General features: G+C 45.5%; 53 protein-coding genes and 1 riboswitch (1 of these 54 running past the window's edge). Of the genes, 26 read left to right on the top strand and 27 right to left on the bottom strand.

The window, feature by feature from the left end; translation table 11 throughout:
- A protein-coding gene (locus D2V93_RS01220) for an alpha/beta fold hydrolase (protein ID WP_119618055.1) crosses the window boundary here: on the top strand, positions 1–204 show its 3' end. 459 nt of this gene lie to the left of the window's left edge; 204 of the gene's 663 nt are visible here — the last part of the coding sequence; its start codon lies beyond the left edge, outside the window; its stop codon occupies positions 202–204.
- A 46-nt stretch (positions 205–250) separates the two neighbouring features.
- Positions 251–1,216 (top strand): lytic transglycosylase domain-containing protein, encoded by a 966-nt coding sequence (locus D2V93_RS01215; RefSeq protein WP_119618054.1) that lies wholly within the window; start codon positions 251–253, stop codon positions 1,214–1,216.
- Between the two features lie 264 nt (positions 1,217–1,480).
- Here D2V93_RS01215 and D2V93_RS01210 read toward each other — a convergent pair whose 3' ends face one another.
- Positions 1,481–1,996, bottom strand: coding sequence for a hypothetical protein (locus D2V93_RS01210; protein WP_072882722.1), 516 nt, complete (start codon positions 1,994–1,996; stop codon positions 1,481–1,483).
- Positions 1,997–2,160: 164 nt separating this feature from the next.
- On the opposite strand from D2V93_RS01210, the gene rpmH reads away from it, so the two are divergent.
- Positions 2,161–2,319, top strand: coding sequence for a 50S ribosomal protein L34 (gene rpmH / locus D2V93_RS01205; RefSeq protein WP_072882462.1), 159 nt, complete (start codon positions 2,161–2,163; stop codon positions 2,317–2,319).
- Positions 2,320–2,414: 95 nt separating this feature from the next.
- A complete protein-coding gene (gene carB, locus D2V93_RS01200) occupies positions 2,415–5,267 on the top strand; it encodes a carbamoyl-phosphate synthase large subunit (protein ID WP_119618053.1) in 2,853 nt (950 codons plus the stop codon).
- A 47-nt stretch (positions 5,268–5,314) separates the two neighbouring features.
- On the opposite strand, the gene D2V93_RS01195 is transcribed toward carB, so the two are convergent.
- From D2V93_RS01195 to D2V93_RS01175, 5 genes are all read right to left on the bottom strand, one after another.
- Entirely contained in the window at positions 5,315–6,238 is a 924-nt protein-coding gene (locus tag D2V93_RS01195) for a hypothetical protein (RefSeq protein WP_119618052.1), read from the bottom strand.
- Positions 6,239–6,290: 52 nt separating this feature from the next.
- Entirely contained in the window at positions 6,291–7,058 is a 768-nt protein-coding gene (locus tag D2V93_RS01190; RefSeq protein WP_147377332.1) for a DUF7151 family protein, read from the bottom strand.
- Between the two features lie 148 nt (positions 7,059–7,206).
- A complete protein-coding gene (locus D2V93_RS01185) occupies positions 7,207–7,794 on the bottom strand; it encodes a hypothetical protein (protein ID WP_119618050.1) in 588 nt (195 codons plus the stop codon).
- 108 nt (positions 7,795–7,902) lie between these two features.
- Positions 7,903–8,343: a carboxymuconolactone decarboxylase family protein gene (locus tag D2V93_RS01180; protein WP_119618049.1), complete on the bottom strand. Its 441-nt coding sequence runs from the start codon at positions 8,341–8,343 to the stop codon at positions 7,903–7,905.
- A 69-nt stretch (positions 8,344–8,412) separates the two neighbouring features.
- Positions 8,413–9,000: a Crp/Fnr family transcriptional regulator gene (locus D2V93_RS01175; RefSeq protein WP_119618048.1), complete on the bottom strand. Its 588-nt coding sequence runs from the start codon at positions 8,998–9,000 to the stop codon at positions 8,413–8,415.
- 231 nt (positions 9,001–9,231) lie between these two features.
- On the opposite strand from D2V93_RS01175, the gene D2V93_RS01170 reads away from it, so the two are divergent.
- From D2V93_RS01170 to D2V93_RS01155, 4 genes are all read left to right on the top strand, one after another.
- Positions 9,232–9,636: a hypothetical protein gene (locus tag D2V93_RS01170; RefSeq protein WP_119618047.1), complete on the top strand. Its 405-nt coding sequence runs from the start codon at positions 9,232–9,234 to the stop codon at positions 9,634–9,636.
- A gap of 145 nt (positions 9,637–9,781) precedes the next feature.
- The gene (locus tag D2V93_RS01165; protein WP_119618046.1) at positions 9,782–10,864 is read left to right on the top strand and encodes an efflux RND transporter periplasmic adaptor subunit; all 1,083 of its coding nucleotides are present in this window, start codon (positions 9,782–9,784) and stop codon (positions 10,862–10,864) included.
- 22 nt (positions 10,865–10,886) lie between these two features.
- Positions 10,887–14,156 (top strand): efflux RND transporter permease subunit, encoded by a 3,270-nt coding sequence (locus tag D2V93_RS01160; RefSeq protein WP_119618045.1) that lies wholly within the window; start codon positions 10,887–10,889, stop codon positions 14,154–14,156.
- Positions 14,134–15,570 (top strand): TolC family protein, encoded by a 1,437-nt coding sequence (locus D2V93_RS01155; RefSeq protein ID WP_119618044.1) that lies wholly within the window; start codon positions 14,134–14,136, stop codon positions 15,568–15,570. Before D2V93_RS01160 ends, D2V93_RS01155 begins: the two co-directional genes overlap by 23 nt.
- 187 nt (positions 15,571–15,757) lie before the next feature.
- Here D2V93_RS01155 and D2V93_RS01150 read toward each other — a convergent pair whose 3' ends face one another.
- The 4 genes from D2V93_RS01150 to gndA all read right to left on the bottom strand — a co-directional run bounded on the left by D2V93_RS01150 (position 15,758) and on the right by gndA (position 20,740).
- Positions 15,758–17,788: a S9 family peptidase gene (locus D2V93_RS01150; RefSeq protein WP_119618043.1), complete on the bottom strand. Its 2,031-nt coding sequence runs from the start codon at positions 17,786–17,788 to the stop codon at positions 15,758–15,760.
- Between the two features lie 153 nt (positions 17,789–17,941).
- Positions 17,942–18,793 (bottom strand): ChaN family lipoprotein, encoded by an 852-nt coding sequence (locus tag D2V93_RS01145; protein WP_119618042.1) that lies wholly within the window; start codon positions 18,791–18,793, stop codon positions 17,942–17,944.
- Between the two features lie 15 nt (positions 18,794–18,808).
- Entirely contained in the window at positions 18,809–19,303 is a 495-nt protein-coding gene (locus D2V93_RS01140) for a hypothetical protein (RefSeq protein WP_119618041.1), read from the bottom strand.
- Positions 19,304–19,330: 27 nt separating this feature from the next.
- The gene (gene gndA, locus D2V93_RS01135) at positions 19,331–20,740 is read right to left on the bottom strand and encodes an NADP-dependent phosphogluconate dehydrogenase (RefSeq protein WP_119618040.1); all 1,410 of its coding nucleotides are present in this window, start codon (positions 20,738–20,740) and stop codon (positions 19,331–19,333) included.
- Positions 20,741–20,909: 169 nt separating this feature from the next.
- Between gndA and zwf the strand changes: the two genes are divergently transcribed.
- The 4 genes from zwf to D2V93_RS01115 all read left to right on the top strand — a co-directional run bounded on the left by zwf (position 20,910) and on the right by D2V93_RS01115 (position 26,367).
- Positions 20,910–22,439 carry a glucose-6-phosphate dehydrogenase gene (gene zwf / locus D2V93_RS01130; RefSeq protein ID WP_119618210.1) on the top strand — a complete coding sequence of 510 codons (1,530 nt, stop codon included), beginning with the start codon at positions 20,910–20,912 and terminating at the stop codon, positions 22,437–22,439.
- Between the two features lie 237 nt (positions 22,440–22,676).
- A complete protein-coding gene (pgl, locus tag D2V93_RS01125; protein ID WP_119618039.1) occupies positions 22,677–23,387 on the top strand; it encodes a 6-phosphogluconolactonase in 711 nt (236 codons plus the stop codon).
- Positions 23,388–23,488: 101 nt separating this feature from the next.
- On the top strand, positions 23,489–25,054 hold the full coding sequence (locus D2V93_RS01120) for a hypothetical protein (RefSeq protein WP_147377331.1): 1,566 nt from the start codon (positions 23,489–23,491) through the stop codon (positions 25,052–25,054).
- 209 nt (positions 25,055–25,263) lie between these two features.
- Complete coding sequence (locus D2V93_RS01115) at positions 25,264–26,367, top strand: M48 family metallopeptidase (protein WP_245978061.1); 1,104 nt, start codon at positions 25,264–25,266, stop codon at positions 26,365–26,367.
- Here the strand turns inward: D2V93_RS01115 and D2V93_RS01110 are convergent.
- Positions 26,364–26,909, bottom strand: a complete 546-nt coding sequence (locus D2V93_RS01110; protein ID WP_072882729.1) for an acyl-CoA thioesterase — start codon at positions 26,907–26,909, stop codon at positions 26,364–26,366. The genes D2V93_RS01115 and D2V93_RS01110 overlap by 4 nt on opposite strands.
- 49 nt (positions 26,910–26,958) lie before the next feature.
- On the opposite strand from D2V93_RS01110, the gene D2V93_RS01105 reads away from it, so the two are divergent.
- The gene (locus tag D2V93_RS01105) at positions 26,959–27,348 is read left to right on the top strand and encodes an endonuclease domain-containing protein (protein WP_119618209.1); all 390 of its coding nucleotides are present in this window, start codon (positions 26,959–26,961) and stop codon (positions 27,346–27,348) included.
- 45 nt (positions 27,349–27,393) lie between these two features.
- Here D2V93_RS01105 and D2V93_RS01100 read toward each other — a convergent pair whose 3' ends face one another.
- From D2V93_RS01100 to D2V93_RS01080, 5 genes are read right to left on the bottom strand one after another with little or no spacing between them, the layout of a single operon-like run.
- Positions 27,394–27,759: a 6-phosphogluconate dehydrogenase gene (locus tag D2V93_RS01100; RefSeq protein ID WP_072882483.1), complete on the bottom strand. Its 366-nt coding sequence runs from the start codon at positions 27,757–27,759 to the stop codon at positions 27,394–27,396.
- A gap of 11 nt (positions 27,760–27,770) precedes the next feature.
- Positions 27,771–29,096: a DNA recombination protein RmuC gene (locus D2V93_RS01095; RefSeq protein WP_119618036.1), complete on the bottom strand. Its 1,326-nt coding sequence runs from the start codon at positions 29,094–29,096 to the stop codon at positions 27,771–27,773.
- Between the two features lie 40 nt (positions 29,097–29,136).
- Positions 29,137–29,916: an ABC transporter ATP-binding protein gene (locus tag D2V93_RS01090; RefSeq protein WP_119618035.1), complete on the bottom strand. Its 780-nt coding sequence runs from the start codon at positions 29,914–29,916 to the stop codon at positions 29,137–29,139.
- On the bottom strand, positions 29,916–30,947 hold the full coding sequence (locus D2V93_RS01085) for an iron ABC transporter permease (protein WP_119618034.1): 1,032 nt from the start codon (positions 30,945–30,947) through the stop codon (positions 29,916–29,918). Before D2V93_RS01085 ends, D2V93_RS01090 begins: the two co-directional genes overlap by 1 nt.
- The gene (locus D2V93_RS01080) at positions 30,948–32,099 is read right to left on the bottom strand and encodes an ABC transporter substrate-binding protein (RefSeq protein WP_119618033.1); all 1,152 of its coding nucleotides are present in this window, start codon (positions 32,097–32,099) and stop codon (positions 30,948–30,950) included.
- A gap of 55 nt (positions 32,100–32,154) precedes the next feature.
- Positions 32,155–32,374: riboswitch (cobalamin riboswitch) on the top strand.
- Positions 32,375–32,443: 69 nt separating this feature from the next.
- On the opposite strand from D2V93_RS01080, the gene D2V93_RS01075 reads away from it, so the two are divergent.
- The gene (locus D2V93_RS01075; RefSeq protein WP_119618032.1) at positions 32,444–34,306 is read left to right on the top strand and encodes a TonB-dependent receptor plug domain-containing protein; all 1,863 of its coding nucleotides are present in this window, start codon (positions 32,444–32,446) and stop codon (positions 34,304–34,306) included.
- A 29-nt stretch (positions 34,307–34,335) separates the two neighbouring features.
- On the opposite strand, the gene D2V93_RS01070 is transcribed toward D2V93_RS01075, so the two are convergent.
- Positions 34,336–35,832 carry a S41 family peptidase gene (locus D2V93_RS01070; protein WP_119618031.1) on the bottom strand — a complete coding sequence of 499 codons (1,497 nt, stop codon included), beginning with the start codon at positions 35,830–35,832 and terminating at the stop codon, positions 34,336–34,338.
- A gap of 207 nt (positions 35,833–36,039) precedes the next feature.
- Between D2V93_RS01070 and D2V93_RS01065 the strand changes: the two genes are divergently transcribed.
- The 6 genes from D2V93_RS01065 (at position 36,040) to D2V93_RS01040 (ending at position 40,891) form a co-directional block, all read left to right on the top strand.
- On the top strand, positions 36,040–36,549 hold the full coding sequence (locus D2V93_RS01065; RefSeq protein ID WP_119618030.1) for an RNA polymerase sigma factor: 510 nt from the start codon (positions 36,040–36,042) through the stop codon (positions 36,547–36,549).
- A complete protein-coding gene (locus D2V93_RS01060; protein WP_072882495.1) occupies positions 36,536–36,970 on the top strand; it encodes a hypothetical protein in 435 nt (144 codons plus the stop codon). Before D2V93_RS01065 ends, D2V93_RS01060 begins: the two co-directional genes overlap by 14 nt.
- A gap of 12 nt (positions 36,971–36,982) precedes the next feature.
- Positions 36,983–37,522 carry a DUF4252 domain-containing protein gene (locus tag D2V93_RS01055; protein WP_119618029.1) on the top strand — a complete coding sequence of 180 codons (540 nt, stop codon included), beginning with the start codon at positions 36,983–36,985 and terminating at the stop codon, positions 37,520–37,522.
- Between the two features lie 115 nt (positions 37,523–37,637).
- Positions 37,638–38,177, top strand: coding sequence for a DUF4252 domain-containing protein (locus D2V93_RS01050; RefSeq protein WP_119618028.1), 540 nt, complete (start codon positions 37,638–37,640; stop codon positions 38,175–38,177).
- Positions 38,178–38,312: 135 nt separating this feature from the next.
- Positions 38,313–39,128, top strand: a complete 816-nt coding sequence (locus D2V93_RS01045; RefSeq protein ID WP_072882500.1) for a mechanosensitive ion channel family protein — start codon at positions 38,313–38,315, stop codon at positions 39,126–39,128.
- Between the two features lie 260 nt (positions 39,129–39,388).
- Positions 39,389–40,891 (top strand): poly(ethylene terephthalate) hydrolase family protein, encoded by a 1,503-nt coding sequence (locus tag D2V93_RS01040; RefSeq protein ID WP_220473608.1) that lies wholly within the window; start codon positions 39,389–39,391, stop codon positions 40,889–40,891.
- A 230-nt stretch (positions 40,892–41,121) separates the two neighbouring features.
- On the opposite strand, the gene purB is transcribed toward D2V93_RS01040, so the two are convergent.
- Both purB and D2V93_RS01025 read right to left on the bottom strand, forming a co-directional pair.
- On the bottom strand, positions 41,122–42,465 hold the full coding sequence (gene purB / locus D2V93_RS01030) for an adenylosuccinate lyase (protein WP_119618025.1): 1,344 nt from the start codon (positions 42,463–42,465) through the stop codon (positions 41,122–41,124).
- Positions 42,466–42,512: 47 nt separating this feature from the next.
- Entirely contained in the window at positions 42,513–43,016 is a 504-nt protein-coding gene (locus D2V93_RS01025) for an adenylosuccinate lyase (protein ID WP_147377329.1), read from the bottom strand.
- A 102-nt stretch (positions 43,017–43,118) separates the two neighbouring features.
- On the opposite strand from D2V93_RS01025, the gene D2V93_RS01020 reads away from it, so the two are divergent.
- On the top strand, positions 43,119–43,571 hold the full coding sequence (locus tag D2V93_RS01020) for a heme-binding domain-containing protein (RefSeq protein ID WP_119618023.1): 453 nt from the start codon (positions 43,119–43,121) through the stop codon (positions 43,569–43,571).
- Here D2V93_RS01020 and D2V93_RS01015 read toward each other — a convergent pair.
- Positions 43,555–44,253 carry an SIR2 family NAD-dependent protein deacylase gene (locus D2V93_RS01015; RefSeq protein WP_119618022.1) on the bottom strand — a complete coding sequence of 233 codons (699 nt, stop codon included), beginning with the start codon at positions 44,251–44,253 and terminating at the stop codon, positions 43,555–43,557. The two genes, D2V93_RS01020 and D2V93_RS01015, sit on opposite strands and share 17 nt — an antisense overlap.
- Before the next feature lie 9 nt (positions 44,254–44,262).
- A complete protein-coding gene (nhaA, locus tag D2V93_RS01010; RefSeq protein WP_119618021.1) occupies positions 44,263–45,579 on the bottom strand; it encodes a Na+/H+ antiporter NhaA in 1,317 nt (438 codons plus the stop codon).
- Between the two features lie 258 nt (positions 45,580–45,837).
- Between nhaA and D2V93_RS01005 the strand changes: the two genes are divergently transcribed.
- The 3 genes from D2V93_RS01005 to D2V93_RS00995 are packed head-to-tail and all read left to right on the top strand — an operon-like array spanning position 45,838 to position 47,446.
- Positions 45,838–46,491, top strand: coding sequence for a TrmH family RNA methyltransferase (locus D2V93_RS01005; protein WP_119618020.1), 654 nt, complete (start codon positions 45,838–45,840; stop codon positions 46,489–46,491).
- A 45-nt stretch (positions 46,492–46,536) separates the two neighbouring features.
- Positions 46,537–47,061 carry an SRPBCC family protein gene (locus tag D2V93_RS01000; RefSeq protein ID WP_119618208.1) on the top strand — a complete coding sequence of 175 codons (525 nt, stop codon included), beginning with the start codon at positions 46,537–46,539 and terminating at the stop codon, positions 47,059–47,061.
- Between the two features lie 4 nt (positions 47,062–47,065).
- Positions 47,066–47,446, top strand: coding sequence for a VOC family protein (locus D2V93_RS00995; RefSeq protein WP_119618019.1), 381 nt, complete (start codon positions 47,066–47,068; stop codon positions 47,444–47,446).
- Positions 47,447–47,448: 2 nt separating this feature from the next.
- On the opposite strand, the gene D2V93_RS00990 is transcribed toward D2V93_RS00995, so the two are convergent.
- The 4 genes from D2V93_RS00990 to D2V93_RS00975 all read right to left on the bottom strand — a co-directional run bounded on the left by D2V93_RS00990 (position 47,449) and on the right by D2V93_RS00975 (position 52,558).
- Positions 47,449–49,131: an alpha-amylase family glycosyl hydrolase gene (locus D2V93_RS00990; RefSeq protein ID WP_119618018.1), complete on the bottom strand. Its 1,683-nt coding sequence runs from the start codon at positions 49,129–49,131 to the stop codon at positions 47,449–47,451.
- An 87-nt stretch (positions 49,132–49,218) separates the two neighbouring features.
- On the bottom strand, positions 49,219–49,998 hold the full coding sequence (locus tag D2V93_RS00985) for a carboxypeptidase-like regulatory domain-containing protein (protein WP_072882521.1): 780 nt from the start codon (positions 49,996–49,998) through the stop codon (positions 49,219–49,221).
- 75 nt (positions 49,999–50,073) lie between these two features.
- Positions 50,074–51,834 carry a DEAD/DEAH box helicase gene (locus tag D2V93_RS00980; protein ID WP_072882522.1) on the bottom strand — a complete coding sequence of 587 codons (1,761 nt, stop codon included), beginning with the start codon at positions 51,832–51,834 and terminating at the stop codon, positions 50,074–50,076.
- A 142-nt stretch (positions 51,835–51,976) separates the two neighbouring features.
- Positions 51,977–52,558, bottom strand: coding sequence for a non-canonical purine NTP diphosphatase (locus tag D2V93_RS00975; protein ID WP_119618017.1), 582 nt, complete (start codon positions 52,556–52,558; stop codon positions 51,977–51,979).
- Between the two features lie 59 nt (positions 52,559–52,617).
- On the opposite strand from D2V93_RS00975, the gene D2V93_RS00970 reads away from it, so the two are divergent.
- Positions 52,618–53,070, top strand: a complete 453-nt coding sequence (locus D2V93_RS00970; RefSeq protein WP_119618016.1) for a methyltransferase family protein — start codon at positions 52,618–52,620, stop codon at positions 53,068–53,070.
- 434 nt (positions 53,071–53,504) lie between these two features.
- Positions 53,505–55,397: a phosphoglycerate dehydrogenase gene (serA, locus tag D2V93_RS00965; protein ID WP_119618207.1), complete on the top strand. Its 1,893-nt coding sequence runs from the start codon at positions 53,505–53,507 to the stop codon at positions 55,395–55,397.
- Between the two features lie 89 nt (positions 55,398–55,486).
- Here serA and rlmH read toward each other — a convergent pair whose 3' ends face one another.
- Positions 55,487–55,960, bottom strand: a complete 474-nt coding sequence (gene rlmH, locus D2V93_RS00960; protein WP_119618015.1) for a 23S rRNA (pseudouridine(1915)-N(3))-methyltransferase RlmH — start codon at positions 55,958–55,960, stop codon at positions 55,487–55,489.
- A gap of 342 nt (positions 55,961–56,302) precedes the next feature.
- The coding region (locus D2V93_RS00955; protein ID WP_119618014.1) for a BspA family leucine-rich repeat surface protein at positions 56,303–57,671 on the bottom strand (1,369 nt) is incomplete at its 5' end.

Below are 57,671 nucleotides of genomic sequence, written 5' to 3'. Positions count from 1 at the left end.
ATCGATTGGTCCATTGACCAGATCGTGAACTGGAACCAGACCGTACCGCCTCCGAACGTGGTGCACATCCAAGGGGAAAAGGACACGGTTTTTCCCGTGGCCAACATCAAACAATGCATTGTGGTGAAGAACGGCACCCACACCATGATCATACACCGGGCAAGGTGGTTCAATGAAAATCTCCCCACAATAATTTTAGGATAAGGGCGTCTATATAGTATCTTTACAGTACCCTATAAAAAATTTGGCTATGAAACACTTGAAGAACATATTGGCATTTATTGGATTGATCGCGGTGACCGGCACCTTCATTTTTGCGGTGCAGTCGACCCCGGAACCTGTTGAGGAAAAAGCTCCTGAAACAGTGGTGGAAAACGACAAGAATGTGGCCCAGGGCTATAAGATCAGTGCCATCGAGATTCCCGAAGACCTTAATTTCGCAGGGGAAGCCGTTCCGCTGGACGACCCGGAGATCATGGAGCGCGTAGATCGGGAGTTTTTGGTGAACACCTACTGGCAGTCCAACGCTCTGTTGCTGATGAAACGCGCCAACAAGTATTTCCCCATCATAGAGCCCATTTTGAAAAAGAACGGTATCCCGGACGATTTCAAATACTTGGCCGTGGCCGAGAGTGGTCTTCAAAACGTGGTGTCACCTGCGGGGGCGACCGGTTTTTGGCAGATCATGAAGGATACCGGAAGGGAATATGGCCTCGAGGTGAACGATAATGTGGACGAGCGCTACCATGTCGAGAAATCTACCCAGGTGGCCTGTGACTATCTGAAGAAGTGGAAGGAGCGATTTGGCAGTTGGACACTGACCGCAGCAGCCTATAATGCAGGTCCTGCAGGCATCCAACGGTTTATGGGCATCCAGAAGGCCGGGGATTACTACGACCTGTTGTTGGGCGAGGAGACCGGCCGCTACGTGTTCCGTATCATGGCTATCAAGGAAATCATTGCCAACCCCGGAAAGTATGGCTTTTTGGTGGAGGAAGAAGATCTATATACCAAAGTGCCCACTTTTACCGTGGAAGTGGACACGGCCGTGTCCAGTTGGGCCGACTTTGCCCAGCTCTACGAGATCAACTATAAGGTGCTGAAGAGGCACAACCCTTGGTTGCGCGAGCCCCATTTGAACAACAGCTCCCGAAAAAAGTATGTGATCGAGATCCCGAACAAGGGATATTATCGCACATCGAGTGCGGGGAGGTAGATTAAAGCACTGGATTTCGGAGGTTGGCTTAATCTATAAGGATATGATTCGTTTTAATGAATTATATCCAAGGATAGGTGAAGTTAGCGAGAAAAAAAATAAAATTCCACTCCCAGTAAACGTAGTATCTGAATTGATGGATAGGCTATGGAAGAACAATTGTCCTTTTGATAACGCCCAAAAGAAGCTCAATGGTAAATTCCAAAGAAACTGACCCTGTATTTGGATTTTGTAATTTGGGTAATGTAAAAAGAAATTTTATTTCTAGATTTTCTTCATCTGCTGCTGCATCATCTTGATCTGCTCGGTCAGCATGTTGTTCTTGTCCAGTTTTTTGGCCTCTTGCAACAATTGGGTGGCTTCACGCTTTCTGCGTTTCTGCATGGCAATCCCTGCAAGGCTCAATTTGGCCATGGCCACATCATAATCCATGGTAAGTCCCAGTTTTAAGGCCTTTTTGAAGTATTTTTCGGCCTGGGTCAGGTTCTTTTGGGAATAGATGATTCCGTGCAGGTAATTGAAGTAGCCCTGTTGTTTTTTAATGAGAGCTCCCTCAGGGTTCTTGATCTTGTCCAGCCATTTTTGGGTGCCCTCCAAGTCCTGTTTGCGCATCCGCAGAAAGGCCAAGAGGATAAACTCGTTCCTAAAGTACAGGAAAATGAACACTAGGGAGAACAGGATAAGGGCTATGCCATTGCCGATGTTGCCCTCCACGAACTGGTACACGGCATAAGCAATGATAAGACCTGCGATAACGAGTTTGATATTTTTGTTGAACATAGAGTAGGAGATTTTTCCGAATGTTTTAGAGGTCGCAAAAGTAACAAAAACAAATTTAAATATTTTCTTTTGGGACTTGTCAAAGTAAAAAGTCTTCGTATATTTGCGCCCAGAATTTTTCGGGAAAACATTTCCCACGAACAAAATCCATAAAAAGTTCCGAAATGAAAAGAACGTATCAGCCGTCAAAAAGGAAGAGAAGAAACAAGCATGGTTTTAGGGAGCGCATGGCGACTGCCAATGGTAGAAAAGTTCTTGCGAGAAGAAGAGCCAAAGGAAGAAAGAGATTAACTGTTTCCTCTGAGCCAAGACATAAAAAATAATGATAGCATTTCAGATTTAAATTAAAGGTGTTACTTTTCTAGGTAACACCTTTTTTTTGACCTGAAAGCAAAAAACAAGCAATAACCCTACAAAAATGCCCAAAAGAAAAGATTTAAAATCCATTTTGATTATTGGTTCTGGCCCTATCATCATTGGTCAGGCATGTGAGTTTGATTATTCTGGTTCCCAAGCACTTAGGTCGCTTCGTGAAGATGGTATCGAGACCATTCTGATCAATAGCAACCCCGCTACGATCATGACCGACCCCACCATGGCGGACCATGTGTACCTAAAACCCCTGACCACCAAATCAATCGTTGAGATTTTAAAAAAACACCCCAATGTGGACGCCGTTCTGCCCACCATGGGCGGACAGACCGCATTGAACCTATGCATCGAGGCCGACCAAAAAGGCATCTGGAAGGATTTTGACGTAGAGATCATCGGGGTGGATATCGATGCCATCAACATCACCGAAGACCGTGAAAAATTTAGGGAACTGATGCTCAAGATCGGGGTGGGCATGCCTCCCCAGGCCTCTGCGACCTCTTTTCTGAAAGGAAAGGAAATTGCCCAAGAGTTCGGTTTTCCCTTGGTGATCAGGGCTTCGTTTACCTTAGGAGGTGCTGGGGCAGGTATTGTCTATGATCCAGAGGATTTTGATGATATGTTGAGCCATGGTCTCGAAGTATCGCCCATCCACGAGGTGATGATCGATAAGGCCCTTATGGGGTGGAAGGAATACGAATTGGAGTTGTTGCGCGACAAGAATGACAATGTGGTCATCATCTGTACCATTGAAAATATGGACCCGATGGGCATCCACACAGGGGACTCCATCACCGTGGCCCCGGCAATGACCCTTTCGGACAGGACGTTCCAACGGATGCGGGACATGGCCATCCACATGATGCGCAGTATCGGGGATTTTGCAGGAGGATGTAACGTGCAGTTTGCCGTTAGTCCGGACGAGAAAGAAGACATTATCGCCATCGAGATCAACCCAAGGGTGTCAAGGTCATCCGCATTGGCCTCCAAGGCTACGGGTTACCCTATTGCAAAGATTGCCGCCAAGCTGGCCATTGGCTATACCTTGGACGAATTGGACAACCAAATCACCAAATCCACTTCCGCTTTGTTCGAGCCCACTTTGGATTATGTGATCGTAAAAATACCCCGTTGGAACTTTGATAAGTTTGAGGGATCGGACAGGACTTTGGGACTCCAGATGAAATCCGTAGGGGAGGTGATGGGAATTGGCCGTTCGTTCCAGGAAGCATTGCACAAGGCCACACAATCTTTGGAAATCAAGCGAAATGGATTGGGTGCCGATGGAAAAGGCTATAAAGATTATGACACCATCATCGAGAAACTCCGAGTACCCAGCTGGGACAGGGTATTTGTGATCTATGATGCCATTCAGTTGGGTATTCCGTTGAAGAGGATTCACGAGATCACCAAGATAGACATGTGGTTCTTGAAGCAATACGAAGAGCTCCATTTCTTGGAGATGGAGATTTCAAAATATACCATAGAAAGCCTGCCCAAGGCCCTATTGTTGGAAGCCAAGCAGAAAGGTTTTGCCGATCGACAGATAGCCCATATGCTAGACTGTTGGGAAAGCGAGGTCCATAGCAAGCGCATGGATTTGGGAATCAACCGTGTGTACAAGCTAGTGGATACCTGTGCGGCGGAGTTCAAGGCCGTGACCCCTTATTACTATTCCACTTTTGAAGAAGAAATCGAAACAGCCGATGGCCATCGTTATGTGGCCAACGACAGTGTGGTGACCGATAAGAAGAAAGTAGTGGTGCTCGGTTCGGGACCCAACCGAATTGGACAGGGTATCGAGTTTGATTACTGCTGCGTCCATGGCGTATTGGCTGCTGCCGAGTGCGGGTATGAGACCATCATGATCAACTGTAACCCTGAAACGGTTTCCACGGATTTCGATACGGCGGACAAACTCTATTTTGAGCCTGTATTCTGGGAACATATCTATGACATCATCTTGCATGAAAAGCCCGAAGGGGTGATTGTGCAATTGGGCGGACAGACTGCCTTGAAATTGGCCGAGAAACTGGACAAATACGGAATCAATATCATAGGAACCAGTTTCCAGTCCTTGGATTTGGCAGAGGACAGGGGTAGTTTCTCCACTTTACTGAAAGACAACGACATACCTTATCCGAGGTTCGGGGTGGCCGAGACTGCCGACGAGGCTCTGGAACTGGCCGATGAACTGAACTTCCCGCTGTTGGTAAGGCCATCCTACGTATTGGGTGGACAAGGGATGAAAATCGTGATTAACAAAGAAGAACTGGAGGCCCATGTGGTGGACTTGTTGCGAAAGATACCCAACAACAAACTGCTTTTGGACCATTATCTGGATGGTGCGATAGAAGCAGAGGCCGATGCCATTTGCGACGGGGAAGATGTGTATATCATTGGGATCATGGAGCACATAGAACCCTGTGGGATACACTCGGGCGATTCCAATGCCACTTTGCCACCGTTCAACCTAGGGGAATTTGTGATGCAACAGATCAAGGACCATACGAAGAAGATAGCGTTGGCCCTGAACACGGTCGGGTTGATCAACATCCAGTTTGCCATCAAAGACGATATTGTATACATCATCGAGGCGAACCCAAGGGCATCACGTACCGTTCCTTTCATAGCGAAGGCCTATGGTGAGCCTTATGTGAACTATGCCACCAAAGTGATGTTGGGCGAGAAAAAGGTGAAGGACTTCGTGTTCAATCCACAGTTGGAAGGATACGCCATCAAACAACCGGTATTCTCCTTCAACAAGTTCCCGAACGTGAACAAAAACCTAGGGCCGGAGATGAAAAGTACCGGGGAGAGTATCCTATTCATCGAAAGCTTAAAGGATGATGAATTCTATAACCTGTACTCGCGAAGAAAGATGTATCTGAGCAAATAAAAGCGAGAGGGACAACTAAAAAAGCCGCTGAATTTCAGCGGCTTTTTTTAAGGCTTCTTGGAAGCGTTTTCTATTTTCTCCAATCGTTCCAGTAAGTTCTGGATCAGTTTGTTCTGCTCGTCCAATTTTTGATTGGCAGCTTTCAAATCTTCAATTTCCTTTTGTTGTTGGATGGTGTGGAGGGTGAGTTCCTCTATTTTTTGTAGCAGCTTGGCATCCATTTCCCCTAAGCTTATACCGTTTTGTTTGACTTCTTTTGCGCTGGGCACATTGGGAAGGTGGCCGTATTTTTTAATGAATGATTCGGTCTCCAACAAACCGATCAGGTCATATTCCTTTTCAAACACAAAATCGGGCCAATTGCCTTGAAGCTCCACTTTTACCGCTTCTGCGACCACATTTCCTGCAACGGCAAGCATATACCCTTGTGTGTTCGTTGTACCGATACCAACGCTTCCGGAAGCATTCAGATTGGACACCCCAACCGTTCCGGCAGTATATGAAAGGTTATTTCCGTTGATGGTCCATGGAGAGGAAACGACATTGGTGCCGTTAAGGAGCAGGGCGGTGGCATCCAGGGAGCCTACTTCAATATCTCCTGCAGTATATGATAGGTCGCTTCCATTAATGGTCCATGGAGAGGAAACCACACTGGTTCCATTTAAAAGGAGGGTAGTGGCATCCAATGTGCCTACCTCGACACTACCTGCTGTGTATGAAAGGTCATTTCCGTTGATGGTCCAAGGTGAACTTTGCACTGCCGAACCATCAATCAACAAATCGGTCACATTCAATTGGGTCGCAAAAATTTGCGAAGCATTTACGGTCCCATTGACGTCCAAAGCATAACTAGGGTTGGGGGTCAATGTTCCGATCCCCACACTGCCAGATGCGGGAAATGAGTTTTGGCCATAGATAGATGCACAGGCGATGAGTGCGATCAGTAAGCTAACTGGGGTAAACTTTTTCATAATTTTCCGGGTTGAAATATATTCAAATGAATGGCTTTTGAGCAGGATGTTTCTATTCGTACTCCCTAAGCTCGAAAGATAGATTTTCAAAGTTATCGGCAAATACGTTGATACCGTTTTGTAGTTCCAGCCTAATTTGGTTGTCGCTTACCAATTCCCCCCTTACACCTGTATGTGAGCTGGGAGTACTAAAAAAGATGACCGTTTTTCCAATATCAATGGACCTGTCCAAGGTTCCCAAATACCTACCCTGGGATTCCCTGGTCCAAACAATGGTGAGGTTCAGGCTATTGTCCAACACATTGCTGGTCGGGTCATCCGTACCGGTCTGGCTTATCAACGATGCGTAGGATTGATAGGTAAAGTCAGTGGAATCTGCATTGCAAAGGTATTCTGAAGAAGTCACCTCTTCCGCATCCAATTCGCCATTGCCATTGCTGTCCAAGCCAACGTCAAGCCTGTATCCGCCATTGGCGCAGTTTGCCCCCGGCTGCTCTATCACTGTACTGATCAAACTGGTGAAGCCGTCTGCAGGGTCAAGGTTACAAAGATATTGCGAGGAAGAAACTTCTCCGGCATCCAATTGCCCATTCGCGTTGCTATCCAACCCAATGTCAAGCCTAAACCCGCCGTTGGCGCAGTTTGCGCCTGGCTGTTCCACGGTGGTACTGATCAAACTGGTAAGGCCATCCGATCCGTCGGTTCCATCTGTGCCATCAGTTCCGTTCATTCCATCCGTACCATCTTCCGGACTACAGGCCATAAATGTCAAAAGAATAAAAAGGAACGTACCTAGCTTTGGGGATAAGGTTTTTTTCATTGAGGTAGTATTGCATATCATTTCAATCAACAAACTTAAAAAATCGCTGTTGAACGAAATGGATCAGAGGATGGAATGCGCAATAAATCGGGTGAAATGCACAAACCAATTATAGGGCATTGAGAGGGATTAAAATGGAGAATGATGCCTATTGGACCAACCTAAAAGATTCCGCTATCACACCATATGTTTTTGCATGTTCCTCTTTCTTGCTTTTGAGTGTCCAGGCCATGATCATATATACATTTTCCGGTCCCTCGACGAACGTCAGGAAATAGGAGATTTCCTCATCGACCCCATCCACATGGGCGTCCATGTCCACTTGTTGGGCATCAAGACCGTTTATTTTCAATGACCGGGGCGAAGATTGTGTGTTGACCCGCATCCGTTCATTAAAAAGCTGCAACTGGATGTCCCTATAGTTTTCAATCAGCGAAAGATTCTCGTCATAGCTGTTCAGTTCCTTGAAAAGATCCACAAACTCGTCCTTGGGCTCATCAATGACGATGGTGTAGGCTTCTTTGAACAGGTTTTGGTATTGAAGCGAGGCCTCATCGTTCAGCCCAGTGGTACTCTTCATGAATCGGGGGATGTCTATTTGGTACCTGTCATTTACCACAACGGTGGTGAAATCCTCAGGTTTGGGCTCCGAACTGGATTTTTTTGTCTTGAAATCGATGCAGGACGTAAACGATAGGCATGCGAAGAGAAGCAATGGAAGCGCAATTTTTCTCATAAAAATGGTTTAGTGGTGTATTTACATTGGGACGAATATAAGATTTAATTGTTTTTGAAAAACAAAAGGCCCCGATCGGGGCCTTTGGGGTTGCCTTGGAAAACCCACTCAATCCTGTAGGGGTTTGTGCGTGCTGATGGCGATGCGGTTCCAAGCATTGATGGCGACAATGGCCATGATGATCTGTGAGAAATAGTGTTCATCAAAGAGTTCTACGGCTCGATCATAAGTTTTTTGGCTCAACCCCTTTTGATGTACCAAGGTGACTTCTTCCGTCATCTTTAAAATGACTTGTTCTTCCTCGGAATAGAGATTTGTGTCCCACCAAGCGTCCAATAGGAACAAGCGCTGTGGATTTTCACCCATTTTTAGGGCGTCCTTGGTGTGCATGTTGATACAAAATGCGCATCCATTAAGTTGTGAGGCCCTTATTTTGATCAGCTCGTAGTGGATTTTGTCCAGTTGACCCTGTTGGATGTATTTTTCCAGCCCTAAAATGGCCTTGAAAGCCAAAGGTTCCACCGCATCGATTTGAATTCTTCTTTCCATCTTTTTCCTGTTTTTTGGGATTATTGATGCGAAGGTAGACCAGGGGCTGTCCCTAAAACTTAAACAGGTTTAAGAACGCTTTTTGGCGCGGATTTCGCTCACATATTCCGGGGTGAGGCCCAAAAAGGAAGCAATGAGGTATTGGGGCACACGCTGGGCGAATTTGGGGTAGTGCTCGGTGAAGTGAAAATAGATCTCCTCTTTGGAAAAATCGGATAGGTATTTCATTTTCATGATGGAAGCCCCATATGCGGTCTGATAGATCAGCCGGAAATAGCGTTCCAATTGTGGGTGTTTTTTCAGTAATTGTCCTTGTTGGTCAAGACTGATGGAAAGCACTTCGCTTTTCTCCACGGCTTGGATGGAAAAGTCCGTGTTGGCCTTGTTCTGAAATGCCAAAAGGTCGGTGAGCCACCAGTTCTCCAAGGCAAACTGCACCGTGCGTTCCACTCCTTTTTCATTGACGAAATACATGTGCAGGCAACCTTTCAGGACCACATGGGTATGGGTACAGGGCCCACCGGCATGCATCAAGATTTCCTTTTTGGCCAGATTTCGTTCTTCAAAAAAAGATAGTATGTCGTGGAATTCTTCTTCCGAATGGGTCACATATTGACCCAAATGCCTGAAAAATGACTCAAGTGATGCCTTATTCATGAAAATGGTCCATTTGGAACGGTCAAGTTACGTAGGAAAATGGAAAATGTGTGTGATAAGGTAGGTATCATCACTTTTGTTAAAACAATGCCCATAATTTTACACTTAAAGGAGGGATTGTTTGCCTATACAATTTTTATGGCAAAAATGATTTCTTTCTCACTGATTTTAACCATAATTAACACTGACTATTTGTTGGAGAAACTTCGGTGACATAGTTTTGTTGCCCAAATGAAAAAGGCGTTCAACTCATATTTTCTTCCCCTTTGTGTCCTTTTGTTGGGAGGCTTTATCAATCTGTATGCGGACTCGCAGTACGATTCCGATCCAGAGAGTGCCTGTTTCATCCAATACGAACAAGACCAATGTCCAGTATCTTCCATTGGATTTCAGCATCTGGAATTGGAGAAAAAGCACTACGCCGAGACCGAGGTAGGTGAAAAAGAGGAGAAGGACGAAGAAACCTCTTCATACAATCCAGATTTAGGACATGGCAGTTATTTGACTGCCTTTTTTTATGTTCCTATTGGGGAACAGTATACCAGTGAACTTGGAACAAATCCCGGTCATTTGACCTTGGATTCCAGCATTGTTGACCTTAAACGGCACATCAGGTTCCAAGTTTTTAGAATTTAGCATTCCAAATAAGGAAAGCGCCATTTCCACTGCTTTCCATATCCAAGCCCTCTTGGGCCATTTTCATTGACCGGGCAACCCCATCACGACGATAGGGATTTCCCAAAGTACATCACACAAATCAATTTCTAAACCAGTAAAAACCATGAGGAAAGTTACCATCTTCCTTGGCATGCTTGTGTTGCTTTGTTATACAAGTTGCGAATCCAAAAAACACGAAAAAAAGGACGAGACCAAATACCTCGTTTCCAGTCCTATTCTAAAGGACACCTCCATTACCAAAGATTATGTCTGTCAGATCCATTCCATTAGGCACATTGAGTTAAGGGCTTTGGAAAAGGGATATCTGCAGCACATTTATGTGGATGAGGGCCAATATGTAAAAAAGGGGCAGCACATGTTCCACATCATGCCCAATGTCTATCAGGCCGACTTACAAAAGGCCAAGGCAGAGGCGGAAGTCGCCGAAATCGAATACAAGAACACCCAATTACTGGCGGACGGCAATGTGGTCTCATCCAACGAACTGGCCATGGCCAAGGCCGAATTTGATAGGGCCAAGGCCGAAGTTTCCCTTGCGGAGACCCATTTGGGCTTTACGGACATCCGTGCCCCATTTGATGGAATCATGGATCACCTTGAAGCTAGGGAGGGAAGCCTTTTGGATGAAGGGGAGCTATTGACCACCTTGTCAGACAACAGCAAAATGTGGGTCTATTTCAATGTGCCCGAGGCCGAATACCTGGATTACATCACCAGTGCCAAAAAGGACAAAAAGCAAGAGGTGGAACTTTTGATGGCAAACAACAAAAAGTTCAATCAGCCCGGCATTGTGGAAACCATTGAGGGAGAATTCAACAACGAGACGGGGAACATTGCCTTCCGGGCCACATTCGATAATCCGGATAGGATTCTTCGCCATGGGGAAACCGGAAGTATCTTGATGACCGTACCCTTGAAAAATGCCTTGCTCATCCCCCAAAAGGCCACTTTTGAGGTGTTGGACAAAAAATATGTGTTCGTTATTGACAAAGATGATAAGGTGAGCCAGCGCGAGGTAAAGATTGGAGCCGAATTACAGCACCTCTTTGTGGTGGAAAAGGGATTGTCCAAGGATGACAAGGTCCTGTTGGAGGGCATCCGTATGGTCAAGAATGGCGAGAAGATCCACTATGTGTTCGAGAAACCGGACAAGATCTTGAAGAGCCTGGACCTGTACGCAGAGTAACAACCTAAAATCTTTAGATAAGATGTTCAAAAAATTTATCCATAGGCCAGTATTGGCCATTGTGATCTCGGTGATCATTGTGTTCACGGGGCTGCTTGCCATCAAACAGTTGCCCATCTCACAGTTTCCGCAGATTGCCCCAACAACCGTAAACATTTTCATTGCCTACCCCGGTGCCAGTGCCGACGTATTGGTGAAATCGACCTTGATTCCTTTGGAAACGGCGATCAACGGGGTGCAGGGCATGCGTTATATCGCTTCGGATGCCACCAGTGCCGGGGAAGGAACCGTTCGTATCATTTTTGAACCGGGCACGGACCCCAACGAAGCGGTGGTACGGGTCAAAACGCGGGTAGACCAGGTGATGCCCTTGTTGCCCGATCTGGTGCAGCGGGAAGGGGTGATCATTACCCCGGTAATTCCCAGTATGCTGATGTACGTAAACCTCTATAGCAGGGAGGACAATGCAGATGAGCTGTTCCTGTACAACTATGCCTACACCAAAATGATTCCCGAAATTCAAAGAATCAATGGTATAGCCACTGCCCAAATTTTGGGAAGTAGAAAGTTTGCTATGCGAATTTGGTTGAAACCGGATCGTATGCGGGCCTATAGTGTGTCTGCAGAAGAAATCTTGGAGGCGATGGAGGAACAGAGTATCATTGCCCGTCCCGGTAGATTGGGACAGAGTTCGGGTAAAAATGCCCAATCCTTGGAGTATGTGTTGGTCTATCAAGATCGATATAGTGAACCCGAGCAGTACAAGGATATTATTATAAAAGCCAATGAAGAAGGGGAAATCCTAAAGTTGGGCGATTTGGCCGATGTGGAGTTGGGTAGTGAGTTTTTCGATATTTACTCCAATTTGGATGGAAGACCTTCTGCTTCCATTGTGTTAAAACAAACGTTTGGCAGCAATGGTAGTGAGGTGATCAAGGAGGTAAAAGCAAAATTGAAAGAATTGGAAGCCGATCTTCCTCCCGGCATGGACTATCAGATCAGTTATGACGTATCCAACTTCTTGGATGCCTCCATAGACCAAGTGCTCCATACACTGCGCGATGCATTTATTTTGGTGGCCATAGTGGTGTTCCTCTTTTTGGGGGATTGGAGATCCACTTTGATTCCAATCATTGCGGTACCCGTATCATTGATCGGTGCGTTCTTTGTGATGCAATTGTTCGGACTGTCCATCAACCTGATCACGCTTTTTGCCTTGGTATTGGCCATCGGTATTGTGGTGGACAACGCCATTGTGGTGGTGGAAGCGGTTCACGTGAAGATGCACGAGGAAAACCTCACGCCATATAAGGCGTCCTATGAAGTTTTGGGCGAGATTGGTGGTGCCATTATCGCCATTACTTTAGTAATGACTTCGGTTTTTATACCGATTTCGTTTATGACGGGACCTGTTGGGGTCTTCTACCGACAGTTTTCCATTACCATGGCAGGATCTATTGTGATATCGGCGATTGTCGCATTGACATTGACCCCGGTACTCTGTGCCATGATGTTGAAGAATACCCATGGCAAGGAACGCAGGAAATCCCCGGTGAACCGCTTTATCGATTGGTTCAATGGCAAGTTTGAAAAACTCACGGGAAGATATGTGGGCGTCTTGAACAAGATCGTAAACCGAAGGGTGGTCACTTTTGGAATTCTATTGGCGTTCTGCGCGGGAATCTTCTTTACGAACCAAGTGTTACCTGCCGGATTTATTCCCAACGAGGACCAAGGAATGATCTACGCCATCATCCAGACCCCTCCCGGTGCTACCTTGGAACGTACCAATGCCGTGGCACGAAAACTCCAGGAAATCTGCGAAGAAACTGAAGGTGTGGAATCCGTTTCATCGTTGGCCGGTTATGAGATTATGACCGAGGGTAGGGGTTCCAATGCCGGTACCTGTTTGATCAATCTAAAACCATGGTCCGAAAGGGAGCACACCGTTCACGAGATCATGGAAGAATTGGAGGAAGAGACCAAAGACTTGGGAGCAGTCATAGAATACTTTGAACCCCCCGCCGTTCCTGGGTTCGGTTCTTCCGGTGGTTTTGCCATGCGTTTGTTGGACAAGACCAACGGTACCGATTACCACGAGTTCGAAAAGGTGAACAATGACTTTATGGAAGCCTTAAGACAACGTAAGGAGTTGACAGGTCTGTTTACCTTCTATGCGGCCAATTACCCACAGTATGAACTTAAAATCAATAATAAGGCAGCGATGCAGAAAGGTGTTTCCATAGGAAAAGCCATGGAAAACCTGAACATTTTGATTGGTAGTACGTACGAGCAAGGGTTCATCCGTTTCGGTCGATTCTTCAAGGTGTATACCCAGGCGGCCCCAGAATATCGTGCATTGCCATCGGATTTGGAAAAACTCTTTGTTAAGAACGAAGAAGGCGAAATGGTGCCGTATTCCGCTTTCATGACCATGGAAAAACGGTTGGGACCCAACGAGATTACCCGTTATAACCTCTACAACTCTGCGGCCATCAACGGTCTGCCCGCCAAGGGATACACTACGGGCGATGCCATCGATGCCATTAAGGAAGTAGCGGCACAGACCCTGCCCCGTGGCTACGATATTGCTTGGGAAGGATTGTCGTTCGATGAGGCACAACGCGGTAATGAGTCGCTTTACATTTTCATCGTGGTATTGATTTTCGTGTATTTGGTACTGGCAGCGCAATACGAGAGCTTCTTGCTGCCCATGGCCGTGATCCTTTCGTTACCTGTTGGGGTATTTGGTTCCTTCTTCCTGTTGAAGGTGATGGGATTGGCCAACGACGTGTATGCACAGATCGGGGTCATCATGCTAGTGGGACTTCTGGGTAAAAACGCGGTATTGATCGTGGAGTTTGCCGTTCAGAAACACCGACAGGGCGCTACTATCCTTGAAGCGGCCATTGAAGGTTCCAAGCAGCGGTTCCGCCCTATTTTGATGACTTCCTTTGCCTTTATTGCAGGTTTGATTCCTTTGGTAGTGGCTTCTGGTGCTGGTGCCATTGGTAACCGTACTATTGGCGGTTCTGCCCTAGGGGGAATGCTCATCGGGACTATTTTCGGGGTATTGTTGATTCCTGGATTGTATTTCATTTTTGCCAAGATGTCCGAAGGCAAGAGCCTCATCAGGGATGAACATGATGAACCCATTTCCGAAGAACTCTTCAAGGAGAATGAAAACGAAAGTAGGCTACGTGCACGCTTGCGCGAGGTGAACAAACTGTTGAAAAAAATGACCACACGAAACGGAAACAAAAAGAAAAATGACAAAGATGAAGAACAGTAGATCATTTTTAATCACAATAATTTCGCTTGTGGCCTTTTACGCTTGTGTGCCCACCCGCGAAATCAGGGACGAGAACACCGCTGTTCCCGAGCAGTACCAAAACCAGCCCACGGATACTGTAAACACGGGATTGGTGCAGTGGAAGGAGTTCTTCAAAGACCCTAATCTGATCGCATTGATCGATACGGCTTTGGTGAAGAACCAGGAGTTGAACATCATGCTGCAACAAGTAGATATGTCCAAGAACGTGATCCGTGCCAAGACTGGGGAATATTTGCCCTTTGTAAACTTTCAGGCCGGTGCAGAAGTGGAAAAAGTAGGGGAGTATACCCGTAATGGCGCTGTGGAGAAGAACCTTGAAGTGAAGGAAGGGGAAGAATTCCCAGAACCCCTGACCAATTATGGTCTGGGTGCCTTTGCCACATGGGAACTCGATGTGTGGAAGAAACTTCGCAACGAGAAAAAAGCGGCCGTGTACGAGTACCTTTCCAGTGTGGAAGGGAAGAATTTCATGGTCACCAATTTGGTAGCGGAGATTGCAGATTCCTATTATGAATTGATGGCGCTGGACAACCAGTTGGCCATCATCGATCAAAACTTGGAAATCCAGCAGAACGCCCTCAACATGGTAAAACTCCAGAAACAAGCTGCACGCGCTACCGAATTGGCGGTACAGCGTTTTCAGGCCGAGGTGTTGAAGAACCAAAGTCATAAGTACGAGATCCAACAGGAGATCGTGGAGACCGAAAACAAGCTCAATTTCTTGATCGGTAGGTCGCCACAGCATATCAATAGGACTTCGGACAACTTTATCGACACCCCGATTGATCATCTGTATGCGGGGATTCCTTCGCAATTGTTACAGAACCGTCCCGATGTGCGCCAAGCGGAATTGGAATTGGCAGCCGCCAAACTGGATACCAAAGCGGCAAAGGCCAGTTTTTATCCGCAGTTTACCATCAAAGCGGGTGTGGGGTTGGAAGCATTTGATACCAAGTACTTGACCACTACCCCGGAATCGGTTTTATACTCCGTAATGGGTGATATGGTAGCTCCTTTGATCAACAGAAATGCGATCAAGGCGCAGTATCTGAATGCTACGGACCGGCAGTTGCAAGCCGTATACGAATATGAAAAGGCCATTTTGAACGCTTATATCGAAGTGGCCAATCAATTGTCCAACATTGAAAATCTGAAAAAGAGTTATGAACTGAAAGATGGTCAAGTACAGGCCCTGACCCAATCCATTGATCTCTCCACGCGTTTGTTCCAGTCCGCTAGGGTGGAATATATCGAGGTGCTTTTGGCACAACGGGAGGCCTTGGAATCGAAGATGGAGCTTGTAGAGACCAAAAAAGACCAGATGCTGGCCCAAGTAAAGATGTACCGGTCTTTGGGTGGCGGCTGGAATTAAAGCCCCAAAACCAATAGGCCTACTGTGTTGGCTGTTGATTTACCCAAGTGAAAGCCCATTTACATTTGTAAATGGGCTTTTTGATTTTAGGGTTTAACAAATAGCTTAACCTTGGGTTTACTTTATAGATTAGTATTCTTACATTTTATAAGTTACGTCAATTAAGCCCTGATTAAGCTTTATCATATTATTCCTTGTCCTTATATTTCTCAAACCAAGCCAATACACTGGCAATCTTGGCAATCAGGTTACTGGGTTTGTTGGCAATACCATGCCCAGAATTGGGGATACGCACCATGGCGGTTTCCACATTCTGGAGTTTTAACGCGGCATAGAACTGCTCTGATTCTGCAATAGGGGTGCGGTAATCTTCTTCTCCGGTTAATAACATAGTGGGTGTGGTCACATTGCCTACGTAGGTTAGGGGAGAGCGGCGTAAATAGTTTTCAGGGTCTTCCCAAGGCTTTTTGCCGAACCAGTATTTGGAAAAAAATTGGATACCGTCCGCATAGAGTACAAAGCTGTACCAGTTGATTACGGGCTTGGCCACCACTGCGGCCTTAAAACGGTCCGTTTTACCCACGATCCAAGCGGTAAGCACACCGCCACCACTGCCACCGGTCACAAAAAGGTTGTCCTTGTCCACAAATCCCTTGGCAAGTACGGCATCCACACCTGACATGAGGTCTTCGTAATCGTGGTTGGGATAATCGTGGTGGATCAGGTTCCCGAATTCCTCCCCATAACTGGTGCTTCCGCGTGGGTTGGAGTAGAGCACCACATAACCGGCCGCGGCATAGGCCTGTATCTCGGCAGAATATACCGAACCATAACTGGTGAACGGGCCTCCGTGGATTTCCAGGATCATTGGGTATTTTTTGAAAGGATCAAAATCTGGGGGCGTGACCACCCAACCTTGAATTTTACGTTGATCATAGGAGGACTCCCACCAAATTTCCTCTACCTTACCCAATTTCCTAAAGGAAAAAAGGTCGTCGTTCAAGGCGGTAAGACGCTTGCTGCCTTTGGTGTCGGATACTCCCAAATCGGAAGGGTGACTGGTGTCGCCAACCGTATAGGCAAACTTGTTATTGTCCGATGCCGAAAAACTCGCTGCATTGTAGGGTCGTCCCAAAGAGAGTCCTCCCAAACCGTCGGTAAGGTCGTCCACTTTTCCGGAAAGGTTGATAGAGGCCAGTTTGCCCATTCCTTTGTCCGTATAGATGAAATACAGGCCGGTGCCCTTACTGTTCCAGACCATGTCCTCCACATCGCGGTCAAAATCCTTGGAAATCAATTGGGAATTGGAACCATCGGCATTCATCACGTACAATTGGGTCAACTGATACCCTTGGTAACGGTCATCATAGCCCAGATAAGCGATTTTGGTACCGTCGGGGGATAGCACGGGATTTGCATCAGGCCCGTAGCGACTGGTCAATTCCTTGATCTCCCCATCGTTTACACTGATTTGGTAAATTTCACTATCGGCAGGTTCAAACTCCTCTTCCTTATGAAAATTGGCACTGAAGTACAGATGGGCATTGTCTTTGGCCCAAGTGGGTCCTCCGTGGTCGAATTCGGTGAATGTAAGCTGCTTTGGGGTTCCACCACTGATAGGCAATGTGAACAACTGCATATTTCCGCCTTTCAGATACCCTTGGCCATCACCACGGTAGTTGATCTTGTCGATGTATTTGGGAGGCGCGTTCCATTTGGCGCCTTCCGGCTTGGCGGGTAGTTTGATGATGGATTTTTCCTCGGCGGGCACAAACATATTAAAGGCGACGTACTTGTCATCATATGACCACGACACTTGCCCTGGGGATTGTGGCGTGTTGGTCAGGGCCATAGTTTCCTTGGTATCCAACCACATGAGGTACAATTTCATTTTTTCATCCGCCATATTGGATTTGAAAACGATCTTTTTGCCATCGTGCGACCATTTGGGTGAGAAATCGTTATGGTTTCCCGTTGTTAACGGACGGTTGTTGGACCCATCAAAATTTACGATCCAGAGGTTGGATAGATTTCGGTCCGTCATCACATCCTTAAAATTCCGCACGTAGATGATTTTGGAGCCATCGGGCGAAATCTGTGGATCGGAAACGAACTCCATATTGAAGATGTCCAACAGTTCCAAGTTGGATTGCACTTGGCTAAACCCTAAAGGGTTTATGGCCACCAAGAGAAGCAGGGTGCCGAGTAATTTTTTCATGAGGATTGGTTTAGAAAGTTTTGATTTCTAAAAATACGGAATAATTCTCCGCAATGAGAGCAATGCTGAAGGTATTTAAGGGCCTTGAGCGGAGTCGAAAGGCCTGGGATTTCATCTCAATCTTCAGAAGAAAAGAATAGAAATATGTTTAGCTCAATAGGTGGTGGTCATGTTGCTGTCCACACAAATGATAAAGTCCGCAATGCCCTTGTTTTCGTCTTCCAGTTTGTGCACATTGTCCTGCATCACGGTAGAGATGGTACCGTACTGTAAATCGGGGCGGTCCTTTTTCAGGTACCACAGAATACCTTCATAGTTGTTGGAATGGTAGGACCCGTTGTAATGGAGGAACAGACTTCCGGTCTTATAATTTTTTAGAATGAAATGCGCCATGGTAGCATCTTTAATAGCCTGTGCCATCACCAATGTTGGACTGCCGTGGTCGCCCATCATTTTGAGGATATTCTGGTATCCCGGCAATTCGGGATCAAAGGCAATGGGGAGGGGAGCAATCCATGATTTTTCTTCCACGGAAAGGGTGTCCAAGGCTTCAAATCCGCCTTTGTACACCACGCTTGCATAGCGACGGGGTACATTGGAAGCCACAAAGACCAATTTTTTGTCCTTGGCAAAGTCCACCAAAGGGGCATAATCGGTCTTATGGTTGTTCCAAAGTCGGGCAGTGGAATCCAAAGCCTTGTAATCGATGGTGCCCGCCAAATAGTCGTCCAATTCATCCTGATTGTCGGCCTCTACCATTTCAGCACCGAGAATGAGCGCTCTTTTGGTATACAGGTCGGAAGTGAGTTCGTACTGCAACCAATGTGCAATGGGGTTGTTGTGCAGTTCCCCGAAGAGGACCATATCCTTTTCCTCCAAACGCTTCAACATTTTTTCATAGGACACCTTTTTGCCCTTGGCGTTGTAGATGACATAGGGCGCTTTTTGGGCTGAAACGGAAAAAAGGTAGAAGGTGAAGGCAAAAAGGAAGAGGAGGTTTTTCATTGAAATAAAAATCTATTAGTTATCAACAAATATGTCACTTGAGCTTCCTAATTGAATACCATTTGCAACAAACTTGATATTCTTTTTAGACTTTGGAACTTGAAGTATTAAAAATGGAGCTAATGGCTCATTATCATTGGACGTATCAGAATTGACTACGTTATATTCAACCACTATGTTATCATTATCTTGTACAATGCCTATTAATTCAATTTTATCCAAACCCTTATCCTCAGTGTCCAATCTGAAAATCTGAATAAGCATTTTTTTTTGAAACAATTCTTTTCGGTTCAAATTGTATTTGTTCCGAAACTCATCAGATAAGTAATCTTTATTGAAAAACTTATTATAGCAAACTATATGCAGGTCCTCTAATGGGGAATCAGTTCCAGAAGCTATTACACTATATTCCAAGTTGGTGAAATTTTCGGTTTGAGAGAAACTTTTGCCCGCTATCAAACTAAAAATTGCAACTGAAAGGAGTGCTAGGGATGGTTTTTTTAAATTCATAACTTAAACTTTAGCAATTTAAAATTTTTACTCTTCCCACTCCGTATGAAAAATCCCTTCGCGGTCCACACGCTCATAGGTATGCGAGCCAAAATAGTCGCGCTGCGCTTGGATTAAGTTCAGCGGCAATCTACTGCTGGTATAGGCATCAAAATAGGTAAGGGCATTGGAGAGTCCTGCCAAAGGAATCCCGTTCAAGGCACCATAAGCCGTCATTTCTCTAGCCGCACCCACAGTTCCTTTTACTTTTTCTACAAAGGAAGGGGAGAGCAGTAGATTCTCCAATTTTTCATTGGCTTGGTAGGCATCGGTAATGTCCGCCAACAAAGCGGCTCGGATGATGCAACCTGCCCTCCAAATTTTGGCTATTTCACCCAGTTCCAATTCGTAGCCATATTCCTTGGAAGCATCGGCCAATTGGTGCATGCCCTGCGCATAGGTGATGATAAAGGCAAAATACAATGCCTGTTCCGCTTTGGAGATAAAATCAGCTTTGTCTACCGTTTTTGGTGTTGGGCGATCATAAAGGGCATCCGCTTTTATACGTTCCTCCTTCAAAGCCGAAAGTTCACGCATGCTGACGGCCACATCGATAGTGGGCACGGGAATCCCCAAATCCATGGCATTTTGCGAGGTCCATTTTCCGGTTCCCTTTTGTTTGGCCTTGTCCAAGATTTTGTCCACGAGTTCGCCATCGCCCAAGTCGTCTTTTTGCTCAAAGATTTCTGAAGTGATCTCCACCAAAAAGGATTGTAGCCTGCCCTCGTTCCATTGGGCAAAGGTTTGGTGCAGTTCCGCATTGGAGAGTCCGCCTGCTTTTTTCAAGAGGTCATAGATTTCCGAGGTGAGCTGCATCAAACCGTATTCGATGCCGTTGTGTACCATTTTCACATAGTTTCCGGCCGATTTCGGACCCAGATAAGCCACGCAAGGCTCACCTTTGTATTTGGCGGAAACGGCTTCAAAAATGGGTTTTACGTGCTGATAGGCCTCTTTGGAACCTCCAGGCATGATGCTGGGACCGCGTCGGGCACCTTTGGCGCCGCCTGAAACCCCGGCACCAAAAAAGTTGACGCCCTTTTCTTTCAAATAGGCTTCGCGACGGTCGGTATCGGTAAAAAAGGAATTTCCACCATCAATGATGATGTCACCTTTGTCCAAATGGGGCAACAAACTTTCAATGACGATGTCCACCACTTTTCCGGCCGGCACCAAAAGCATGATTTTCCGGGGTGTGGTCAGGGCATTTGCGAAGGTTTTTACGTCGGAAGAGGCATTCACTTTGTCTGTATTGCCTCCCTCGTTGATCAATGCACCAACCTTTTCTTCATCCAAATCATTACCAAAAGCGGTAAATCCATTATCGGCCACATTTAGAATAAAATTGCGTCCCATTACCCCAAGGCCCACAAGGCCAAAATCATACGTATCTGCCATCTTGTTTATTTTTCGATTACCAGCGTTAATACAACGCTAAGTAAGCCATTACTTGAATTAGGAACCTAAAATAAACCTTATATTCGTCATGCTCAAAAAATAAACGGCTTCATTGGGGAAAGCACTGAAGACGTATTGGATCCAATCAGCCAGAAACCAAAAAAGGATGATGAAAAAGACCGAAAACCAGATGCTTGTGATTTTTGGGGCATCGGGAGATCTCACCGCTAGAAAACTGATCCCGGCCCTGTTCAATCTGTATCTGGCCAAACAATTGCCCAATAACTTTGTGGTTTTGGGAGTAAGCCGAAGCGATATGACCGATGATGCGTTCCGCAAGCATGTCGTATATGATAGTGATTACTTAAAGCACAAGTTGAAGAAGCTTGATGAAACAGAGGTAAAGGGTTTTGCGGACAAACTTTACTATGAGGATCTCGGGAAAAGCTATGACACGGATTATAAAGGCTTGCGCAAGCGGGTGGAAGAGCTGAAGGCGGCCCACGATACCTCGGGCAATATCATTTATTACCTGTCGACACCGCCCACACTTTATGAAACGATTGCCCATAATTTGGCAGATGCAGGCATGAACACCCAAAACAACGGGTGGAAACGTTTGATCGTAGAGAAACCTTTCGGCTATAGTTTGGAAACGGCCAAAAACCTGAATAAAGGGCTTCATCAATATTTTACCGAGCCGCAGATATACCGTATCGATCATTATTTAGGCAAGGAAACGGTGCAGAATCTGTTGGTGACCCGCTTTTCCAATAGTATTTTTGAACCCCTTTGGAACCGAAATTATATCCAACATGTGGAGATTACCAATGCCGAGAGCGTGGGGGTAGAAAAGAGGGGCGGATATTATGACAAATCGGGTGCATTGCGAGACATGTTCCAGAACCACTTATTGCAAATCGTATCCTTGGTAGTGATGGAACCGCCCATTGGTGACCAGCCCGAGGAAATCCGCAACGAAAAAGTAAAGGCCCTCAAGTCCCTTCGGGTGATGGAAGACGAACAGACCTTGTTTGACAATACCATCCGGGCCCAGTATGTAGGTTCTGTTGTAAATGGAAAAAAAGTGAAGGGGTATCGAGAAGAGGATGATGTGGACCCCAATTCCACTACAGAGACCTATGCGGCCATCAAGTTCTATGTGGACAATTGGCGCTGGCATGGGGTCCCTTTTTATGTTCGAACCGCCAAACGAATGCCCACTAAGGTCACGGAGATTGTCATTCATTTTAAACCACCGCACCATCAGATTTTTAAGGATTCTGGGATGCATAGGGACAATAAATTGATCATACGCATCCAGCCTGATGAAGGTATTTTGATCAAGTTTGGGGTCAAAGTACCTGGACAGGGCTTTAAAGTGGAGCGTGCCAACTTGGATTTTTATTATTCCAGTCTGGCCCAGACCTATGTCATGGAAGCCTACGAGCGTTTGTTATTGGATGCCATGCAAGGCGATGCCACCCTTTATGCCCGTGCGGATGAGGTGGAGGCGGCTTGGGAGTTTGTTGACCCCATTCTCAATTATTGGCAAAATGGCAAGGATGTGCGTATGTATGGTTATTCCGCGGGTGTATGGGGCCCTGAAAATGCCGATGAACTGTTCGAAGGCGATGGCTTTTGGCGCAACCCAGGGGAGAATTTGTCCGATGATCCAGGCTATTGTGTGATTTGTTAGAAGTCAGAAGTCAGAAGTCAGAAGTCAGAAGTCAGAAGTCAGAAGTCGGAAGTCGGAAGTTGGGAGTCGCCTGCCCACAGCAGGCGGGGAAGCCTGATGTTTGAACATCAATTCGTGAAGATTAGTGAAATTCGTGTCGGGAGACAGTTGCAGTAGTTAGTCGGAAGTCGGGTGTCAGTTCGAGATGTCATCCTGAGCGCAGTCGAAGGAAAAGTCGAGAATGCAAAAAATGTTTAGATGGAAATAAAAATATATAAGGACAAAAACGAAGTCGCAGAGCAGTTTTCAACCTATTTTGTGGAAAAGGCTGCAGAACATGAGGCTTTTCACGTGGCACTTTCCGGGGGGAGCACCCCAAAGATTGTGTTCGATGTGCTCGCCAAAAGCTTTGCCGATAAGGTGGATTGGACCAAGGTACACTTTTATTGGGGTGACGAGCGTTGTGTGCCTCCAACGGACGATGAGAGCAATTACAAAATGACGGTGGAACACCTCTTTTCCAAGATTGATGTGCCCGAAGGGAACATCAACCGAATTTTAGGGGAAAAAGACCCCGAAGGTGAGGCCATGCGCTATGCTAATCTCTTGGAAATCGATTTGGATAGAGTGGAAGATGTGCCCCAATTCGATTTGGTGATCTTGGGCATGGGCGATGACGGCCATACCGCTTCCATTTTCCCCCATCAAATTGAACTTTGGGATGCTGCGGACCATTGTGTGGTGGCGACACACCCCGATTCTGGCCAGAAACGGGTGTCCATTAATGGAAAAGTGATCAACACCGCTAAGGCAGTGGCCTTTTTGGTCACGGGAGCATCAAAAGCGGAAAAAGTGGAGGCCATCATCAAAAAAACCAAAGGCTCGGAAACTTATCCGGCGTCGTTGGTCAACCCAAAATCAGGGAAGTTGGCTTGGTTCTTGGATGCGGAGGCTGCGGCCAAGCTTTGAAAGTGGTATTTTTTGACATTCCCTTATTTGACAAATAATTTCACCAAATATTCGTTCTAGTAAAGGATTTTGATAAATTACCAACCATTGACCAACCAACCATGCGAATCGGAATTACCCTTTCAATTTTACTTTGCTCAATTAGTCTCAGCTACTCCCAATCCCAAGATTTAATTGCTTTGTCATCTGGTGAATACGTTGGATTTAACGTAATTATTGATCCTGACAGTGACGTTTATGGCTATGTATCGATTTATTCCAAAGGTGAAATTGATGATGACAATAAAGCTTTTGAAGTCATTTTGTTGGATAGGAACTTGAACAAAGTATCCAATATAGATTTTACGGCATCAGAAAAGATACATTCTTTTGAGGTATTCATGAATTATGATCAGCAGATTGTCCTTTTGCCCTATAATTATGGGGTATACTCGTATCAATATTTATATTCAGAGATGCTTGAAGCCGATTTCAAATCTAGGGAAACCAAGCCCTATAAGTTTCAATGTTATAAGGAAAATGGGGCTTTTGAAGATTGTCGGACATACCAAACATTCAAAGAGAAAAGGAGGGATGATATACAGAAATTTAAGGAAAAGGGATATGTCTACGACAGTGATGTATATAAGATAAGGAACAATTACTCATTGGTGCTTGATAGGAAGAGACACAAAAAATTCTTTAATGACGTATCTATCAAGGTGTTTGATGAATCAAAAACAATGAAATGGGAGAAGGTGATAGACAACGGTGGTTCCAAAGACGGATTTTACAATGTCGATTTGTTCTGGAAGGACTATAAAAAGAGCGAAAACGTCTATGTCATTGTTTCCTATTTTGACAGGAAGTATGCCACTTCCAATTATCTATCCACCAACTCCAATATTGCCAACACCCTACATTGGAAAAAATTAATGGGTTTCAATATTGAGACAGGTGAGCAGGTTTTGGATGTTGACATAGAGGATAAATACAGGTTTGCTCCGGAAGTACTGGTAAGGACGGAAACAAAAAAATATTTGGTTGATATTAGGGCTTTGAACAATCCCTCAGGATCCCCAATTGGATATAGACGAACAAGAATTGGACTAAATGATAATGCCGTCCAATGGGATGATATTCTGTTTGAAGATATGATGGGCGATATCGATCGGTTGAACAAGTTTGGGGAAATAGGTGGGAATTATAAGTTGAATCCCATCGCATCTTTTGTCAATGAGGACGGTTCAGCATACATTCTTGTCGAAGAATATAAAAGTGCTGTCAATGTTATATGGGGATATAACGTCGAAAAGAACAAGGATTTCTTTTTGATAAGGACCACCCCGGACTTTACCATAGACCGTATTGACCGCATTGAAAAGGAAAAATCAAAATTCGCTTATTCCGATTTCTTGTTTTGGCAATCTTTGAATGATGAGAATAACGATATAGCCTTCTTCTATACGGATAAAAGGCAAGGGGAAGAAGAGAAACAGAAATATATAATCCTTGGGGTTTGTACCATAATTGATGGCGAATTTAAAAGTGAAGAATTGGAGATAGCATCAAAATCTGAAGAATATGTCATATTCCCTTCGATAGCCAAGCGGGGTTACATTATGTTACATGAATATAACAAGAAAGAATTTTACAACGCCATACGATTGGAAAGACTAAACTATTAAGATTGAGACTCTTTTGCTTTTTTTTGTTGGTTTTTACGGTAACCTTTTCTTTTTCACAGGAGTTTTCTACACTGGACACTCTGGATGGCAATTATCGAGACGAAAATAAAGCTGTATTTACGGGTAAAATCAACAAACTTGTAACAAGTTTTGGTTCAAAATACCCTTCCAATGTGTCCAGAAAGTTGGAAGAACATTTGGAAAATTTCATGGAGTTTTTTCTAAATGGAATTGATAAGGGAACTTACATTTATAATACCCCCATCAATGAAAAAATCGATGAAATCTACAATGAGATATCCAAGGACAACCCAAATGTACCAGAGGATTTTCAAGTATTGGTCTCACGGGATATTTCATTGAACGCTTCTTGTTTTGTCAATGGAACCATGGTTGTAAACATTGGGACAATAAAATATTTGGAATCGGAAGATCAACTTGCGGCCATTCTATGCCACGAAATAGGGCACAAGCTATTGAACCATTCAGAACAGTATTTGGTGAAATCCTATGAAGAGGAAAACTCAAAAAAAACAAAAAAAGAAATTCGAGACCTGAAAAAAAACCGATACAACCAACAAGAATTGGCTTTTACCGTTTTGAAGGAAAAACTCTACAATAATAGCGAAGAAAAAAGAAAACGTGAATTTGAAGCTGACTCAATTGGGTTGTCGCTACTCGGAAACACAAAATATGATCCAGCGCATTTTTTAAGGGCATTGGAACTTTCTTTGTTGCACGACACCATTGCCCCTGCTGACTTAAATGTCAAAATTTATAGTGAAGTTTTTGATTTACCCGGTCAACCCTTTAATCAGGAATGGTTGGTCCAGGAAGATTTTTCCACATACGATTATGTCTTTGAAGAGAAATTTTCAAAGGATTCCCTTAGCTCACACCCTGAGATTAATGAAAGGGTTGAAAAACTTAAAAGTTTATTTCCGGCATCACTGGACATTGAGGAAAAGGACGCCTTGGCCAATTCTGAAAATCCCCAATATCAAAATTTACGTTTGGTAGCAAAAAAAGAAGAGGTACCCAATCTGTTCCTATTAAAAAAATATGGATTCTGTATTTATCTTTCATTGATAAAAATAGAGCAGGATTATAGGGTTGCATACCATAAGGAATGGATGGGTAAAGCATTCCATGAACTATATAAAGCAAGGAAATCATACACAGCCAATAAATACTTGGATAGGATCAACCCAGAAGAGCATTCCGAGAGCTATCAACAATTTATTAATTTCATGTGGAACCTAAATCTTCAAGAAATTAAAAATATTGCAGATTTCTACTCAAAAGTTGATTAATCAAAATCCATCATAACATTCTCCCCTTGTAGGAATTCCAGAAAATCGTTCACCTTAAAATTGGCCGATTCGTACTTGCTGTCCCGTTGGAAGGCGGATTCTTTTCGTTCCTTGCTCCGGGCAAAACGGCGAATGTCCTGTTTGGTCTTCAAGATTAAGCCGGGAACGGTCTTGTTCTTGCCGTCCTTTCCCTTGGCTACCATGGTAAAATAGGAGGAATTACAGTGTTTTACCTCTCCAGTGGTCACTTTTTCGGATTCTACCCGTACCCCTACCACCATGGAAGTCTTGCCAGTGTAGTTGATGGAAGCTTTTAGCGTGACCAGTTCCCCTACATCGATGGGGTTCAGGAAATCCACCCGGTTCACCGAAGCGGTCACGCAATAACTTTGGGAGTGTTTGGAGGCACAGGCAAAGGCAATCTGGTCCATCAGGTTCAGGATGTGTCCCCCGTGCACCTTCCCTCCAAAATTGGAATGGGAGGGGAGCATCAGTTCGGTGATGGATACCCTGCTTTCCTTGGACGATTTGAATTTTTTCATATTTTGTCGGGATTTAATCCCTTTTGAAAAGGAACAATGGCAGAATGAAATGATTATCAAATATAACCCAAAGCTAAAAGAACTTGCAAGACAATTGCGGAACAATGCCACTAGGTCCGAAGTGCTCTTGTGGCAGAAGTTGAAGAGGGACCAAATGCATGGATATGATTTTCACCGACAAAAACCGATTGATAAATATATCGTTGATTTCTTTTGCAATAGGTTGCAACTTGCCATAGAAGTGGATGGGTATTCACATGAAATCTTGGAAGTTTGGGAAAAAGATGTGAAAAAAACGAATCGATTGAACGAACTGGGCATACATGTACTCCGATTTTCGGACCATCAGGTTTTTAAGGATATGGAGAATGTCCTACGGACGATAGAGGATTATATCTCAAATTTTGAGGCTACACCTCCCTCTATCCCTCCTTATTAGGAGGGAAGTTCCGTTCCCCTCTAATAAGAGGGGCAAGGGGTGTGTCTAGTTTCTAAAAAGAGGTGACTTTTCTTCCTGTACCTCTGTAATGAAATATTTGGTGTCGCCCAACCAGAAAAAGGTGGCGTAGCGTTCTTTGTAGGTGACTTTGATGTAATGGCCTTGGTATTCCTTCATTTTCTCGATGATTTCCTTTTCCTTGTCTTCCACGGAGAAAGAAAATACATTGGTGCCACCGAGACCTTGGCTGATCTGCCCTTCCCAGGTTTTGGCGATGACACCGCGTCGGCTGAATTTGATAAGCTCCCCGGAACGGTACCCTTCACTGAACGGAACGTAGTAAATAAAGGCAAAGTAGGCCGCTGTTCCAAGTACAATGGCAGTAATAAAGAGAATCAGGAATTTTTTCATGGTCAGCGGATTTAATCTTCGTCGTCCTCTTGGGCGCGTTTCAAAATAGGTTCAGGCAGTGCTTTTTTGGCCTTCGCCCCCATTTTTTTCAATTTTTCGATGGTGGTCACGATATTTCCTCGACCCTCCACCAGTTTGTTCATGGCCCCACGATATTCGACCTTGGCCTCGTCCATTTTTTTGCCCACCTTCGTCAGATCGGATACAAAACCTTCAAACTTGTCGTATAGGGCACCGGCCTGTTTGGCAATCTCGATGGCGTTCCTGTGCTGTTTTTCATTGCTCCACATACTGTCGATGGTGCGGAGCGTGGCCAGAAGAGTAGAGGGGGTGACAATAACTATATTCTGCTCAAAAGCCTTGTTGTAGATGGAACTGTCCTCGTTGATGGCTATGGCAAAGGCTGGTTCTATAGGAACGAACATCAGCACAAAGTCCGGACTTTCCATCTCGTATAGGTCCTCGTATTTTTTGGCGGAGAGCTGCTCCACATGCCTTCTCAAGGAGTTGATGTGGTCCTTCAGGAATTTGGGTTTGTCCTCCTCATTGGCATTGGTGTAGCGTTCGTAATCCGTCAATGAAACCTTGGAATCCACGACCATCTTCTTGCCGTCGGGAAGGTGGATGATCACATCGGGCATGACCCTTCCGCCATTCTCCCGTGTAAAGCTCTGTTGAACGCTGTACTCTCTATCTTTTTCAAGACCAGACTTTTCCAATACGCGTTCCAACACCAATTCCCCCCAATTTCCCTGCATCTTACTATCACCTTTGAGGGCCTTGGTGAGGTTTTCGGCCTCTTGGGTGATCTTGAGGTTCTGGGTCTGCAAATGGAGCAATTGCTCCTTAAGGGCAGCGTGTAGGCCAAAACTTTCTTTTTGGTTTTCCTCTACCTTTTTTTCAAATAGTTGAATCTTTTCCTGAAGCGGGTTTAGGATGAGTTTGATGTTCTTTTGGTTCTGCTCCGTAAATTTCTCGCTCTTTTCCTCCAAGATCTTGTTGGCGAGGTTCTCGAATTCCTTGGTGAACTTTTCCTGGAGCTTTTCCACTTCTTCTTTCTGCTCCCTATTGGTGCGCTGAAGGTTCTCCAAATCGGCCTGATAACGTACCAGTTGGTTGCCCTGCTGCTCCTTTTCCCGTTGCAGTTGTTTCTTTTCCTCATCGCCGAGCAGCAATTTGTCGTTCAGGGATTTGATGGAAGCATGCAATTGCTGTTCCCGCTCGCCCCATACGCTTTCGGTGGATTTGGTCTTCAGTTTTTGGATGTAGACGCCTCCGAACAGCCCAAGGGCCAAAGCGATTACTCCGATGATGACGTAGATCAATTCTGTGCTCATGTAATGGTTTCTGAAGGATAAAGATAACGGATCATGGGCATTATTTGGTGATTTTAAATGTTCCCGTCTTCGCATCAAACTGTACCATTTCCATAGGAAACAAACGTTCAAAATGCCTTTGCTCAATCAGTTCGCAAGGCTCGCCGTAGGGGTTGACATCGCCATCCAAAATCAGGATTTTATCGCACAATTGAATGGCAAGGTCGATTTCATGGGTGGAAAAAAGAATGGTCTTTTGTTGATTGTGGGCCAACTGTTGCAGCATTTTCAAAATCTGTACCTTATGATAGAGGTCCAAATGCGTAGTGGGCTCATCCAATATGATCACTGGGGTATCCTGGGCCATGGCGCGTGCAATCAGCACCCGTTGCAATTGCCCATCACTCAGTTCGTGGCATTTTCTGTGCTTGAGTCCATCCAATAAAAAGGCATCCAAACTGTCCTGCACGTGTTTCTGGTCTTCAGGGGACAAGGTGCCCAACCAATTGGTGTAGGGCTGTCTGCCCAATGCAATGAGTTCCCCAACGGTAAGGTTTTTGGAAGCAGGTGGTTCGGTCAACACCACGCTCAATTTTTTTGAAAGGTCTGGAGGGGAGTGGTCCTCCAAGTTTTTTCCTTCCAGTTGTATGTTTCCCGATAATTTGGGCTGGAACCTTCCCAAGGTACGGAGCAAGGTGGATTTTCCTATGCCATTGATACCTACAATTCCGCACAACACCCCTGGTTCCAGGGAAAAGTTGATGTCCTTGGCCACCATTTTTTTGCCATATCCGATGGATAGCCCTTTGGTTGAAAGCATGTTCTTGCCTTTGTTTTCCATCAGAATAGCATTTTGCGTTTTCGGACCAAGAGCCATATCACTACGGGTGCACCCACCAAAGAAGTAATGGCATTGATGGGCAGCACATTGGCCGAGTTGGGCCATTGCGCGATCATGTCACAGAGCAGCATCAATATAGCTCCATAAAGGAACACGGCCGGAACCAACACTTTGTGTTCCATGGTATCAAATAGCTGTCGGGTAAGGTGTGGCACGGCAAGCCCAACAAAGGCTATGGGACCGGCAAAAGCCGTGATGCCGCCCGCCAATAGACCGGTTGCGATGATGATGATGAACCGGGACCGTTTCAGGGAGACTCCCAAGCTTTGTGCATAGCGTTCCCCCAAAAGAAAGGCGTTCAATGGTTTCAATGAAATGATGCTGAGCAAGATGCCTATCAAAACGATGCCCGTCAACAAAAGGATTTGCTGTGGACTCAGGTTGCCCACACTACCGAAAGACCAAAAAATAAACCGTTGGAGGCTTTCCGCGCTGGAAAAATAGGCCAGGACACTCACGATTGCTGAGGTGATGCTGCCGAACATCAACCCGATGATCAAAAGGGCCATGGTGTCCTTCACACGTTGCGCGACCACCATCACCACGGCCAATACCAAAAAGCTACCGATGCTGGCTGCAAGGGCCATGGAAACATCGTTCAGAAAAGACAAGGAGCCCATCCCAACGAACAGTGAAGTACCCATAAGCAAGAGTGCGGCCCCTAAACTGGCCCCAGAACTGATGCCCAGCACAAAAGGCCCTGCCAATGGGTTACGGAAGAGGGTCTGCATCAAAAGTCCGCTCAGCGAAAGTCCCCCGCCCACCAAAATGGAAGTAAATGCCTTGGGTACCCGAAAGTCCCAGATGATGTAGTTCCAGGTATCCACTTGGGCTGTGGTCCCCGAAAGAATGGAAACCACTTCGGAAAACGGAATATTCACCGACCCAGAGCTGATGTTCAGCAACCATGCGAGAACCAAGGCAATGCCCAAAAGCACAAAGGAAAGGCGATATGGAGCTGCTCCCTGCATTTAGTGTAACGGCTTGAAGAAACGGGGTTCGTGATCGGGCAGCAACCCCGGGTGCAAAATGGTGATGAGATCCTTTAGGACCACATCGGGGCGTTGTGGGGCGAGTTCATAAAAAATAAGACCTCCTTTGGCTCCTTTTTCTATGGCGTTGGAATAAATTTTCTTTTGGGAGAAGGCTTCAAACTGCTTGTGGTGCGGGTTCACGCTTTCCAGTTCGGCATATGAGGTTTGGGAAGAGGGATTGAGCCAAAAATCGGCCTTTTGGGCCTTTTCCAGTACAGATTCCAAACTCAGACCGATACTTCCCGTTTCTTCGGTGTCGGCCCAGAGATAGTTGGCGTTGGCATCGTTCAGGAATTGGGCCATCCAGCTTTGACCTCCTGCCACATACCAAACATCCTTATAGAGCCCGCCAGTCAGTACGCTAGGCTTTTCCGTTGCTTTTTGGGCCAATTGTTTGGCTTCCATATAAGATGTTTCAATTTCCTTGAAAATACGGTCCGCTTGCTGCTCCTTCTGAAAAAAAGGTGCAAAGAACTTGATCCATTCGGCTTTGCCCAGCGGCGTCTGTTCCACCCAATCTCCGTTGTAAACTACAGCAATTCCTGCATTTAGTAGCGTTTCGTAGGCCTTGTTGGTGTCGTTTATCCCAAAACCCATCACCACTTCGGGTTTCATGGCCAATGCAATCTCGGTGTTGATGCTTTCGTTCATGCCCAGCTCCTGGATTTGTCCATTATCCACCAATTCCCTGGCTTTGGGTGATGAGATAAAATCCGTATTGGGAAAGCCGACCACCACATTCAGTTCGTCCAATGCTTCCAAGGAGGGAATATGGGTGGTGGAGGTGATCACCATTTTTTCCACGGGAGTGGCCACAATGGCATCGTAAGCATCCCTTGGAAAGGTCATGGACGCCAATTTTTCCTTGGGGACCAGAGCGTAGGTGAATGACTGCTGTGCTGCGGGCCATGGGGCCGTGACCTTTATGATGGTGACTTCATTTTCCGAGTGTACGGTAAATCCTTTGGCATGCCGGATGTTTTGGTCTTTTTTGATAGGGGTTTCGGCAAGGGGAACCTTCTTTTCACCACACCCGTTGAGGATTAAAAGGGCAAATATGAATCCTATGCAAAGCTGTTTTCTTCCCATGGTTCCAAAAGTAAGATTATTTAACTTTTGCAGAAAAAGATTGAACAGAATGATTACTTTCGCGCTGAATTTAGGTTCGTGCAGGACATTTTTCCTGTACGATTAAAAGGGAATCCGGTGCAAATCCGGAGCTGTTCCCGCAACTGTAAGTTTGTGCCCAGATAAAGGCACCCCGAAGGGATGTTGTTTTCTTCGATACCACTGTCCGTAAAGCGGATGGGAAGGTAAAGCAACATAAAACGAGCCAGGAGACCTGCCCAATTCAAACAAACAATGTTAAACTTTCGGGATAAAAGTTTACGTATGGAAACCATACTATGCTCCCGTTTATTCACGTAAACGAAATGAAAAAAAATCATTTTTGGTTATTGGCCGTTCTGTTGGCGGGCAAGGGACTTCTTGCGCAAAACACACAGCAGGATTCCCTAAAAGTGCAGCAACTGGACGAGGTTGTTGTGAGCGATTCAAAATTTGAACTGAAGCGCGAGAATTCAGGAAAGACAGTAATCCAGATTACCGCAAAAGAGCTGGAACGCAGCCAAGGAAAGACGGTTGCCGAGATCATCAACACCAAGAGCGGCATTGAGATTGCCGGTAGCCGTGGCCGCGACGGTGACGTCTTGGGCGTTTATGCCCGTGGTGGCCGGGGAAGACAGGTCTTGGTGATCATCGATGGGGTGAGGGTGTCCGACCCTTCCACATTTTCACAGGAATACGACCTTCGGTTGTTGTCTCCCACGAACATTGCGTCCATAGAGATCATCAAAGGGGCGGCGAGCACCTTGTACGGTACCAATGCAGCTACGGCCGTAATCAACATCACCACAAAAAGGAGTTCCAAAAAGGATATTTCCGGCAGTTTCAGTACCAGTATCGGTACCAACCAGACCGCAGAGGACCAGAACTATGACCTGGGAAACATCAGCAATGCGGTCAATGTGAATGGCACTTTGAACAAGTTCAACTATGCGGTTGACTTTTCCAACCGATACAAGAGTGGTTTGTCTGCAGCGGTAACGCCGGACAATGAAGAGGATGTTTTTTCACACTATAGTACCAATGTGAGGCTGGGCTATCAGTTTTCCAAAGATTTTGAGGTATCGGTCTATGGCAACCAGACCAAGTTCAGCAACGAATACGATGCATCGAATGCAGACGCCCCGAACCTAGGGAAAAACGAACAGGAAAGGGTGGGGTTGTCCTCCTCTTTTACTTATGGAAAAGGTTCTCTACACCTGAACACGGCACTTACCGATTATGAGACCAACTCTAAAGACACCTTTGGTGAAAGCGTTTCTGAGGGAAGCAATTGGGTGTTGGACCTCTACAACAAATATGTTTTCGGGGAGCAGTGGCATACCATACTTGGTGTGAATTATATCAAGGATGAAGCTGTCTTTTCCGAAGATGTGGATTTTACCATTGTAGATCCCTATGCCAATGTGGTCTATGTTTCCGATTTTGGGTTGAACCTGAATGCCGGACTGCGTTTGAACAACCATTCGGAGTATGGAAACCATGTGGTGTATAATGTCAATCCGTCCTATGTGTTCCAGACCTCGAACGGGTATGTGAAATTGCTCGGTTCGTATGCCACTTCATACATTACGCCCAACCTGACCCAACTTTTTGGTGCATTTGGCGGAAATCCTGATTTGGAGCCCGAGGAAAACAGGACCATAGAGGGAGGACTTGAATTCAAGGTGAACGACAGGTTGCGACTCAGCACGGTGTATTTTGACAGAAATGAAAAGAATGCCATTGGGTATGATGTCAATTTTAGGAGCATCAACATTGCTGATGAGATCGATGCGAATGGAGTGGAAGTGGAAGCAGTATGGTTTCCTTTTGATGCACTGACTATCGATGCCAACTATACCTTCACGGAACGCAAGGGAGACAATGCCATCCGTATTCCCAAGCACAAGGCCAATGTGACCTTGGGGTATCAATTGTGCGAGAAAACGAATGTATCGTTGAGCTATGCCTACACGGGCCAACGGTTCGATACCGACTTTGTAAGTTTTACGGATGTTGAGTTGGATTCATTCTCATTGGTGAACCTATATCTGGGGCACGAGTTGATTTCGAACAAACTCAATGTGTTTTTGGCAGCGGACAATTTGCTGAACGAGGATTTCACAGAAATCATTGGGTTTACCACTAGGGGACGAAATTTTCGGTTAGGCCTGAACTTGAACCTATAAAAAGAAAAAGCGGCCCTAGGCCGCTTTTTTTATTGGATTTGGATATCCAAAGGTTTATCCAGATACATATGGTCTTTCAAAGGAGTATGTAACCTAGAGGATGTAAAAGACTTTGCCGGCATTTCGACCGTAAAGTCCACTTTCGCAGATACTCCAGAGATTTCTTGAAGTGCACGTGCCAAAAGAGGTTCGTTGACATCACCCAAAACTCCAAGGTTGGTCAAATCTTCGCTGAGGGCAATATCCGGAACCAAACCACTGGTGTAATCGGAAAACCCGTCGGCATTTTCATTTCTCCCCACCAACGGCTGGAGTCCCCAACTATTGTTTGGGTTAATTTTGTCCTCACGGTTACTATTATAAACAAAGGTATTATCCGGATCGTCCACCAAGGTTATGGAAAATTCATTTTTACCTCTAGTGGTCTCACCAATGTGGATGACTTCCATATGAGGTACCAATCCGTTCATCACCAGTTCGCTGGCTGAGGCCGAATCGTTGGTGGCCAATACAAAGACCCTGCTTAGGTTAAGGGTGTTGATGCTGGTCGTGCCCGTGGTATTGGCAAAATAATCGGTCAAAAATTCATTGGTCAATTGGGCTTGAACTTTATCGTTCCATCGTTGTTTTATATAAACTTCATCGGTGTGGGTGCCATAGATCATACTGGCCAAGAGGCGTGAAGTGTTCACATTGCCACCAGGATTGTAGCGCATATCCAGTACGAGTTCGGTGGCCCCTTCCGCTTTAAACTGTGCAAAGGCCTGATTGAGTTGTTCGTCAAAACTGCTCAAAAAACGGTTGTACATCAAATAGGCCACCTTAGTGCCATTTACGTCCAGCGTTTTGGCTACCAGAATAGGATTTTCTACTTGATTGGCCACTTTGGTCAAGGTAACTTCTTTACTGTCATTTACAAAATCACCGTTTTCTATGTGTGCCATGCCCAACGTATAGGTATCGTTGGAGCCAAATAACAAATTGATATAGTTGCTGTCCGTTAGCTGCACACCATTGACACGGGTAAACATTTCCCCTCGGACAATATCGGCACCAGAAGCATTGGAGTCCGGTAGTACATACAATACGTATCCAAAGATTTCATTGCTGTTGGCATATTTGTACATCAAATTGAACTCCAACCCATTGCTTTTGGATACACCGGAAAGACTGCTTACCAATTCTTTGTAGTCATCATCTCCAAAGCTGAAACGATCTATGGCAGCTTCAGTACCAACTATCCGACTATGTTTGTTGCAAATACTATAATAAAAATTTTCAGGATCGGTATAAGATTCCAAAAAAGCCGTGTATTCAGCATCCGAAGAAAATCGGTCATCTGCCAGGTCTGCTACATCCCCTTGCCAAAAATACCAAAGGTTCATGGCCTGCCACATAAAGTTCTGGGCGGTCACATCGGCGTCGGGATCTGGGTTGGGAGTGGGGCCGTTCTTGATTCCATCATCATCGCTACAAGCGGTAAAGGCCAAGGTAACACCCAATAAGAGTAGGATATATTTTTTCATAGCTTAATTTTATAAAAATTCCTCAATTTTCATTCCAATTCAATATAAAGGTTAGAGTTGGGGCTTGGAATGTATGTTGAAATATAAAGAATCACTATGCAAAATAGGCACATAAAGGGAGATTACAAATTTTTTGTAACAAATTTCGATATGCGTCGTCGTGATAGTGTAGGTCGATAAATTAGGACCAAAACAACTGACAACCAAATGAAACAGACAGAATTTTTGAACGTGGTGATGCCCTTTAAGGACAAACTCTACAGGCTGGCGAAACGCCTGTTGGTGTCCCGGGAAGAAGCAGAAGATGCCACACAGGAAATTTTGCTGAAGCTCTGGGCAAAAAATGAGTCCATGGCTGAGTACAAAAACGTTGAGGCATTTGCCATGACCATGACCAAAAACTTTTGTTTGGACCGATTGAAATCCAAACAAGCGGGCAACCTAAAGTTGGTACACAGCAACTACAGTGACGAGAACATCTCGTTGCAACGCCAACTGGAAGCTGAAGATAGCGTGGGATGGATGGAACGGATCATGAAGGAACTGCCCGAACAACAAAAGATGGTATTGCAGCTACGCGACGTGGAACAATACGAATTTGAAGAAATATGCGACCTGTTGGACATGAAACCTACCGCTGTGCGAGTGGCGCTGTCCAGGGCAAGAAAAACAGTAAGGGAAGAATTGATAAAAAAACACAGCTATGGAATTGGATAATATAGAAAAATTAATGGAAAAGTATTTCGAGGCCACAACCACCGTGGCCGAAGAACGAACACTCCGGGAGTATTTTGCACAGGACAGCGTAGCACCGCACTTGGAGCAGTACAGGCCCATGTTCAACTACTTTTCCAGCGCCAAGGAAGAAAGGTACACCAAGCAGGTTCCATTAAAACCTAGAGTAAACTATTACAAGTGGCTATCCGTTGCAGCGGCAGTAGTTCTCACCTTTGGCCTCTATTTTGGGAAACAATACCAGGATAGAAAACAACAGGAGCTTGAACAGGCGGAGTACGCCTATCAAGAAACCAAAAAGGCCTTTGAACTCTTGGCCGAGAATTTTGGGAGGGGCACGGAAAAAGTGGCCTACCTAAAAGAGTTCGAAGAAGCAAAACAAAAAATTTACAACAACAATTAAAAAACGAAAAAGATGAAAAAGTATATTTTAATCGCAGTGATGGCATTGTTGCCTTTGGCCGGATTTTCACAATCCCTGTTTGACAAGTTCGAGGATATGGACGAGGTCACCTCCGTAGTGGTGAACAAAAGCATGTTCAACCTGTTGTCAAAAATAGAAGTAGAGGTCAATGACCCAGAGGCAAGGGATTTTATGGACATCGCCAGTAGCCTGAAGAGCTTGAAGGTGTTCACTACCGACAACAAAAGTATCGGTTCCGACATGACAGCGGCCGTGAACAGCTATCTGAGTTCCTCCAAGATGGAAGAATTGATGCGAGTGAAGGACAAAGACGCCAACGTGAGGTTTTATATCAAACAAGGAAGGGATGATGACCATGTCAGTGAGTTGCTGATGTTGGTGACCGACTTGGACAAGGTAAAGACCAATGGAAGGAACGTGGAAACCGTGCTGTTGTCCCTTACCGGGGATATCGATCTCAACAAGATCAATTCATTGACCAAGAAAATGAACCTGCCCGAAGAACTGAACAAAGCAGGAAAGAACAACTAAGAAGTTTGTCAGCTGATGGTTATGGGCTGGAAGTGTAACAAAACACGAAATCCGACCACCAATAACTATCAGCTGACATGCTGGTTATTAATAAATCAATCAAAAAAGAGTACAGATGAAACATATTATTAAAAGCATTTTGGCAGGTATGGCCATCCTTTTGGCCTCCTGTTCTTCGCAGCAGAGCCTACAGGAATATTACGTGGACAATTCCGAGAACCCCAATTTCCTGTCCATCGATGTCCCGGCGAGTATCCTTAAAATGGAAGGGGTGGATTTGACCCCTACGCAAAAGGAAGCAGTGGAATCCCTCCGCAAGTTCAATTTGTTGGCCTTCAAAAAGAATTCAGAGAACGAGGCCGAATTTGAAATGGAGAAGAAAAAAGTAAAGGAAATCCTGAAAGGCGACCACTTTGTGGAATTGATGAAGATCAATTCGAAATACGGCAAAGGAGTGATCAAATACCTTGGCGATGAGGATGCCATTGATGAAGTGATCATCTATGGGGATAGTGACGACAAGGGCTTTGCCCTGGTACGCGTTTTGGGCAAGGACATGAACCCCGCCCACATCATGCAGTTGATGCAGGCCATCCAAAAATCCGAATACAAAGGAGAAGGTCTGGGCGAGATCGGCGACTTTTTGAAAGGCTAGACCGACCATCATACAATGGAACAAGGGCGACATATGTCGCCCTTGTTTGTTTTCAGGCCTATTTTTCGCGCCTTCTTGTGACCATCTTTTTTAACTTAGTGTCCCATTGTAAGAACACTAACTAAAAAAACCATCATGGAAAAAGCTGAAGAATGGATGAACTATGGCCTGGAATTGGTCAAAGAATTTGGTCCCAAACTCATTACCGCCCTACTCATTTACCTTGTCGGCATCTGGGTGATCAAGAGAATAACCGGGGGCACCCGGAAAATGATGTCCAAGAGCAAATATGACGAATCGCTCCAAAAATTCCTTTTGAACCTGTTCTCATGGGCACTCAAGGTATTTCTTGTGATAGTTGTGATTTCCAGGTTGGGTGTGGATGTGACCACCTTCGCAGCTGTGATCGCCGCTGCCGGTCTTGCCGTTGGTTTGGCGCTACAGGGATCTCTTTCCAATTTTGCGGGCGGAGTACTCATCATGATTTTCAAACCGTACCGTATAGGCGATCTCATCGAGGCCCAGGGTATTTTGGGAAAGGTGAAGGAAATCGAGATATTCACCACCAAGATGGTGACCCCTCAAAACAAACTCGCCATAGTGCCCAATGGAGCTGTGGCGAACGGGAACATCATCAATTATACGGCAGAGGGCAAAATGCGCGTGGACACCGTGATCGGGGTGGGGTATGGAGAGGACATCAAGAAGACCAAAGAAGTGCTTTTGAATGTGTTGACCAACAACCCCAAAGTGCTCCAAGAGCCAGCTCCTTCGGTAAATGTCTTGGAACTGGCGGACAGCTCGGTGAATTTTGCGGTAAGACCTTACTGCAAGCCAGAAGATTATTGGGACGTGTATTTTGCGACCTATGAGAATTGTAAACTGGCCCTGGATGCTGCAGGCATTGAGATTCCGTATCCGCACCAAGTGGAAATCCGTAAGCAGGGATAACACTTCATGCAAAAAAACCGAGTTTGGTAAGAAGTATTGTTCAATGTTCTCGAGTGCGCTCGAACCGACGCAAAACTTGTCGTTCTGAACACAGTAAAGAATCTGATATTATTTTTTTCAGTTGTATTGTTCCTTCAAAAATGACAAAAAACTAAACCAAGTTGGATTCCATGAGCAAAAACTGTAACAGAGGGGAAATAATCGAATCTTTGAAAGTGAACACTAACTGATCTGTTGTGAGATTTACCAATCTACCAATTTTGATACTTTTCCAAGCGTGTCTGATCACTGCTCAGACTTCACTCAAGGAAATCGACCTTGAAAATGGGAAATACAATGTAGGATTTCGGCATTATACAATTTCGGACAGCACAAGGACTTACAGTAGAATTTATGACTATACCAAGACCACGATAGCAAGGCCAATTTCAGTAAGTATGTGGTACCCTTCTGGGCAAAATGTAGAGGGCTTGGAACCCTTGCAGGTCGTGGACTACTTCGAAATCCTTAAAAAAGAAGAGGAGTGGGAGCATTTGCCCAATGAACAACTATTGAACTGGTTTTATTATTCCAATACGCCTGAAAACCAGAAACACCTTGAAGAAAAAACGACCGCATATGCCAAGGCGGAATTCGGAAAAGGGAAATTCCCACTGATTCTGTACACGCCCAGTTACCAAGCATCATCCATCGAGAACTTTGCCCTTTGTGAATATTTGGCAAGTCACGGTTTTGTGGTCATGTCAGGTCCAAGTAGGGGAACCGACACCCGCTGGTTTAGCAGCAACAATGCGAAGGAAATGGAGACCCAGGCCAGGGATGTTGAGTTTTTGATGAAAGAAGCAGGGAAATCTCCAATAGTGGATCATGATAAAATGGCCGTTATGGGGTTCAGTTTTGGAGGGTTGTCAAATATCATCGTTCAAAATCGAAATGACAACGTAAAAGCCATTGTCAGCCTTGATGGAACGGAGCGGTACCAATATGGGCTACTGAACCAATCGCCGTTTTTCGATGCCCAAAAAATAGATGTCCCCTACATTCATATGGCGCAGAAGAGCATTCCTGAAATCGTCTTGAAAGAAGACAAGATAGATGCCGAGCTGAACACGAAATTCCAATTGTATGACAGTATTTCAAATGGTAAGTCATATCGATTGAAGTTCCATCATTTGACGCATAGCCATTTCAGCACACTGGGCGTCCTTTTTGCCAATAGGGACCCTAGGCAGGACAAAAGCGATCCGGAAATCATGGAATCCTATAAATGGGTCGCTGTTTATGCATTACATTTTTTAGAGGCCACTTTGAAGAATGATAAAAAGGCATTGGATTTCATCGAAAATGGTCCTTCTGACAATGGAGTTCCAAGTAGGTTGGTGACCCAAACCATCAAACAACCGAAAATAAGGGAATTCAATTTTCAGGATTTCAATGATTTGGCTTCAAGTCAAAACTATGAAAATCTATCCCAGCTATACGATTCAATTGTAAAAAACCATCCTTCGTTCCAAATGCCGGAAGCTGATTTGAACACCCTTGGACTACAACTTGTTTTCAACCCAAATAGGTCTTCCCAAGGAATCCATGTATTTAAATTGGCCACAACACTTTTCCCAAATTCTTTCAATCTATATGACAGTCTAGCGGAAGGGTATCTGTATTTGGGTGACAAGGAAAAGGCCATTCAAAGTTTTGAAAAGTCGCTGGAGTTGAATTCCCAAAATCAGAACGCCATCAACAGATTGAAACAACTGAAGTGAACCGGCTTTAAACTGAAAACACAATCTACACCCCCGGTATAATTCGTTGGGTTATTTTTTTGGTTTGCGCCAAATGTAAAGAAGTATTGCAGTGAAAAGTAGAAGATAGGCAATAGCTATCAACAGGGCACCATTAATGGGGCCAAATTCCCAGTGCAAAATTTTTATCAGAGATCCACTGAAGAGAAAAAGGAAACCAAAAGTCAACAGGATTTTTTGGTAGAAACTCATTAAACTCCCGTATAATTTGCAGGTGTAATTTGTTTCAATTCAGCCTTGATGGCATCCGAAACCTCCAGTGTTTCAATAAAATCTGCAATGGACTTTTGGGTAATCTTTTCATTGGTCCGGGTCAGTCCCTTTAGGGCCTCATACGGATTGGGATAGCCTTCCCTGCGCAAAATCGTCTGGATGGCCTCGGCAACCACGGCCCAGTTGTCCTCCAGGTCCTTTTCAAACTTTTCTTGGTTCAATACCAGTTTGTTCAGCCCCTTCAAAGTGGATTGGAACCCGATCAAGGTATGGGCAAAAGGAACTCCTACATTTCGCAATACCGTACTGTCCGTAAGGTCGCGCTGCAAGCGGGAAATGGGCAGTTTGGCGGACAAGTGTTCAAAAATGGCATTGGCCAGTCCCAAATTCCCTTCAGAGTTCTCAAAATCAATGGGATTCACCTTGTGTGGCATGGCCGATGAGCCCACTTCCCCTTTTTTGATCTTCTGCTTGAAATAATCCATGGACACATAGGTCCAGAAGTCCCTGTTTAAGTCAATCAAGATGGTATTGATGCGCTTCAAGCCATCAAAAAGGGCCGCCATATGGTCATAATGCTCAATTTGTGTGGTGGGGAACGAATGATGGAGTCCCAGTTTTTCTTGCACAAACTGCTTTCCAAAAGCTTTCCAATCGTGGGTTGGGTATGCTACTTTGTGGGCATTGTAATTCCCTGTGGCACCTCCAAATTTGGCCGCGCTCGGGATGTCGTTCAATAAATTGAACTGCTCCTTGAACCGCTCCGCAAATACTTCGATTTCCTTGCCCAAACGGGTAGGAGAGGCCGGTTGACCATGTGTCCTGGCCAGCATGGGGATGTTTTCCCATTCCTTGGCCAGTTCCTTCAATTTTTCAAACACTTCCAAATAGGAGGGAACATAGACCTCGTTCATTGCTTCCTTGATGGAGAGCGGAATGGCCGTATTGTTGATATCCTGCGAAGTCAGTCCGAAATGGATGAACTCCTTGTATTTTTGGAGCCCAAGCGCATCAAACTTTTGTTTGATGAAATACTCCACGGCCTTCACGTCGTGGTTGGTGGTCTTTTCAATTTCCTTGATGCCCAGTGCATCTTCCGAAGAAAACTCCAAATAGATCTTTTGAAGATCGGGGTACAACGCTTTGTTGAAATCAGCCAATTGGGGCAAAGGCACCTCACAGAGGGCAATGAAATATTCAATCTCTACCAGAACACGGTACTTGATAAGGGCCTCTTCGGAAAAGTAATCCCTTAGCGCCTTGGTTTTGTTTCCGTATCGGCCATCAATGGGCGAAATCGCATTGAGTTGGGTCAAAGACATGGTCTAGAAAATTTTGAAAGCTCCAAAGATACTTAAACTCGCAGAGTTTAATGGCCTAAACGTGCCAACTTATCCAGGGTTTTTTTGGCCCGGTTCTGGTATCCTGGAGTTCCATCGGCATAGGTGTCCTGCAAAACCTGTTTCAGTTCTGGGTGCACCCAATCAAATTTTTGCCCCAGATAGAAGAGACTGGTCATGGAAAAAACCTTTGGTGCCATGTTCATGGGGCCGATGAGCCAATCAAAGCAAACGGTCATGATCTGTTCCAGTTGGGTATCGGTAATGTGTTGGGTGAATGTGGGGTCCTTCTTTTTGAAATAGGCCATGCAGACCATTTCGCATACGTGGGCCATGGGCCGGATGCAGGATTCGGTCTTCAGTTCGCTCAACCGACCCGCAAAGTCATCAAAAAAAGGCAACAGGTATTCCAATTTTTTTCGCATCAGGTGGTCAAAGGTCCAGCTAGCATTGAACGTACCCTCCCTGTCCTCCACAAATATGGCCTCAAAAAGGATTTTGGTGAGTTCGGGCTGCCTTTCGAGATTGCCCACCAACCGATCTATTTGGGGCTTGGAAAGCCTCCTGGAGTTTAGTGTTATTAACAGTTCTTTTTCAGTCACAAAAAAAAGTATATTTATACAAACCTTTTCGTGATGAAAATAGTGAAAAAAATAGCGATTGCCCTATTGGTGGTCCTGATTGGCATGCAATTTTACAGACCTGAAAAAAATCAGGCCGAAGGCGATTACGTCGCTGCCTTTGAAACGGATACGGAGCCCAGTGCCGAGGTGAAGCAGATTTTACGATCGGCTTGTTACGATTGCCATAGTGCCAATACCGAATATCCTTGGTACAACAACGTGGCGCCGGTTTCCTATTGGTTGGCCGATCACATCAAAGATGGAAAGAAACACCTCAATTTTTCCGATTGGGAAAACTATACGGTCGAAAAGAAGGACCATAAACTGGAAGAAGTAGTGGAAGAAGTAAAAAAAGGGGAGATGCCCTTAAAAGAATATACATGGACCCATGGCGATGCCCGATTGACCCAAGATCAAATCATCGCCTTGGTGACTTGGGCCGATGGCGCTAGAGCCAAATACTGAAAAGTTCTTCCACAAGGGGCGGAACACCCTCTACCGCCGTTTTTTGGATAATGGTCAGGTTGCCAAAATCCGATGTGCGTACCGTTGGTTTTGGATCTACAAAATATATGGGCGTTTGGCCATGCACATAATGGATCAAACTGGCTGCAGGGTACACTTGCATGGAAGTGCCGATGATGATCAATACATCGGCGTGTTGGGTAATCTCTGCTGCCGTTTCGAGTAGGGGGACCATTTCCCCGAACCAGACAATATGGGGGCGTAGTTGATGGCCATGGGGGTCCAGATCGCCCAAGACAAGGTCTTTCCTCCATTCCAAAACATGATTTTCATCTTTGGTACTCCGCACTTTGAAAAGTTCTCCGTGCAGATGCACCACATGGGAACTTCCTGCCTGTTCGTGAAGGTTGTCCACATTTTGGGTCACAATGCTCACATCAAATCGGTTTTCCAATTGCGCCAGGGCCAAATGTCCTTGGTTGGGGCTTACTTCCAGCAATTGTCGCCTGCGCTGGTTGTAGAATTCCAACACCAATTCGGGATTGCGCGCAAAACCTTGGGGCGAGGCCACTTCCATCACATCATGGCCCTCCCAAAGTCCGTTTGCATCCCTAAAGGTTTTTAGTCCGCTTTCGGCGCTCATGCCCGCTCCGGTGAGTACAACGATTTTTGGTTTTCCCATGGCTATGTTTTATTGAGGTTGAACGGTAATGGCCTTACGAGGTTTCCATCTCAAAATAAGGAAACCGATGACCGCAGAGATGAACGATCCCACAAGAATTCCGATTTTGGCCGAGTCTATGTTGATTGGATCGTTTTCAAAGGCGAGTCCTGCAATGAAAATGGACATGGTAAAACCGATGCCGGCCAAAAAGGCGACCCCTACAATCTGCTGCGCCCCGATGTCCTTTGGCACATCGATCAACTTTATCTTTTTGGCCAATAGGATGATGGTTGAGATTCCGATGCTGTTGCCGGCCACAAGGCAGATGGTCATATTGATGATCAGTTGGGTATCCAGCTCCGTTGAATTGCTGAAGGAGACCCCGGCGTTGGCCAAGGCAAACACCGGTATGATGAAATAGGCGACCCAGCCATGCAGGTTGTGTTCCAAACGTTGAAGGGGCGATTGGTACTTATCGGTCCAATATTCCAGAGCATCGATTTCCCCAATCTGTTCTTTGGACAGAATGGAGTTGTCCAAAACCTTGGCCTTTTTGATACGTTTGGTGATCCGTGTCAGATTATCAATGAATTCAGGGGTGTCAACCTTTTGTCTGATGGGAACGGAAAAAGCCAGTAAAATTCCAGCAAGGGTCGGGTGGATGCCCGCCTTCAAGAATAGAGTCCAGATGATGATGCCAAAAAAAGTGATCAGGTATTTGGAGTAAATCCCTTTGTAGGCTATGGCATAGAGTATGGCCAAAAGCCCAAAGGCATAGAGCAGGAGAGAGAAGTCAATGTCACCACTGTAAAATACGGCGATGACCAGAACGGCACCAATATCGTCCACTATGGCAAATGCGGTCAAAAAGATTTTGAGACTCAGGGGGACACGGGAGCCCAATGCGTTTAGGACAGCCAAGGAAAATGCAATATCAGTGGCCATGGGTATGCCCCAGCCCACCTGGGTTTCTGGACTGTGGTTGAGGATGAGATAAAATAGAACCGGTACGGACATGCCCCCCATGGCCCCAAAAAGGGGGAAGGCTATCTTTTTTACCGAGTTAAGCTCCCCGATCAAAAACTCCCTTTTGATCTCCAATCCGATCAGGAAAAAGAAAATGGCCATCAAGGCATCGTTGATCCAAAGAATGAGCGGTTTTTGCAATTCGAAAAAAGGAGTGCTGAACCCTATCTTGTACTGCCAGATGGATTGGTAACTGTCCCCGAACGGTGAGTTGGCCCAAACTAGGGCAATTATGGTCGTGATGAGCAATAGGATACCACTAAAGCCCTCGATCTTTACGAAACTCTGAAAAGGGGTCAGGATGATTTTTTTGATCATTTTTCTGTTGTTGGTTGTTCACGGTGTTCTGGCCAACACCGTTGTTCCATCAATTCTTGTCAAGGTGGACAAGCAGGTTTTTGCCAGATTTTGGTCGTCTATACAAAACAACAAAATATTTATTGTTTCGAATGTGATTTAGACAATTGTTGTCATTTTTAAGCGAAGGTTGATTTTATCACGAAATTAAAGAAGTCCAGATTTTCCAAACCCAATATTCGGTTCTGGTAAATTTCAAATTTGTCTATCTTGCGGGGCATGTTCGATCATAATCTCTTTGCTTATTTGGAAAGCTACCTCACCGAGGAACGCAAACAGCGTTTTTTGGAGGTGCTGCAAGACCGTACCAATTTTTTGACTGTGGCCATTGAGGATGTGTACCAAATGCACAACACCAGTGCCATTATCCGCAGTTGTGACGTGTTCGGGGTGCAGCAAGTCCATGTGGTGGAAGACCGTTTTGCAAAGCAATTGGACAAGAACATCGCCATGGGGGCGGAGAAGTGGGTGGATGTCCACAGGTACAGGAATACAAGGGAATGTGTGGCAAGACTCAAGGAAGAAGGGTATCAGATCATTGCCACTACGCCGCATGACAACTCCACACTGCTCCACGACTTTATTCCAGAAAGCAAGTCGGCCATTTTCTTTGGAACGGAAAAGGCCGGGCTCAGTGATGAAGTGATGCAGCAGGCGGATACTTTTTTGAAGATTCCGATGGTTGGTTTTTCGGAAAGCCTGAACGTGTCCGTTTCGGCGGCCATCATCATACAGGATTTGGCCCAAAAAGTAAGACAGTCCGGATTGGATTGGCAACTCTCTGACGATGAGATTCTTGAAAAACGTTTGGATTGGACCAAAAAGTCCATCAACCATGTAAAGGGAATCATCAAAAGATACCGTTCCGAGTAAAGTTTTTTTGTACTTTTAGCTGTTAACCAATCACTTAAGCATATGATGATAGCACTTTACATTATCCTTGGAATTGTTTTGTTGGTCTTGGTTTTGGCAACAATCGCACCCAAGACCTACAACGTTTCCCGTTCCATAGAGATAAACCGACCAAAGGATGAGGTCTTTGCACATCTCAAATCTTTGAAAAAACAGAATGAATGGTCCCCTTGGGCCAGAAGGGACCCCGACATGCAGCAAAAGTTTACGGGAACTGATGGTGAAGTTGGGGCCATCAACTATTGGAACGGCAATAAGCAAGTCGGGGAAGGGGAGCAGGAAATCACAAAGATTGTAGAGGGAGAGCGGGTGGAATCCGAACTCCGTTTTCTAAAACCCTTCAAATCCACTTCGGATGCCTATTTGGTCACGGAAAGTGTGGATGGGAACAGAACCAAGGTCATTTGGGGCTTTTCAGGGCAGAACAAGTTTCCCATGAGTATCATGATGCTCTTCATGAGCATGGACAAAGCGGTTGGAAAGGATTTTGAGGAAGGACTCAGCAACCTTAAGGCAACTTTGGAAAAATAAAAGCATGGAATCGAATATGGTAGGTTGGTTCGAAATCCCTGTGGAGGATATGGACCGTGCCAAGATTTTTTATGAGGTGGTTTTTCAGGTAAAAATACAGGTGCAGGAGCTTGGCGATACCCGAATGGGGTGGTTTCCGTTCAAGAACGGGCAACCAGGTGCTGCTGGTTCCCTTATCCAAAACAAGGATTGGTACACTCCCAGTAATGTGGCCGGGGTTCTGGTCTATTTCAATAGTGAGGATTTGCAAAATGAACTGGACCGCATTGGGTCTGTTGGAGGAAGAATCCTAAAGCCTAAGACACTGATCAGTCCCAATGTTGGCTATATGGGTCTGTTCATGGATTCGGAGGGCAACCGAATAGCCCTACTTTCCAAAAAGTAAGATCATTCCATCAATTCCAGAAGAGCAATGTCAAAGTCGTTGTCCAAGATTACCTTGCCATTGGCAACGGTGACCTCTGTCTCGGAATAGGTGTCGTACAGTTTGGTGCCATCACCGAAGAAGCCTTTCACCCATAGAGATTTTTTGCCCTTGGGCAAGTCAAGCCCTACGACCACTTTATCCCTGAAATCACCGTTCACATAGGTCCTGGAGAACACATAGGGGGATTTGGCCAGCCTTTTGTGCTTGCCGGCCCCTATCGCCGGGTGGTTTTTACGGAACTGCCCCAGTTTTTGCCAGTGTTTATGGATTTGTTGCACGTTGGGCAAGCTGTCCAGTTCTTCCCAGTTCATAAAAGAACGCAAAGTGGCATCGCCTTCAGTACCCTCAATGGTGAGGCTCCGGGAGGTTTCGTCCCCATAGTACACCTGGGAGGCACCTGGGGTCAAAAGTAATACGTTGGCAGCACGATAGGGCTTTTTCCGTTCCTTGTCGTAAGGGCTGCCATCATCATGCGAGGTGAGGTAATTGAGTACACTTTTGTCCTTCAATTTGGTATTTAGGATGTCACTGTATTTTTTAAAGATGGCTTCATAATCGTTGTCGGCATCGGTCTTCAGCTCAAAATTGATCAGGCTTTTGAACCCATACTCAAAAAAGTCCACCTTCTTGTCGCCAAAATCAAACTGGCGTCCCCCGGAAATACCATAATTATAGACCTCACCCACCATATAGAAAGGATTGTCGTCCAGTATTTTGCTTTCGTGTTTCTTCTTCCACATTTCGAAGGCAATGTTGGCCTCCTTGTGCAGTTCGCCCCAAACATCTTCGTTCACATGCTTGACGGTGTCCACACGGAACCCATCTACCCCGAACTCGTTGATATAATCGGTCAGCCATTTGATGATGTAGTAGCGTGGAGCCCTTGGGTATCCTGTACGTTCAAAGAAAAGTTGGAGCTCATCCAATTCCTTGCTCAAACGACCCTCTTCCTTCCATTTGGCCAAAAGCGCATCTGGGAGCTCCACAGGCTCGTTGGATTCGGTAAGGATGTCCGGGAGGTTTTCCACCAAGGTGCATGCTGTGGTGTTTTCATAAGTGGTAAACTCGCATTTGGGTCCTGTCCTTACCCAGTCGTCTGGCCATACCGGATCTTGATCGGTGACGGGTCCGGTGTGGTTCAGCACCACGTCCAGCAGGATTCGGATGCCCTTTTTATGGGCGGCCTTTACCAAATTGCCCAAATCATGTTTGGTGCCAAAATTAGGATCTATGGCTGTCCAGTCCTTGGCCCAATAGCCATGATAACCATAGGTTTTTCCGGTACCTTCATCCGTGGCCCCATGGACCTGCTCCACAACGGGGGTGAACCAAATGGCGTTGATGCCCAGGTCGGTGAAATAGCCTTCCTCAATTTTTTTGGTGATGCCCTGTAGGTCACCGCCCATAAATCCCCTGAGCACGCCGGTCTCTTCCGTCCGTCCAAAATTAACGTCGTTTTCGGGGTTTCCGTTGTTGAAACGGTCCGTCAACAAAAAGTAGACATTGGCGGCTTCCCAAACAAAAGGAACTTCCTTTTTGGGAGTCTCTTGTTGGACTACTTGTATTTTTTCAGGTTGTTTTTTAACCTCTTTGCAGCCGATGAACAAGGGAATGGAGTACATGACGACAAGTAGCTTTTTCATGTATTGGGATTTTGTCTAAAGCTATAAAATGAATGTGGAAATATAAAATTTATTTATAGCGGGGCCCAGACCTGAAAAAGAATGGTTCTATTGTTTTCGGTTCAGTACTTTGTATTCTTCATAGCAACTGGAGATGGCATCCAAGATCTGGAGATCGTTGGCCGTGCTGATGAACGACTTGGAATAGTTGCAGTTGTTGAGGATGTCCTCAATATCCACTTTTTCCAATTGGAGCAGTTCGGTAAGGGTCTCCCGGTCAAATTTTGAGGCGAGAAGGTCCCTGATATTGTCATCTTCCTTGATCTGGCGCAATTTGCGCATCTGTCTGGGCTGTTTGCCAAAAAGGTTGCGCAGCAAGTCGGCGGGGTTCAATATGGCTCCAAGCACCTTGGTCACGGCACTGGGGCTCTTGTTACCGGCCTCATAACTGGTATTGAGGCCCGAGATGCTGTACTGCGGCGCATTGTTGATGGGAAGGTTCTTCACATCGATTTCCAGATATCCCGTGAGCTGGTAGGGCCTTACGATAACTTCTTCCAAGGCGTATGCAAGCTCTGTCAGGGCTATTTTGGTGTCCCCAAATTTGAACATATCATTCGTGACCCTTACTTTTTGTGTTTTGAAACCCAAATAAGAGAGGTAGAGGGTATCGTTCACCGCGGCCGGAATGGTAAACTTTCCGTTCTGGTTTGTGATGGTCCCTTTTACCTGGTTCAGGTTGATGACGTGCACACTTTCCAAAGGCATATCGCTCTGCGCATTGATTACCGTGGCGGTAATTTCACCGACCTCTTGGTTTTCCACCTCATCTTGGGCAAAGCCATGAAGGGAAACAAGGGCAAAAAATGTAAGTAATATTCTTCTCATGCAATTTTAGTAGGTATAAAAGTACTAAACAAAGAAAAAACTACAGTACGCCCCTATCATTTAATATAGAATTAACTAATAGAAGCCAGTCCTTTTTTTGCCGCCTTTTTTGCTGAATCCGCCTTTTTTGCCACCCTTGAACGATGACCTGTTGTCGCCGCCTTTGCGATGTCCGCGTTTCCTGTCGCGTTTTTTGCCACCTTTTCCTGAACCACCGGGATTTTTGGACACTTCCACATTGATGAAACGCCCATCCACCTTGAACTCGGTGAACGTCTGCAGAATGAGATCGGTCAATTGTGCATCGGAATTGAAAAAGGAGAAACTGTCCTTGGTGTCCACATTAAAAATGTCCTCTTTTTCAAGGTTCAGCGTGTCCCTTAGGAAGTCTTTCAGCGACATCCAGTCATAGCCATCGCGCTCACCTATGTTGATGAAGTAGCGCACGGAACCTTCTGATGGGATGTCTCCGCCTCTATCCTCACTACTGCCACGCTCTCCCCTGTCGGAGTCGGAAGTGTTGAGGTCTTTGGTCTTGCTGTAGTAGTTATAGAATTGGGTAAACTCGACCGAAACGATTTTTTTGATGAGTTCATCGCGGTCAATATCTTTTAACACATCGTTGATGGCCGGAAGATAACTGTCAATTTCGCTGTTGACCTTGGTTTCCTTGATTTTGTTGGCCAAGTGGTACAACTGGATCTCGCAAATTTCTATGCCCGAAGGAATTTTTTTGGCAATAAAATCCTGTTTGATCTTTCCCTCGATGGATTTGATCTTACGGAGTTCCGAACGGGTAACGATGACCATGGAAATCCCTGACTTCCCGGCCCTACCGGTACGACCGCTACGGTGTGTATAGGTTTCTATCTCATCGGGCAACTGGTAATTGATCACGTGGGTAATATCATCCACATCGATTCCTCGTGCTGCTACGTCGGTGGCCACCAACATTTGCACCTGTTTCTTTCTAAAGGCATTCATGACCATGTCCCGTTGGTTCTGGCTCAGGTCACCATGAAGTGCGCCTGCGTTGTAACCATCCTCGATCAATTTTTCCGCTACGCGCTGGGTATCCCGCTTGGTCCTACAAAAGATTACGGAGAAGATGCCCGGATTGGCATCGGCAAGGCGTTTGAGTGCCGAATATCGGTCACGGCCACCCACCACATAGTATTCGTGCTGAACGGTGGCGGCTCCTGCATTTTTGGTGCCCACTGTGATCTCAACGGGTTGGTGCATAAACTTCTTGGCGATCAAGGCCACTTCTTTGGGCATGGTGGCCGAAAACAGCCATGTCAATTTTTCTTGTGGCGTGTTGGAAAGGATGTCTTTGATATCCTCATAAAAGCCCATGTTCAACATTTCATCGGCTTCATCCAGAACGCAATAATCGATTTTTGAAATATCGACCATTCCACGTCCGATCATGTCCTTCATACGACCGGGAGTGGCCACTACAATCTGTGCGCCACGCTTGATTTGCTTGGCCTGTTCCGTGATACTGGCACCACCATAAATGGCTACGGTGCTCAGCCCCTTTACATATTTTGAATAGAGTTTAAGCTCGTTGGTGATCTGCAGACATAGCTCACGGGTAGGGGAAAGGATAAGTCCTTGCGTGGTCCTGCTGTCCGCATCGATTTTTTGGATCATGGGAAAACCAAAAGCGGCGGTCTTTCCTGTTCCTGTTTGTGCCAAGGCCACCAAATCGGTGTCCCTTTCCAATAAAATGGGGATTGATTTTTCCTGTACTTCGGAGGGGGATTCAAATCCAAGATCGGAAATGGCATCCAATAGGGGTTTATCCAACCCCAAGGCTTCAAATTTTGTCATAGTGGTATATACCTTAAAATCGCAAATATGTTGTGTTGCATCGAGCGATTTTTCTATAACCCTTTAAGCCCATCGCAACACCTTGCCCATACCGGCGGCGTTATTAAAGCGGCAAAGGTACATTAAATTTGATCAGTAGGCGCTAAGTGACATTGTTTTTTAAAAAATCCACTAATTTCTGGATGGCTTTCCCCCTGTGGCTAATGGCATTTTTGGTCGCTGCGGATAGCTCCCCAAAAGTTTTTTTGTAGCCATTTGGTCTAAAAATAGGGTCGTATCCAAAACCTCCGTTCCCTTGCTGACTTTCGGTGATGGAGCCCTCGACAATGCCTTCAAAAACAAAACTGTTTCCTTTGATGTTCAGGTGTATAACGGTTTTGAAATGGGCGGAACGATCGTCTTTTCCGTCCAACTTGGACAACAGTTTGGCCATATTGTCCCCTGCATTTTTTTGTTCCCCTGCATATCTTGCCGAATACACCCCGGGTTCGCCATCAAGGCTGTCCACTAAAAGACCTGTATCGTCCGAAAAACAGTCCAAACCATAGGTTTGGGTCACGAAATCGGCCTTGATTTTGGCATTTTCCTCCAAAGTCAGACCAGTTTCAGGGATTTCATCAAAACACTCAATGTCCTTTAGCGATAAAAGTTCAATGGATTCTGGTAGGAGTTGTTGGACTTCGTACAGTTTATGGTCGTTGTGGGTGGCAAAAACAAGTTTCAAAATATGAAGGGTTCTATTTGATGATCAAAAGTAGTAATTTCGAAACTTAAACATGGAGCATGAAATTGAAATTGCCGCCGGCTTTAGTGATGTTGCTATTTGGGGGATTGATGTATGTCCTTGCCAAGTTCCTACCTGTTGGGGACTTTGATTTTTTTGGTAGGAGTGAGCTTGCCCTCTTCTTGACGGGTTTGGGTTTTTTGCTGATTTTCATCTCGGTCATACAATTTTTAAAAGCCAAGACCACAACAGACCCACTGAACCCTGGAAAGACTTCCCAATTGGTGACTTCTGGCATCTACAACTACACCAGAAACCCCATGTATTTGGGAATGCTGCTTTTTCTTTTGGCCTTTGGCCTAAAATTGGGGAACGCTTTCAACACGCTTTTGGCAGCAGGTTTTGTGTCCTACATGAACCGTTTCCAAATCAAAGGGGAAGAAGAGGCATTGACAACAATGTTCGGCAAGGAATATAATATCTACTGCAAACTGACCCGTCGCTGGTTTTGATAGCTGAAGGCGGAAATCTGATGTCCGAGGTCAGAAGTGTCCCGTTGAGCGTAGTCGAAACGTCGGAAGTATTTCTTGCCTATTCGTTAAATTCGGTCAAAATAGAAGAAAGAACATAGACCATAGAAAATATACGATTGGTTTATTGGTCACTGCAGACTGCTTACTGACCTCTTCCTCTCACTATTTTTTGTTCCAAGTTCATAGTTACAGGTTTCTTGTCTTTTGGTTCTATTCTCTCTGTTCTCAAGACAGAACTTGAACTTTCACTTCATCTTGACCCAAATTGCAAAAAATTGGATTTTGGGTGCCATTTAAAACAAAATGTAAGGGTTTTTTGATTTAACGACAATTCTGTAAGGTTTTTGGGCGGTCCCGATTTCAGGGATGGAATTAATGCTTAATTTTACACCTTAATTTTTTTGATGGAATCCATGGTGCAAACGGGACGCAAATATGTTTTCGATTTTGACAGCACCCTCACAAGGGTCGAAGCGCTGGATGTTCTGGCGGAAATGACCTTGCAGGGAAATCCCAAACGAGATGAAATCGTAAAGGAAATCCAAAGAATCACCAACTTGGGAATAGACGGTGACATTTCCTTCACCGAATCTTTGGAGAGGAGGATACGTCTGCTCAATGCGAACAAGAGCGATCTTCAGGACCTCGTTGCCGAACTTCGCCAAAAGATATCCAAATCCATCGCGGCCAATAAGGATTTTTTCCACGAATTTTCAGAAGATATCTATGTGATTTCCTGTGGATTCAAGGAATTCATAGACCCCATAGTCGAAGAATATAAAATTCCTTCGGACAGGGTCTATGCAAATACCTTCAAGTTTGATGAAGAAGGGAACATTGTTGGGTTTGATGAGACCAATGTGCTCGCTTCCCACAACGGAAAGATAGAATGTTTGAAAAACCTGGGACTGGAAGGCGAGGTTCAGGTCATTGGGGACGGCTATAGCGACTATGTGATGCGCGAGGCCGGAATAGCCCATAAGTTTTTTGCCTACACTGAAAACGTGCACCGTGAAAAAGCGGCCAACAATGCCGATCACGTGGCACCTAACCTAGATGAATTTTTATTTGTGAACGATTTACCAAGAAACCTGTCCTATCCCAAGAACCGAATCAAGATCCTTTTACTGGAAAATGTGCATACCGCAGCTTTTGAAAACCTATCGGAAGAAGGGTTTTCTGTGGAACTGGTAAAACATAGTCTCTCCGAGGACGAGCTTGTGGAACGCATCAAAGGGGTCCATGTACTCGGTATCCGCTCCAAGACGCAAGTGACCCAAAGGGTATTGGATGCTGCCAATAAACTGTTGGTGGTAGGGGCTTTCTGTATCGGGACGACCCAAATCGATTTGGAATACAGTAAAAAGAAAGGGGTAGTGGTCTTCAACGCACCCTATAGCAATACAAGGTCTGTAGTGGAACTAGCCGTTGGGCAGATCATTATGCTCATGCGCAGCATCTTTCCGCGGAGTACCGAGATTCACAATGGGGAGTGGAACAAAACCGCTTCCAATTCCAGGGAAGTAAGAGGGAAGAATCTAGGGATTGTGGGGTATGGCAATATCGGAAAGCAAATGTCCGTATTGGCAGAGGCCATCGGCATGCATGTGTACTATTATGATGTGGAGGACCAGTTGGCCTTGGGGAATGCGGTAAAATGTAGCACTTTGGAAGATCTGTTGTCCGTGTCCGATGTGGTCACGCTCCATGTGGACGACAATAAGGCCAACAAGAACTTTATAGGCGAACGCGAGATCAACCAAATGAAGGACGGTGCCATGCTCATCAACCTCTCTAGGGGCTTTGTGGTGGATATCGATGCACTGGCATCAGCGTTGAAGAGTGGAAAATTGGGCGGTGCCGCGGTAGATGTGTACCCTTCCGAACCAAGTGCCAATGGAGCTTTCGAAACTCCCTTGCAAGGCCTGTCCAATGTAATACTCACACCACACATTGGTGGCAGCACCGAAGAGGCCCAACGCGATATTGCCGATTTTGTACCCAACAAGATCATGGACTATATCAATTCCGGGAACACGGTAGATGCAGTGAACTTTCCCAACATCCGATTGCCCAAACAGAACAAAGCACACCGTTTCCTACACATCCATAAGAATGTGCCGGGCATTATGGCGAAGATCAACGAAGTGTTGGCCAAGTATGGCCTCAACATCACTGGGCAATACCTGTCCACGGACCCCGAAGTAGGTTATGTGATCACCGATCTGGACAGGGAGTATGACAAAGATGTGGTGAAGGAACTGAAGAACGTGGAAAACACGATCAAGTTTAGGGTTCTTTATTAACAGACACAAGACCGCTACGCTATAAGAAACAAGAACAAGCACAGTTTTGTCTTGATTCTAGTCTCTAGTTTTTTTTCTCTTTTTCCACATTATTGGTGATGGTATGGTTCGTTCCGTAGGATGGTGAACCCCCTGTACAATTGCTCAACCAAGAACAAGCGGACCATTTGATGCGAAAAGGTCATTTTGGACAGACTGATTTTCCCGTTACATTTTGCATAAACTGCATCGCTGAAACCATAAGGTCCACCGATGGCCAGAACAAGGTTTTTGAGGCCACTGTTCATTTTCTTTTGGAGGAAATCGGCAAATTCCAGAGAAGAGTATTGCTTGCCTTTTTCATCTAAAAGAATAAGGGTGTCCGTAGGTTGCAATTGTGACAAAATCAGTTCGCCTTCTTTTTCCTTTTGTTGGGCCTCGGAAAGGTTTTTACTGTTCTTGATGTCGGGGAGTACCACAAATTCAAATTTGATGTAGTGTTTTAATCGTTTCTCATATAAGGCTATGAGTTGCTCCAGTTCGGCCTTGTCTGTTTTTCCTATGGCTATCAATGTAATCTGCATGACCCAAAAGTAGCTCTTTATGGGGAAAGTAAGTGGTTGGGGTCAAAAGTTGAAGGAGTGAATAGAATTGCGGATTTTGGTTTACAGGTGAAGGGGACAAGGGTAAAGGTTTAAGGACAAGTTTCAATTTCAATGGTGGGTTGGAAAACCAGTAGACAGTTTGCAGTAAACAATAAACAAAGTCTATTTTCTCTGTTCTATGCTCTAACATCTGACTTCCGACCTCTGACAACCCAATAATCGAAGTGTTCTAAAATCAGTTAGCAGTACAACAAAAACCACCGGAAGACTTTGGGGTCTCCCGGCGGTAATTTTTTGTATGTTTTTCTATCTTACGGGAAATCAATTACAGCTTAACTGTCCTGAATAGGTTCCGGTAAATGTCCATCCATGGTTGAACTCCAAATTGTTACCAGCGGAAAGGCCATTAGCGCAAAAGGTAAGGCCATCTACACCTAAAGTGATGTCCATAGGACCACCATTTTGTTCCACAAAGGCATTCCAACCCACTATAGTAGCGTTGAAACTGGCTACTGACATCCCACAGCCATCGAGCATATTTTGCATGTCGATCATATTACCGATGTTCCAGCTACCAATGTTCTGGTCAAAGGCAGTGGCCCCTGCGAACATAAAGTCCATGTCTTCCACATTGCTGACATCCCATCCGCTGATATCGGCATTAAAAGACGTGGCATCTTCGAACATATTGTTCATGATGGTTACACTGGAAGTATCCCAACTGCCAATGTCTTGGTTGAACGAGGTGGCCCCATAGAACATACTTTCCATACCGACCACACTGCTCGTGTCCCAACCACCAATATTTTGGTCAAAAGCTGTAGCCCGTATGAACATGCCGTTCATAGAGGTTACGTTGGAGGTGTCCCAACCACTGATATCTTGGTCAAAGGATGTAGCACCAACGAACATAAAACTCATATCGGTCACGCTAGAGGTGTCCCAGCCACCGATGTCCCCATTAAAAGCAGTTGCCCCGTAGAACATATAGAGCATGTCGGTCACCTGGGAAAGGTCTGGCATGTCCGTGGCCTTATAGGTCATATTTGAACAATAGGCAAAGGCTCCTAACATGCTCTTCCATTGGATGTTGCCCCATTGATCAATGGACAGAAGTTTAACTGGAGTACCCTCGTCCTCGTCACTAATAATCGCAGGAAACTGTCCCAAAATGGCCACAGTGTGGTCGCCGGCCGAGACATAGACATGAGAGGGATTTTCGCTGGTGCCGATCTCTTCCACCGTGCCATCCCCCCAATCGATGGTGTAGTCATAGGTGAGGTTGCCATTCGTGCCAATTACGATCTCCTCATTCGCCATGGTGGTCTTCCAAGTGGTGACAAAGGCGTTGGGGTCGCTGGCAAGGGATTCGTACACGTCCTCCACGGTAATGGTCACGGTGGCATGGACCTCTGGTCCGATGCCATCTACTACCCCTATGGTAATGACATGTTCTGTAGCAGTCTCAAAGTCTAGCGACTTGCCCGCATTCAGGGAGAGTTCCCCGGTAGTTATATCAATCTTAAAAAGGCCGGAGACATCATCTGTAATATCGAAACCGAGAACATCTCCATCGACATCCGTGGCCTCCACGGTGCCGATCACATCGGTATCGGCAATATCCTCCGCCACGGTGAACTCCTGATCGTTGATCAGAGGAAGGTTGTTCTGTGGGTCGGAGCCCGCTTCG

It is taken from the genome of Flagellimonas taeanensis (genome assembly GCF_003584105.1).
In the GTDB taxonomy this organism is placed as follows: domain Bacteria; phylum Bacteroidota; class Bacteroidia; order Flavobacteriales; family Flavobacteriaceae; genus Flagellimonas; species Flagellimonas taeanensis.
Note: the sequence above shows the minus strand (reverse complement) of the source record. Positions and strands in the feature narration are given on the sequence as shown.

Coding starts and splice junctions, on each gene's coding strand:
- D2V93_RS01065 (WP_119618030.1), top strand. CDS start 36,040: ATGAAACAGACAGAATTTTTGAACGTGGTGATGCCCTTTAAGGACAAA.
- D2V93_RS01100 (WP_072882483.1), bottom strand. CDS start 27,759: ATGAAAAAATTCCTGATTCTCTTTATTACTGCCATTGTACTTGGAACA.
- D2V93_RS01005 (WP_119618020.1), top strand. CDS start 45,838: ATGTTCGATCATAATCTCTTTGCTTATTTGGAAAGCTACCTCACCGAG.
- D2V93_RS01045 (WP_072882500.1), top strand. CDS start 38,313: ATGGAAAAAGCTGAAGAATGGATGAACTATGGCCTGGAATTGGTCAAA.
- pgl (WP_119618039.1), top strand. CDS start 22,677: ATGGAAATAAAAATATATAAGGACAAAAACGAAGTCGCAGAGCAGTTT.
- zwf (WP_119618210.1), top strand. CDS start 20,910: ATGAAAAAGACCGAAAACCAGATGCTTGTGATTTTTGGGGCATCGGGA.
- D2V93_RS01195 (WP_119618052.1), bottom strand. CDS start 6,238: ATGAAAAAGTTTACCCCAGTTAGCTTACTGATCGCACTCATCGCCTGT.
- rlmH (WP_119618015.1), bottom strand. CDS start 55,960: ATGCAGATTACATTGATAGCCATAGGAAAAACAGACAAGGCCGAACTG.
- D2V93_RS01020 (WP_119618023.1), top strand. CDS start 43,119: ATGAAAATAGTGAAAAAAATAGCGATTGCCCTATTGGTGGTCCTGATT.
- D2V93_RS01190 (WP_147377332.1), bottom strand. CDS start 7,058: ATGAAAAAAACCTTATCCCCAAAGCTAGGTACGTTCCTTTTTATTCTT.
- D2V93_RS01015 (WP_119618022.1), bottom strand. CDS start 44,253: ATGGGAAAACCAAAAATCGTTGTACTCACCGGAGCGGGCATGAGCGCC.
- D2V93_RS00995 (WP_119618019.1), top strand. CDS start 47,066: ATGGAATCGAATATGGTAGGTTGGTTCGAAATCCCTGTGGAGGATATG.
- D2V93_RS01215 (WP_119618054.1), top strand. CDS start 251: ATGAAACACTTGAAGAACATATTGGCATTTATTGGATTGATCGCGGTG.
- rpmH (WP_072882462.1), top strand. CDS start 2,161: ATGAAAAGAACGTATCAGCCGTCAAAAAGGAAGAGAAGAAACAAGCAT.
- purB (WP_119618025.1), bottom strand. CDS start 42,465: ATGTCTTTGACCCAACTCAATGCGATTTCGCCCATTGATGGCCGATAC.
- serA (WP_119618207.1), top strand. CDS start 53,505: ATGGTGCAAACGGGACGCAAATATGTTTTCGATTTTGACAGCACCCTC.
- D2V93_RS00985 (WP_072882521.1), bottom strand. CDS start 49,998: ATGAGAAGAATATTACTTACATTTTTTGCCCTTGTTTCCCTTCATGGC.
- D2V93_RS01070 (WP_119618031.1), bottom strand. CDS start 35,832: ATGAAAAAATATATCCTACTCTTATTGGGTGTTACCTTGGCCTTTACC.
- D2V93_RS01165 (WP_119618046.1), top strand. CDS start 9,782: ATGAGGAAAGTTACCATCTTCCTTGGCATGCTTGTGTTGCTTTGTTAT.
- D2V93_RS01105 (WP_119618209.1), top strand. CDS start 26,959: ATGATTATCAAATATAACCCAAAGCTAAAAGAACTTGCAAGACAATTG.
- D2V93_RS01095 (WP_119618036.1), bottom strand. CDS start 29,096: ATGAGCACAGAATTGATCTACGTCATCATCGGAGTAATCGCTTTGGCC.
- D2V93_RS01140 (WP_119618041.1), bottom strand. CDS start 19,303: ATGAATTTAAAAAAACCATCCCTAGCACTCCTTTCAGTTGCAATTTTT.
- D2V93_RS01090 (WP_119618035.1), bottom strand. CDS start 29,916: ATGGAAAACAAAGGCAAGAACATGCTTTCAACCAAAGGGCTATCCATC.
- D2V93_RS01050 (WP_119618028.1), top strand. CDS start 37,638: ATGAAACATATTATTAAAAGCATTTTGGCAGGTATGGCCATCCTTTTG.
- D2V93_RS00980 (WP_072882522.1), bottom strand. CDS start 51,834: ATGACAAAATTTGAAGCCTTGGGGTTGGATAAACCCCTATTGGATGCC.
- D2V93_RS01110 (WP_072882729.1), bottom strand. CDS start 26,909: ATGAAAAAATTCAAATCGTCCAAGGAAAGCAGGGTATCCATCACCGAA.
- D2V93_RS01145 (WP_119618042.1), bottom strand. CDS start 18,793: ATGAAAAACCTCCTCTTCCTTTTTGCCTTCACCTTCTACCTTTTTTCC.
- D2V93_RS01170 (WP_119618047.1), top strand. CDS start 9,232: ATGAAAAAGGCGTTCAACTCATATTTTCTTCCCCTTTGTGTCCTTTTG.
- carB (WP_119618053.1), top strand. CDS start 2,415: ATGCCCAAAAGAAAAGATTTAAAATCCATTTTGATTATTGGTTCTGGC.
- D2V93_RS00970 (WP_119618016.1), top strand. CDS start 52,618: ATGAAATTGAAATTGCCGCCGGCTTTAGTGATGTTGCTATTTGGGGGA.
- D2V93_RS01175 (WP_119618048.1), bottom strand. CDS start 9,000: ATGAATAAGGCATCACTTGAGTCATTTTTCAGGCATTTGGGTCAATAT.
- D2V93_RS01060 (WP_072882495.1), top strand. CDS start 36,536: ATGGAATTGGATAATATAGAAAAATTAATGGAAAAGTATTTCGAGGCC.
- D2V93_RS01160 (WP_119618045.1), top strand. CDS start 10,887: ATGTTCAAAAAATTTATCCATAGGCCAGTATTGGCCATTGTGATCTCG.
- D2V93_RS01000 (WP_119618208.1), top strand. CDS start 46,537: ATGATAGCACTTTACATTATCCTTGGAATTGTTTTGTTGGTCTTGGTT.
- D2V93_RS00990 (WP_119618018.1), bottom strand. CDS start 49,131: ATGAAAAAGCTACTTGTCGTCATGTACTCCATTCCCTTGTTCATCGGC.
- nhaA (WP_119618021.1), bottom strand. CDS start 45,579: ATGATCAAAAAAATCATCCTGACCCCTTTTCAGAGTTTCGTAAAGATC.
- D2V93_RS01150 (WP_119618043.1), bottom strand. CDS start 17,788: ATGAAAAAATTACTCGGCACCCTGCTTCTCTTGGTGGCCATAAACCCT.
- D2V93_RS01080 (WP_119618033.1), bottom strand. CDS start 32,099: ATGGGAAGAAAACAGCTTTGCATAGGATTCATATTTGCCCTTTTAATC.
- D2V93_RS01085 (WP_119618034.1), bottom strand. CDS start 30,947: ATGCAGGGAGCAGCTCCATATCGCCTTTCCTTTGTGCTTTTGGGCATT.
- gndA (WP_119618040.1), bottom strand. CDS start 20,740: ATGGCAGATACGTATGATTTTGGCCTTGTGGGCCTTGGGGTAATGGGA.
- D2V93_RS01115 (WP_245978061.1), top strand. CDS start 25,264: ATGGAGTTTTTTCTAAATGGAATTGATAAGGGAACTTACATTTATAAT.
- D2V93_RS01180 (WP_119618049.1), bottom strand. CDS start 8,343: ATGGAAAGAAGAATTCAAATCGATGCGGTGGAACCTTTGGCTTTCAAG.
- D2V93_RS01055 (WP_119618029.1), top strand. CDS start 36,983: ATGAAAAAGTATATTTTAATCGCAGTGATGGCATTGTTGCCTTTGGCC.
- D2V93_RS01120 (WP_147377331.1), top strand. CDS start 23,489: ATGCGAATCGGAATTACCCTTTCAATTTTACTTTGCTCAATTAGTCTC.
- D2V93_RS01185 (WP_119618050.1), bottom strand. CDS start 7,794: ATGAGAAAAATTGCGCTTCCATTGCTTCTCTTCGCATGCCTATCGTTT.
- D2V93_RS01075 (WP_119618032.1), top strand. CDS start 32,444: ATGAAAAAAAATCATTTTTGGTTATTGGCCGTTCTGTTGGCGGGCAAG.
- D2V93_RS01155 (WP_119618044.1), top strand. CDS start 14,134: ATGACAAAGATGAAGAACAGTAGATCATTTTTAATCACAATAATTTCG.
- D2V93_RS01210 (WP_072882722.1), bottom strand. CDS start 1,996: ATGTTCAACAAAAATATCAAACTCGTTATCGCAGGTCTTATCATTGCT.